Consider the following 56620-nt stretch of genomic DNA (forward strand, 5'->3'; position numbering starts at 1 on the left):
ATCAGCCCGTCAGGTGTCTGGCGCATCCTCCACAAATTGGGCCTCAACCGGCTACCTGCCTCACAGCGCTACAAACGCACGCAGACCCGGTGGAAGCGCTACGAGAAACAACGCCCAGGTCACCAACTGCAAGTGGACGTGAAATTCATTGAGCCACTTGGCCAAACGGGGAAGAAGAAGCGTTACTACCAGTACACCGCAATCGATGACTGCACTCGATTGCGGGTTTTACGGGCTTACCCGCGCAACGACCAGAAAATCGCGATTCAGTTCATCGATCACGTCCTCTCGAAGCTGCCGTTCCAGGTCGAGAAAGTCCACACGGACAACGGCCAGGAATTCGGCTCGGCGTTTCATTGGCACCTGCTCGACATGGGCATCGGGCATGGTTGGGCCCCCGTTAGCAGTCCAGCACCTATGCGATAGCTAGTTGGTTTTCTTGAGTCCAGTTTTCCCAGTAGCGGTTTGGCGTCATGCCATCGAGGGATCCGTGGGGCCGTTCATGATTGTAGATAGCTTTCCATTCCTCGGCCAGATAGGTCGCTTCGGCCATCGTGTCCATGATTTCTCCCGAGAGTTGTTCCCTTCTGAACTGGGCGTTGAACGATTCGACGAAACCGTTCTGCCACGGTGAACCAGGGTCGATGAAGGCGGTGCCCACGCCGACGGTGTTGCACCAGTTGATCAGTGCGGCGGCGGTGAATTCGGGACCGTTGTCGCAGCGGACGTAGGTCGGGGCGGTGCCGGTTTCGGCGATGATGTTCTCCAATGCTGCGACCACGTCGGAGGCTGTGAACGACCGGCGCGCGATGATGGCCAGCGCGGTGCGGGTGTATTCGTCGATGACATTGAAGAAGCGGATGTGCCGCCCGCAGGAAGTCACGTCGGATTGGAAGTCGAAACTGACCACGTGCATCGGGTATTCGGCCGTCAGCCGCTTCTGCTCCCCGGCGCCGGGACCGGCCCGGCGTTTCTTCCGCGCCTTGGGTTTACAGACGAGGCCTTCCTCGCGCCAGAGCCGGCGTACGCGCTTGTTGTTGAGCGCCATTCCAGCCCACTCCTGGGCGAGCAGGCACCAGCGGGCTTTCCGCCATCCCCATGTCGGGTGCTTGATCGCGATGGCGCGTAGGGCGCCGCGAAGCCGTGTTTCCTCGAAGCTCGTATCGGGTTTCTTCTTCCGGAAGGCAGACCGGTTTTGGCCGAGGATCTTGCAGGCGAAACGCTCGGAGGTCCCGAACTTCTCCACCGCCATGCGCACGGCACGGCGGCGGGGTTCGGGGCTCAGAATTTTCCCTTGGCCACCACGTTGAGGATGTCGATGGCCAGTTCCTTCTCCGCCAGCAGCCGTTTGAGTCGCGCGTTCTCCTTCTCCAGCTCCTTGGTCCGTTTGGACGCCTCGGCGTTCTTCTCGGACCCGTACTGGTTCAGCCACCGGTACCAGGTCGCTTCGGTGACCTGGAGTTCCTTGACGACCTCGATCATCGGGTGGCCGTCGTTGAGCATTTTCTGGCCCTGCCGGACCTTCGCGATGACCTGTTCAGGGGTGTGTCTGCGTGCCATGATTCGTGAATTTCCTCCTGTGCCCATTATCGGACACGAAAGTCACACAGACACTGGACTTCTACACAGGGACCCAACCAGGCACGTCAAGATCCGTCGCCGAACCCCGCGCCTGAACGGCAAAGTCGAGCGCTCGCATCGCATCGATTCCGAGGAGTTCTACCGACTGCTCGAAGGTGAAGTCATCGACGATACGAACCTCTTCGCCGAACGACTCCAACAATGGGAAGACCACTACAACTACGATCGACCCCACGGCGCTCTCTCGGGTCAAACACCCTACGAACGCCTCAAGCAAAAAGCACGAGACCCGCTGTCATAAGCCTCTTTCAGTTGCACAGCTAAGTTAAGATCGCCGAGGCGCCGCACGATCCAGTTGGCGGTTCGCTCTACAAGGACACGGTGGTGATGGTGCGCAAGATCCTTCTCGTGGATCCACATGAGGTGTATCGACGGGGTTTGGTGAAACTGCTGGAAAATGTGACCGACCTCATGATCGTGGGGCACGCATCCACCAGCGGCGAAGCCTGGAGCCTACTCGTTCAACTGCAGCCCGATCTAGTAGTCGTCGAGATGGAACTGGAAGACAGCGGAACTGGGACAGAGTTGGTACAGCGACTTCGGCATGCCTCGATGCAAATTCCGTGCGTCATATTGACGGATTACGGGGAAGAAGACTCCCCGCTCGACGCACTGCTTGCCGGAGCCGATGGTTACGCCACTAAGGATACTCCGAGCGGGGACCTGATACGTGTAATGCGACATGTAGCTAATGGAGAAAAGTTCTTCGATTTGGAGCGCATAAGTAGCATATCCATGAAGCGGCGTAAGGCAGCAACGAACGATCCGGCAGGGCGATTAAATGAGAAAGAAAAAACTGTTTTGCGGGGGGTAGGCGAAGGATTGTCCAACAAAGAAATCGCGGAATACATGTACCTTTCGGAGAAAACCGTCAAAAACTACATGTCACGTATATTGCAAATATTCGGCGCCAACCGACGGACGCAATTAGTTCCCTATGCTATTCGGCTCGAAGCCTGTGAGGAACTTCGTCGGCGAACCCGGAGACTTTGAGGGCCTCGAATTCCGCGGAATTCGGTCGTTTCCTCGAATTTTCGGCCCGTGGTTCCGGTCGAATCTTGCAGATACGGGAGCGGACTTCAGTGTCGTTAATTCGTCCGGCGCACCTGTTGTGCCGGTATGGATTTTTCTGCTAGCTGGATGATTCTCTTGACAGTCCTCGACGGCGACCAGACCGACTCATCACCTCGCACACCACGCCCACGGACTCGCTGACGACCGCCCTGGCCGAGGAGGCGCTCGGGGGACCGGCAGCTTTGCGCACACTCCCTTTCAAGTCGCCACTGGCGCAGCCATTCGGCTGGTCAATGTTCCCCCTTTCTGTCTACTCGCAGCCTCGACCGTGCCATCGACACCGTTCGGACCTCACCGCCGGTATTGGGTGAGCTCGCAATTCGTGGACTGGTCGCGGTAACTGCGCCACGAACGAGGAGGGGTGAGCAACTCCGGGCCGGACCTTGCCACGCACCTTGTCTGAGGTGTGTAACTTCCTGCACCGAAATCGGATACACAGGTCGTATGTTGAACTAACGATCAGAGAGCGACGATTTTGTTTCATCTATCCACGTTCGGACCATCTCGATGACACATCTATCCACGTTCGGGCCATCTCGATGACACCCGTCGACGGTGAGGACTCCGCGGCGCCGACACCTCCGCAGTGGAGGGACCGAAAGCGGTACTGGTGGCCGTTGGGATTGCTGATCCCGCTGAGCCCGTTTCTGTCCTGGCTGCTTGTCGAGCACCTTCACCTGGGACTGTTCTGGGCCACCGGAGCATGGATTCTGGTGCTCGTCATCCCGATCGTCGACCTGATCGTCGGCCACGACGGTCACAGCCCGCCCGAACGCGCTATCGCAGCGTTGCAGGAAGATCGGTACTACCGGTGGTGCACGTACCTGTATCTCCCGTTGCAGTACGCGGGATTGGTGTTCGCATGCTGGTGCTGGGTTCATGCCCCGATGGCGACGGGAGAGAAAATCGCTCTCGCGATGACCGTCGGGGTCGTCGCAGGGGTCGGAATCAACGCCGCCCACGAACTCGGCCACAAGAGCGAGCGCGTCGAGCGGTGGTTGGCGAAAATGGTCCTGGCCCAATCGTTGTACGGGCACTTCTACGTCGAGCACAATCACGGTCACCACCTCCGAGTGGCGACGCCGCAGGACCCGGCCAGTGCCCGGTTCGGGGAATCGTTTTGGATGTTCCTCCCTCGCAGCGTGCTGGGAGGACTGCGATCGGGATGGCGGATCGAAACAGCGCGCCTGCGCCGCCGGGGGAAACCGGTATGGAGCGGCGGGAACAACATTGTGCAGGCATGGGCGTTCAGCGTCGGCATGTTCGCGATATTGATCGCGGTGTTCGGATGGCAGATCTTCCCGTGGCTACTGCTGCAAGCATTCGCGGGGATCTCATTCCTCGAGGCCGCGAACTACCTGGAACATTACGGGCTCCTGCGGGCTCGCCGCGAGGACGGACGTTTCATCAAGGCCCGCCCCGAAGACAGTTGGAACAGTGATCACCTCGTCTCCAACCTGTTCTTGTATCAACTGCAACGTCACAGTGACCATCACGCGAATCCGCGCCTGCGGTACCAGTCGTTGCGCAGTGCCCCCACCGCACCGCAACTGCCGGCCGGCTACGCGGTGATGATCGTGTGCGCCTGGATACCGCCCGTCTGGCGACGCATCATGGATCACCGTGTGCTCGACTACTACGGAGGGGACCTCGACTACGTCAATACCCGGACACGGACCCGATGAACAACCTCTCTCCGCAGCGTGGTGAAAAAATCCGGTAGACACGGCAGATCAGACCGCAGGAGACGTACCCGCACCGCCAGGTCTAATGATGTAACCGCCACGGTCACAGCCCGTGAACGGCACCTACCGCTACCCCCGGTATGCGCGGTGCATGGCTTCGCCCAGTCTCGCCCGATGAGGCGCGAGACACCCCGGTTCCGCGCACACCCACTTCGAGTCTGGAGGTCTCGACTAAATCTAGAACTGATGGAGGTCATTGACAGTTGGGTCTTCCGATGAGAGAGAGATTCCCACGCCACCACGAGGGCTCGAACGTCGAGCAAAACACGAACTCGCTGTGCTGCGTCACGTCGGCGAAGTCAGTGGCAACGTCGCCGCTACCTGCCGCTACTACGGCATCAGCCGGCCGTGCTACTACGGCACCAGTCGGCAGTGCTGCTACGTGTGGCGGAGACGGTTCGACGAGAAGGAGTGGAAGGGGCTGAACGACCGGACGAGCTTGCCGCACCATCAGCCCACCAAAACCGACCCGCAGGCGATCGAGAAGATCCTCTAGCTTCGCCAGCAGTACCACTTCGGGCCACAAAGAATCTCGATGTACCTCGCGCTACCACGACGTCACCAGCAGCCCGTCGGGTGTCTGGCGCATCCCCACAAGCTCGGCCTCAACCGGCTACCGCCATCTTTGGCGCTACAAACGCACACAGATTGTCGACAGTCGAGCGCGTCGTAGACGATGTCCATCTGATTTCGTCGAGCCGGCTGCGCTGGTTCTGCGTTCGAGCCGGGTAAGTTCCGCAACGAGCTCCGGGTAAATTATGGCCCGCCGTACGTCCTGCATCGGTAGTGCTTCCCACGGGTGAGCCTGCTCTTGTATCGGCATTCTCGTGAAGGCGAGTTGGTAATCAGGTGAGTGGACATATCTGAGGTTTTGAGGGGCTGGTGATGTGGGCAGTCCCTCATCGACTAAGCACATGGCCAGCCCAGGGGTTTAGGCTACCGACGACGTGGCTGGCTCGCGGCGGGGCCGGCACGACAACGGCCCGGTGCGGCTAACCCCGGCAGTTCTGCCGATAGTGAACGTCAGCCTCGTCCTGCGATGTCTGGGCGTGGTCGATCGACTCGAAAGCATCGATTTCGGCCTGATAGTAGGCGTCGACCTCGTCATCGGTCCGTACCGCGCACCCGAAAGGGGCCATCGAGCCCGTAAGGACGTCGATCCCAAAACCCAGTGCACGGAGCCGTCGGGCAGTATTCCTCGACCACCACTGCCAAGGTATTCAGGCGAAAAGCAGCTCCACGACCCCGTCCGAGTTCACCGTCTGTGACCATGTGCTCTTCATAACTTCAGATCCCACTCCGGTTCGATCGGTAGCCTCAAAGGGGGTTACCACGACGCGCCGGTTCAAGTATGCACTCGATGAAATACCCGAGAACGAGACGCAGAGTCAAGCTTCGGTCGAATCCGTCCAGGTGGCGCGACCTTCGTGAAGTGGTTCGCACATTCGGCATCGGCCATCCAGATGCTCATCTCGTATCGACGGGTGTGCGTGCCGAGGACGCATCGGCGGAGTTTGGATGGTAGCTGCGTTCGATCGAAATAAGGATCCCGCTGGCAGACAAGGACAGGATGCCTTCTATCACTGTGCCATCGTTTCAGGTACGTTTCGGGACGTTGATGCTCATGCGAGAGTTGGCGCTCGCAGGAAGGGGTCAAGGAGAGGTCGTATTCGCGACAGTGCGCGAGGAAGTAGCCTTCGATCATCATTTGGACGTCTTTCGTTATAGCTCGGGCACGGTGCGAACCGGCGCACGGCAGTCACTGAAGTTCACGACGTGGGCCGGAAACCATAGCGTTGTCGCATCAGGGTGAGGGCCATGATGTCGTCACCGCTGATCTCTGTCGCGGTCACCCAGGCGCTGCTTTGCAGGTAGTCGCGTCGACACTGCTGATGGTCCTCGGGTGTGAGTGCTGTGGCGGCAGTGTGAGGGTTCGTGGGGTCGGCTTCGGCATTCTCGAATTGCGCCAGGTACGCAGCGAGGACGGCGGCGTCGCGCCGAAACTTATTCAACACTGCTGCCGAACTCGGTCTGGCAACAGTCATGCCGATGTCCCGAGATATCTAAGACACGTTGTTCAGGCATGGATCTTGGCACTCCATTCGGCCCCGACCTGAGGAAGGTAGTGAATGATTTGACAATACGGGCTCTCGCAGCTCCCGGCTATAACAGTTATTATGCGGGTGAGCAAGTATCTCGCGGAATTTGGCCCCCACCGGATCGGTCCTTTGAGTGGTGAGAGTCAACCGGGATGTGTCGAGGGCCCCTGCCCGTAACCCGCTGTTGCCACATGGTCAGCGCCGCGGTTTGCCTGGCCGATTCAGCTCCGCTGACCGTCCAGTCGAAGAGGTTCGTGAACTACTGGGGCAAGGTTCCTACTCGGGTGTGCAGAACAGTGCAGTGTCCTACCCCCCCGAGCTCTCACCTGCCCTGCGCGTGACTTCGCATGATTGGGGCCAGATTATCCGGATCGGCAATCGAGTTGAGTCTGCGGACATGAATTCGTCCCGTCCTTGGTGTCGGAATTGTATTTCTCGCCTGGGGAAATTGCCATCAGGGTGACTTAATTCGGGTGCCGGCAGATAACAGTGGTCCCAACAACGATAATTTGGCGGTGTCACGCAAGTGCATTCCCTTCCCAGGGTCGGCAGTTTGCGGGGAGTGAAGGGCCGCGCTGATCAAGACGCCTGACTGCAAGTGTGTCCCCTAGCAGAGAGGTGATAACCGCCTAGTTAGTTGCGGGCCGTCGTCGTTGCCAGTCGGTTCAGTCCAGAGTTCGATCACGCCGGCAGCGTTGAGAGCATCGCTCTGCGGCTGGCGGCCCCGACGGGTCGCGAGACCCTCGCGTCGCCGAAAGCTCACCTATGAGTCCACAGTGTTCTATAACTCATCGCAAAGCTAATAACGCACTATTCGCTGTGTTACGAGTTATGGAAGCAAAGGCTTCGGTCACCTCAACCGTCGCCGTTGTGTCAATGTGTACAATTGTGTTTTAAGTATGTACATTTGTGGGGCATCGTTCGGTGGAGACGAAAATCGGGACCGATCGATGCCGAGACCGCAATGAGCATGCTCTCAGTGTCATGCGCCACGAGTTTTCGGCGAGGCGACAGCGGGAGTGTCCAGGATTACGGATACGGCGGATATCGTGAAATTGATATTCATTCAGTGCGCAACGAAGAGGAATGCCTGTGGCCGAAATATTCATTCGCCAACTTATCGACGACCTGGACGGGAAACCGATCGACGCAGGATTGGGACACAAGGTAACTTTCTCTTACCAGGGCTCCGATTATCGGATTGATCTTCGACCTACCAATGCCGACAAGATCGAGGCTGTGTTCGCCCCGTATGTAAAGGTTGCGGAGAAGGTCTCCTCGGTCGGCAATGCTGGGGCGAAAACCTTGACCGGGACCAAGTCGTCGGAGTCTGGTCGATCAGCGGAACAGTTGAAAGCAATACGGGAATGGGCCGGCAAGAACGGCTTCGACGTCTCCCCCCGCGGAAGAATCCGAGCTGACGTTATCGATGCTTTCGACTCAGCACATTGAGGCCTGTGATCAGCATCTTTTCTCGCTGACGTCGAATGGATAGTGCGCCTGTTGCCGTGATTTTCGTCGGTGAGAGAGGGAAAGATTCAGGCGAGGTTGAGGTCCCCTCGGCGGCGAAGACCAAACGGCCGTCGTCGCCGGCTTCACCAATCTCGTGTGCAACTTCGCGGCAAGGGACTTGGGGCTATGTGATCCCTGTGCATCGGGATGACTTCCGGAACAGAGTGGGAGCGACGAGGGGGCCCACTCCGTTGCAGAGGACGATCAGTTCAGAATCCGTGTGGCCGAATTGCGGGGAGTCCTGAGCTCGTTGCGCGCACATACGACCTCTTTCATCTCAAAGCGCTATTCGATATCTTCCACGTTGCGTACGAATGAGGTGGCGATCTGCGCGCTGTCGGGTATCGAGAACGCCGACGAGTCGGTGATGACGCGTGACGACATTGGTCGTGCGGTCGGATTGATCGCCGTATAGATCTCCGGCTCGCGGAGATGTGCGTCTACATCAATTTCGCTCATCCCTTCGTTGAGGGAAACGGTCGGACACAGCGGGAGTTCGTCGATCAGCTCCTCGCGGTGTCCGGTCGTGGTCTGGCGTGGGATTTGATCGAGCTCGCCGGGGCGTGATGTCGCCGTGCCGGCAACGACATCGATCCGCTTCGGGTGATGTTTGCGGCCTACTTCTACGACGACAGCGCACCGGAATCCGCCGCCTAGAATTCCCGCCATCGGGATCTTCAAAATCGGACTGGCCACCGGAAAGCAGCTGCAATCCTTTGCGGCTGAAATCAACTGTGCTGTACATGTCGATGCCGAACGGGTCGACGCTGCGGGCAGAGAGTCGGTCGTGCCAGGACAGGGGCCGAGAAGAGGCGGAGGCGGAGATGCCGCCGATCCACTGATCGAAACAACCGCTGGATACGCATCTAGGGTGATACTTCACCGGCCGATATTGAAACCGGCACAGCGGGGGAACCCTCAAAAGGCGTATCGAAGGATCGAACCGGAATGGGATCGCAGTCATGAAGAACACACGGCCACAGAAGGTGAATCGGGACGGAATCGCGGAGCTGCTGCGTCACTTGAACACCTTGGCTGCCGTGGTCGACGAATACCGTCGACGGCTCCGCGCACTGCCGGCGGTCATCAGTGGCGACGAGCATGACGAACTCGACAGAATGAGTTTCATGATCGACATCCTCACCGACGCGATGGCCCCGTTCGGGTGCGCGGTACGGACCGAGGCCGAGGTCGACGCCTATCTGGCCGAGATCGATGCCTTCGAGGCGATCATCCACGGTCAGACCGCCGAGGACGCGGACTGACGGTCACTCCAGGTGACAACCACTCCCGGCCAGACCAGGACACCAGCGTCGAAAACAGAAGTTCACACCGTCGTGGGTTCATCGAGCATGTGTCCGATGAAAGATTCCGCGGAAAATGCGACTCACCCCCTCCATCGCCGTCGTGTGTCGGATTGATTCACCGCCCCTGCACCGGCCGTATCCTCGGATCGCTCGCACCGCCGTCCCAGACGGCGCGAGCGACGTGAAGAACCTCAGACCCGCAGGGGCATTGACCGAGACCCACACATTCTTCGGGACTACAGGGTAGCGATACACTTCCCACTCCCGTGGATCTGCGCATGCTGGCCGCTTTCTCTCGGCCCTGGACCGCTGGTTTTAAAACCCCCGGGGGAGATGCGTCCCAGCCCTGAGCAGGGAAGGTGCCTGGAGGTCGATCCGTTGCAACACCCTGCACAAGCACAAGGATCGTTATGTTCAGTGAGCGGTTGAATATGTTGTTCGAGTCCTCGGCCCGATCGGGTCGACCGATCACCCAAGCTCAGCTTGCTGATGCCGTCATTGCCCGGGGCCACAGCCTCTCGTGGGCCCATATTTCTCAATTACGCGGAGGCATCCGCACCAATCCGTCGGCGGAGTTGGTCTCGTTGCTCGCCGACTTCTTCAACGTGGACGAAGAGTTCTTCTTCCCTCCCGCCAACGAACCGGGCGTCCCGGATTCGACCCTGCTCGCAGGACTGACAAACGCATCGTTGCGGCGTCTGTTGCTTCGCGTAGTCGAGCTTTCTGACGCATCCACAGGGCTCGTCGTCGAGATGGCAGAGCACCTTCGCGACAAGGAAAAGCTCCTGATGCGGCCCGAACGCATCTTTCGTCAGCGGTGATTGCGCATTCCGCGACCACACGCTTTCTCAAACAGCCAGTCCAGGTGCAGTGACTCACGCGCCTCACCCCGACGCCATTGCCGGTCAGACGTTCACCCCCGGCCATGGGACCTGCGGCGCGGCGTAGTATCGCCGGTGCGCGCTGCCCCCGCGGCGTGCATGGCCCGCTGTCGACGGCCATCGTAAGCTCCCCACTGGCGGCCATTTATGGCGCATTTTGTGGCCATGGTTTCTCCCCGCGTACGGCCAGATAGTTCCCCACCTGCTGTGAGTCAGATTCGGTCCCGGCAACGCTGGGTGGATGAAATCGAGCAGGGAGATCATGGAAATTTTGGAGGCGTACGACCTCACGGGTAGTTATCGGGCGGCGGCGGAGCTGGCTGGGTGTGATCACCACACGGTGGCCCGGTATGTGCAGATGCGCGCTGCGGGGCAGCCGCCGGACCGCCGGCGGCATCGAGCGCGGGCGATCGACGACTTTCTGCCGAAGATCGAGGAGTTGGTGGTCCGCTCGCAGGGCAAGGTCCGCGCGGATGTCATCCACGAACGGATCGTCGCGCTGGGGTTCACCGGCGGTGAGCGGACCACGCGCCGGACGGTCGCGGAGGCGAAGGCCCAGTTTCGGGCTGGTCGGCGGCGAGTGTATCGGCCGTGGGTAACCGAACCTGGGCTGTGGTTACAGTACGACTTCGGTGACGGGCCAACGATTTCCGGCCGGAAGACGACGTTGTTCTGCGCATGGTTGGCGTGGTCGCGATTTCGGGTGGTGATCCCGATCTGGGACAAGACATTGCCGACGGTGGCGGCGTGTTTGGATGCGACATTCCGCCGCTTGGGCGGGGTTCCGGTCTATGTCCTCACCGACAACGAGAAGACCGCGACGATCGATCACGTGGCCGGGATCGCGGTCCGCAATCCGGAGATCGTGGAGGTGGCACGGCATTACGGCACGACGCTGCGGACGTGTTTACCTGCTGATCCGGAGTCGAAGGGAGGAAGTGAGGCGACGGTGCGGATCGCCAAAGCCGACCTGTTGCCGAAGGAGGTGAACCTGCGCGAGCAGTATCACTCTTTCGGTGAGCTCGAGTCGGCTTGCCGGCAGTTCTGCACCGACGTCAACACCCGCGTCCACAGCTCTACTCGGCGGCGGCCGGTCGAGCGGCTGGCCGAAGAGTTGCAGCGGCTGCATCCGCTGCCGAAATCTCCGTTCACCGCGGTGTTCGGCACTACCCGGCGGGTGAACTGGGAGTCGACGATCTCGGTGGAAGGGGTGCGGTATTCGGTGCCGCACACGTTGATCGACACTCGGGTCTGGGCCCGCTTCCATGGTGAGGAGCTGATCGTGACCGCCGTCGACAATGATGGCGGTGCAGTCGAAGTCGCGCGGCACCGCCGCGGCCAACCCGGTTCACCGGTCCTCGACAACGACCACTACCCACCCCGCCCAGACCGCGACGCCGCCGACCGGGTGCCCAAGCCTCGTACCGCCGCCGAGCTCGCCTTCCTACAGTTGGGCCAGGGTGCCAACAGCTGGCTGGTCGAGGCTGCCGCCGCGGGAGCGCGCCGCATCAGGGCGAAGATGGCCGAGGCCGTGGACCTTTCGAAGCTGCACTCCCCGGACGCAGTCGACAGAGCGTTGGGGACGGCGGCGATGACCGGCCGGTTCGCCGATCGGGACCTGATCTCGATCCTCGACTACCAAGTCACCCACGAACACGCTGATCCGGTCCGTCGCAGCGAGAACCACACTCTGCAACCGGGCACCGCCGCCTGGTCCACCTTCGGCCAGACACCAGCGCCGGCCAGCCCAGCCACTACTGACGATGAAAGCGATGACGCCTGATGAGCACCCCTTTGCGCACTGTTACCAGCGCTAACGGCGACCCGTTGGCCGAGGCGATCGACCTGACTAAACGCCTGAAACTGCCCCATATCCGCAGGTCCTTGAGCGATATCATCCCGACCGCGAAAGCCCAACGCTGGGACCCCGCCGAAGTCGTGCGGGTTCTCCTCGCTGAGGAAGCCGCCGGCCGGGACCGGGCGAACCTGCACACTCGCCGCAAACGCGCGGGTTTCCCTACCGGCAAGACCTTCGGCGACTGGGACGAAACGAAATCGTCGATTCCCCGCGCCACCCAGGACGCGCTCCGCACCCTGGAGTGGGTCGGGCGGCGTGAATGTTTCTGCGTCTGTGGGCCTTCGGGAACTGGCAAGTCTCACTTCACCGAGGCACTCGGGCAGGCCGCAGTCGAAGCTGGGCTGGCGGTGTCTTGGTTCACCATCGAAGACCTCGGTGCCCTGGTCCGCCGGCACCGTGCCGACGACTCCATCGCCCGAGCCCTGACGAGGATCATCCGCTCCGACCTGATCATCGTCGACGACATCGGTCTGCTCCCGGTCTCTGAAGACGCCGCCGAAGGATTCTATCGCCTCGTCGACGCTGCCTACGAACGCCGAGCGATTGCCGTCTCGAGCAACCTGCACCCCTCCGGCTTCGACGAGATCATGCCCAAAACATTGGCCACCGCCACCGTTGACCGGCTCCTGCACCATGCGCACGTCGTCGTCACCGACGGCGACTCCTTCCGCCTCACCGAAGCCACCACCGGCAAGGGGGTGAAGCCCTTCAGCTAACCCAAATCAGAAAGCGGGTGGGGAAAAACAACTGGCCGCCACCGGGGAGAACCCGTGGCCACCAGCGGGGAGAACTACTGGCCGCCTACGGGGAGAACTTCGTGGCCATTGACAGTGCGCGGAGGACATTTCACGCTCGTACAGTGCGCGAACTGCGGTGGTCGGCGTAGACATGGCGGTTCTCCCTATTCGTGACACGGTCAGCAGCAGCCTTCGGCATCCGATTTCGGGCACAGAGTGGGGTCGACGGCGAGGACGAGGTCCATCAGCTGGCCGAGGGTGTCCCCGATCCGTGGATCGGCCAGCTCGTAGCGCGTTCGGCGGCCCTCGGGGACGGCGACGACGAGTCCGCATCCGCGCAGGCAAGCGAGGTGATTCGAGAGAATCTGACGCGAGACCCCGATCTGGTCGGCGAGGTCCGACGGATACCCCGGGGTCTCCCGCAGGCTGAGCAGTACCTGGGTTCTCGTCGAGTCCGAGAGGGCGTATCCGAATCTTGACAGTGCGTCCCGATGCAGCAAGGTATCCATATCAACCATAATACAGAAAATTATGAATACAGGAAATAGTGAATAATATGCGGTATGTCGACAGACGACTCTCGTTATAGGTGTCGACGATGGGATCAAGCACGTGCCGACGAACTCGCGTGGGTGAAACTCCGAGGCGCCGCGAGTCGCCGATCGGAGCGTGCGCCGCCCACCGGATCCACAGACCGGTTGAGCAATCACATCTGCCGCTCTCGTTGGCCTGCCACTGGGCTGCCTGGCAGTTCTGTTGGGCGGGACTCTGTGCAGATTGTTGTTGTGAAAGCAGTCCAGTGTCAGGGGTGCGAAGGTCGAGCGAGGGCGGGCTAGCCCATAGGTTGATCCGCGGCATCCTTGTCGAGACTCCCGTCTCTCTCCCACGGCCACGTCATCAGAGCCCAGATGACGAATACGATGGTCATCCCAGAAAACAGATACACCGGCCACGGACCCATCAGATCCAGCAGCGATGCGGTGGAAGGTTTGGCGTTGAGAAAGCCGTAGTTGGTATCGGCGACGCGATTGAAGATGAAAGTGACTATCGCCCATGTGAGCGTGACCAGCACCGCGAGGCGGTAGCTGCGCCATGTAGGTCGCATTCTCCGGCCCCACGTGAGATAGATCGCGGCCCAGACGACAAACAGGTGAATCGCCCAGAAGGCAAGAAACTCGTAACCGGGGAAGTCTGGCCCGGCCAGAGCCGGTGAAATCAACGCCTGCGTACTCAATACAAGCCCCCAGTAGTAGGTGAGGGCGAACGGCCAATGTCGGTGCGACCACAATGCGTAGATCGCGGACACTGTCGCGAGATCGGTGAGTTGTAAGGGTACGGATCCTCCTAGCGTGGGCGAGGACAGCGAGTAGAGCACCGCCGAGCCGTATATCACCGCCAGTATTCCGCCGAGGACGCGGCTGAGGTGGCGAGCTTGCACCTCGGTCTGTCTACGTCCCGCCCAGATCAGAAACACAGAACCCACGACAAACAGAGCGATGACGGCCCAATGCGATAGGCCGTACGCCGAAAACTCGGGTTGCGCAGAGTACACATCTCTCACTTCCTCGGCGCCGCCGAACGCACTGCTCCGTGACAACCTTCGCAGATGGCTGTTCCAGTTCGGAAGTGCCGTTCTCCGGTTAGTTGACGATGATCGTGTCCCCAGTGAGAGAAAGGGGGTAACTGTTTAGGGACTTCTGAGCAGGTCTTTGCACGACCGAGCCATCGACGATGGAGTATCGGCTGCCATGACATGGGCAGTTGATCGTTCCATCGCTGACCTCGGAGACTACGCATCCCTGGTGGGTACATACCGCAGAGAAGGCTTGGAACACGCCTTCCTGCGGCTGGGTTATCACGACTTGCTCGTCCGCCAGAATGACTCCGCCGCCGACAGGAACCGCTGATATCGGAACCTCGGCACTGCCCAGGGTTACGCCGGGTGCCTTGCTGTTGTTCTGGGTGCTACATCCGGCGACGGCGAGACAAGTTGTTGCGCAGGCTGTGAGGAGGACCGTTCGGCGCCCGACCTTGATGTCGGATGGATCGATCGTGCTCATGCGGGGACCACCAAACCAGTGAGAAACATCAGGAGTATTCCGACGCCGACGCCGACGAGGACCATCGGATCCAGGTCCGAGCGGCCTTGTGTGCGCAGGGACGGTGCAATTTGGATGACGACTTGAATGATTGCCCCGACGCCGACTCCGAGCAGCAACGCAGATACTTCACGGTTGTCGACGCCCGCCCCGATAACAGCACCGAGGATTGCCGGCGCACCCGCGATCAATCCCAACCCCAACAAGGTCAGCAGGGGGGTGCGTCGCCGAGCCAACGGTGCGATGATCGCGAGCCCCTCTGTTGTGTTGTGCAGGGTGAATCCGATAACGAGGAACGCGCCGAGCGCAAGCTCACCTACCGCATACGCGGATCCGATCGCGAGGCCTTCTCCGAGATTGTGCAATCCGATGCCGATGGAAATCATCAGTGCCAGTCTGAGTTCGGATGCGCCTGTCGTACCGGCTGGGCGTCTTCCGCGCAGGTATCGGTCGATGCACGTGAGCGTCAGGAAGGCGATCGCCGCGCCGAGAACGACGAGAGTGCCGCCGCCGAAGGCTCCGCTCGAGGCTGCTGCCAGTTTGAACCCCTCGCTCGTGCCGTCGAAGATCAAAAAGGCGAGCAGACCGACCGTGACGGCCAGCACGAATCTGACTGCCCTGACGCCGGCGCCCCGCATCACAGGCAGCAAGAGCATCCCGAGCAGGACCGGGATGACTCCGACGTATGTGCCCAAGAGAGCCATCAAGCCGAAGAACGCCACTCCCGGGGCGGGAGTTGCTACGGCAGCGGGAATTTCGTGTTCGATGACCAACCCTGTGGAGGTGAGCATCGAGACGAGGTACGGCTGTCCGGTGATCCACGGGTAGTCGAGGGTGATCGTCTGGGACTCGAGTCTGCCGATGGGATCTGCAGCTCCTACCAAATCGACGAATGTGTCGTTCACGGCAACTTGCGCGACGGTCACCGCGTCGGGGCCGGTGTTGCGTAGCGTCAACGTGATTCGGCCTGGTTCGAGGGCAGTTCGTTCGACGGAGATGTTCTCGATCGGTGGGCCGGTGCGTTCGGGGAGACTTTGTCCTGCGAGCATTGCCAGCGCAGTCAGGGCGATGACGATGATCGCGAGCACTGCGGCGCCTCGGAGCCAAAGGCCGGTGCGCGATGCGTCGCTTTGAGCGGACCCTGTCTGCGCGGAACCCGCAGCGCCAAGGGAATTCTCATGAGTGCTCGTCGGAGAGGGAGGATCAGGGGTGCCGGTCATTCGGTCACCTCGAAGAATCCCATCCAGCCCAGATCTGCGAATTCGGTTTTGTGGGCGTGGAACATGTACTTGCCCAGGTAGGGAAAGCGCAGTTCGCATATTCCGCGCTGACCTTGGGCCTGGATGATCGTGTCCGTGAATTCGCTGGGCTCGAGGCGTGTTCCGGTCGGGTAGTAGTCGAAGAAGTTTCCGTGTAGGTGGAAGCTGTTGATCGGGTCGTATTCGAGGATGTTGACCAGGTAGATGCGAACCAGTTCGTCTCGTTTCACCTGTACAGGTTCGTGCATGTAATGGAACGGGATGCCGTTGACGGCGTAGAGCTGGTTTCCTTGCCCGTCGAATGTGGTGTTGTAGCCGTGCATCACCATCACCATTTCGTCGGCCGCAGGGCGCCCCTGAGCTGGATCGACGATGAACGTGCCGTACATGCCGCGGGCGATGTGCTCTGCCAGTGGATTGACGTGGCAGTGATAGAGATGCAATCCGAAAGGGATGGCATCGAATTCGTAAGTGAATGATTCGCCCGGCTCGATGATTCCCCGCCCCACCCCGGGAATTCCGTCCATTTCAGCGGGATGGATTCCGTGAAAGTGCATCGTGTGTGGGTGCGCGGAGCCGTTGACGAACTTCACTCGGAGCCGGTCTCCCTCACTGCATCTCAACGCGGGACCCGGAATGCGGGAGTTGAAGGTCCACGCCGGAAAATAGACTCCTGGTGCTACCTCGATCTCTTCGTCGGCTGCGAAGATCTCCCACTCGCGTAGCGTTCGACCGTCAGGCAATTCGGAGGTCGTCCCGTAGTCGAAGTCCCGCAGCAGTGCCGTGGGATGAAACCCGTTGGCAGTGTGGTTCACCTGCTGACCGGCCCGAAAGGTCGCGCCGCTCGTGCCGCCGTGACGGACTCCGCCGTCTCCGTCAGGTGCGGCGGTACTCGGGTTGGTGTTTCCGGGATGCTCGGTAGGCGATGCGCCCGCAACTCTTCCTGCGTTCATCATGAGTCCGGCTGATCCGGCGAGCGCCCCACCGATCAACAATTGTCGCCGCGACGGTGCGCTCATGGCCACCCGACCGAAGCATCGACATTCCTGACAGTCACGAGAGTCACACCTCAAAGTTTGTCATGCCAAACTTTATTTTCATAGACACCAAACTATCCGAACGCATTCGACCGAAAACAGGCGGACCACGCGAATTTTCGACGAGTGGGGGCGTCGTGGTTTCGCCACCTCGAACCGCAGAAGTTCGCAGAGATGGACTGCTTCCCTGCTGACAGCGCTCCGGCTCCCTCCTCGCTCCGAGTCAGGTCACACGGATTGCGGACGCTGAATCTCACGTTCGGACCCGCGCGAGGATTCGACCAGCAGCGACACGACGACCAGGATGAATCCACAGGTGAGGTAGGTATCGGCAAGATTGAAGGTGGGCCACCAGCCGGTGTGGAAGTAGTCGGTGACCTTCCCGTCGAGGGCTCGGTCGACCACGTTGGAGGCAGCTCCGGCGACAATCAGAGCGAAACCGATCACAGCCACCCCACGACTTTGCGGGACACTCCGCCAGGCGTATACGGCGATTCCCATGGTGGCGAGAGCGGTAAAGGCGATGATGACGGCACTCGGCAGCTGATTACCCAGACTGAAGGCGACACCACTGTTGTATGCCAGCCTCAAACTGACGACGCCCAGATCCATCTCGTTGACCCCGGACAGGTGCTTCCGCGCAACGGGCTCAATCGTCAGGGCGACGACGACCGAAATCAGCGCCGTCGTAGCGAAGAGAATTCGTCTCTTGTGATGGGCGGATTTGTCGTTCGTGGTCACCTCGTTGGTACTCACCACGGAAGCTCCTGGCAACGCCCGTCACCCGCGGCGGGTTCTACCTGCAGGGTCGCGTGAACGAGATTGAACTGGGTGGCCAACAGATCCTGGGCAGCAGCGAGAACCTTGGTCGGATCGGACTCCTCGTCGATCGTCAGATGCGCCGACGCAACTTCCATGCCCGATGTGAGCGTCCAGATGTGAAGGTCGTGGGCGTCCTTGACCCCGGGGATCCCCTGCAAGGCTTGCGTCACCTCGGTGATGCTCACGCCGGCGGGGGCGTGCTGGAGCAGGATCCGCAGGGCATGGCGGCCGAGATTGTAGGCACGCGGTAGGACGAACAAGCCGATCGCAACACCGATCACCGGATCCGCGTACCGCCATCCGAAGATCAGTGTGACCAATCCGCTGATCAGGACTCCAACGGACCCGAGCATGTCAGCCATGACCTCGAGATAGGCGCCCCGGACGTTGATGCTTTCCTTCGCCCCGCTGCGAAGCAGCAAGAATGCCGCGATGTTCATCACGAGGCCGACGACAGCGACGATGCTCACCGGGAGTCCAGGGACCTCAGGCGGATCGGAAAGTCGACCGAGAGCTTCGTAGAGAACCCATCCGGCGACACCGAACAGGAGTAGGGCATTGAACAAGGCAGCGAACACCTCCGCCCGGTACATACCGAACGTGCGATCCGGGCGCGATCGCGCTCTTTGCGCAAGCAAGATAGCGGTCAATGCCATGAGGATGCCGAACACATCGGTGAAGACGTGTGCGGAGTCGGAGAGCAGGGCGAGCGATGACGTGGACAACCCCACGATGACTTGCGTGACGAACGTGACCAGACCGAGCCCGACGGCTATCCATAATTTGCGGACATGTTTACCCGATGCACTCGCAGCTTGTTCCGCAACGCCGTGCCCATGGCCGTGACCCATCTCGATATGCCCTTCTCGCCTATGACTGGAGCGTCGTATTCTCATATGCGCATATTTGCCAACGAGAGAGTTTCAGTAAACCCTGGCTGAAGCACCCATGCAACTATCCGTCATAGTATTTTGGTCCGGAGCACCGATCGCGCGGGCGAGATCCACAATGCTGAGAGGTCCACCCGCAAATGATCGAAACCGAACCGTCCGGCGCCGATACCCTCGTCGTCGGACGACCCATACGGAAAGTATTGGGATGGGGTGTCATAGCTGCAATCACTGCGGCGGCATTGGCGCGCGCATCAACTTCCGAGGCGCTGCGATTGCTCGGACTTCCAGATCCGGGGCCCTTGACGATTTACGGACTCCCGGCGGTGATGGCGTTCGGCGAGGTTGCCGCCGTGATGACCGTAGGCAGTCTACTTTTGGCTGCCGTTCTCGTTCCGCCTCAAGCCTCAGGTGTACTCGATGTCGACGGATATCTGGCGCTACGAACCGCAAGCGTCGCCGCCGCTATCTGGGCGGTATGCGCGGCGCTGCTCGTTCCACTCACCCTCTCGGACAGTTCAGGCCAACCTCTCTCCGTCGTGTTCGCCGATCCAGGGCTGTTCGCTCGCGCGATTTCGGACATCGATGTCACAACTGCATGGGCATGGACCGCAGGGCTCGCACTCGTGCTCGCGATTGCGTGTCGTCTGACCCTGCGATATTCGTGGACACCGTTACTTCTCGCATTCGCTTTGTTCAGCCTGCTCCCCAGGGCATTGTCGGGTCACTCCTCTTCGGGTGGATCCCACGACATCGCCACGAACAGTTTGGTTCTGCATATCCTCGCGGCGTCGATTTGGATGGGAGGAATAGCGGCTCTCGTGTTGCATGCCCGCAGAAAGGGGAGCTATCTCGACTTCGCCGCGCGCCGCTTCTCGGCCGTGGCACTCATGGCGTTCGTCGTCATAGCGATCAGCGGTGTGGTCAACGCTGCCGTGCGGGTGCCGCTCACCGCGGTGTGGAGTAGCACCTACGGTGTCTTGATTCTTGCCAAAGTCGCCGCCTTGGTCCTCACCGGACTGGCAGGTTGGCGCCAACGGAAAATCGCGATCGCCGAACTGACGAAGGATCCTAGCGACGGTCGCACCTTCATTCGTCTGGCAGTGGTGGAGTCGGTGGTTCTCGCAGTAACCGTCGGTATCGCCGTCGCCCTGGGCCGCACGCCGCCCCCGGCGCCCACGGAGCGACAGGATCCGAGCAGAGTCGAGGAGGTGCTCGGGTATGCGCTCGATGGCGTACCGACTGCGGGCCGCTTGCTCGTCGACTGGCGATTCGATCTCATTTTCGGAACTCTCGCCGTGGTGTTGGCTGCGTGCTACGTCGTCGGCGTTTTTCGCCTCCGACAGCAGGGCGTGCAGTGGTCGACGTTCCGATCGGTCAGCTGGGCTCTGGGGTGCCTGGTGTTGCTTGTCGCAACATCATCGGGAGTGGGTAGGTATGCACCTGCAGTGATGAGTATGCATATGGCGGCAACGTCCGCCGTGGCGGTCCTTGCTCCACTCTGTCTGGTCCTGGGCGCCCCGTTCACGCTGTTCAGGCTCTCCGTTCGGCGATCGTCCGGAGATGCGCCGGGGCTGAGGGAATGGGCGCAAAGCGTGTACAGAGGCTCCTGGTTCCGATTCATGTCCCAGCCCTATGTGATCGCTGTGATTTTCGCCGGAGCCCTGCCTCTCCTTTACCTGGGGGGGATGTACAGCGCTGTCGCCGGCTCGCACGTCCCCCATCTGGTGATCAACGGAACCCTGCTGATCTGCGGTTTCATGTTCTTCTGGGTCATGGTCGGCGTCGATCCCTTGCCGAGGCGAGCGAGCGCCGCGATCAGGACGACCCTGCTCCTGGCGGCGTTCTTGGCCTACGGGGGCCTCGCAGCAGCACTGATCGCCACTGACACGGTGATTGCCGATCAGTACTTCGCGTCGTTGCAGCGCGGCTGGCTCGACGACTTCTCGCGAGATCAACGGTTCGGTGCCGGACTGATAATCGCGATCGGAGCAGTGCCCCTGGCAATCGCGACAGGGTTTCTCCTCACCGCGTGCTGCTCGCCGAGATGCCACCGCGCGGCAGATGAGTAGGAGAAGGTGCATTCGCAGCGGGGCGGTCTGTCGAGATTTTGAATTTTGTCAACGCTCGCCCAAAAACTATGCGAAATAGTAGTACGCTGTCTGGGACCGTCACCATTCTGTGACCTTCCGCGACGCAAGGAATGCGATCTTGGCCCGACACCGCAAGCCCGACACCGACGATCTCGACTGCCCACTTCGGGAAAGTTATCTTTTCGGCACGCCACACAGCGATCGAGACCTGCCAGTCGACACGATGTATATCTCCACCGCATCTGCAGTCGACCGGGAATCCGTCGCTGGAAGCGTTCAGGCGCGACGCGGCGGCGCTCATCGCCGACAGTCCCGCAATCGTCCTGGTGGACGGGCTTTGGTTCTCTCTGTCGCCACCGGCGCTTTGCTTGCCGCCGGCACATCCGCCTCACATGCATCGACAGGGAGCGTCAGTGTTCCCGTCGAGCTCGACCAGCAACCGTTGGCACCTCTCGAGCAGGCGCTGGCATCGGCTCCGGAAATTCTCCAGGTTCCCAAACTGGCCGAGCTGGGGAGGCTGGCCGAACAGTTGGCTCGAGGCACCGAACGCGACACCGATCGCGCTTCGAGAGAGGCAGCTGCACGCCAACCGCTGACGATGGCTCCTGTCAGCGGAACATTGACGTCGAACTACGGACCGCGTTGGGGGTCGACTCATTACGGGTTGGACATTGCCAATGAGATCGGTACACCTATCGTGTCCGTCACCGACGGCACGGTACTCGAGTCCGGACCTGCGTCCGGTTTCGGACTGTGGGTCCGTATCCTGCAGGATGACGGGACAATCGGGGTCTTCGGACACATCAACGAGACTCTGGTAACCGCGGGTCAAAAGGTGCGTGCCGGAGAATTGATTGCGACGGTAGGAAACAGGGGACAATCAACAGGGCCACATCTGCATTACGAGGTGTGGCAGGCAGACGGCCAGAAGGTCGATCCCATGGCATGGTTGGACGCGCGTGGGGTACAGATCCAGCCTCCGGCCGTCAGTGACTGACGCAATCGACGATTTCCGAAGGGGGAAGGAAGATGAAGAGACTCGGCGGGCTCGAATCCGAAGTGATGGATCTCCTGTGGGATGCAGAAGAGCCGCAGTCTGTGCGGGATCTGGTCGACCGCTTCGAGGGCGGCGCCCCGAAGGCATACACCACGATCTTGACCGTCGTGACGCACCTTCACGAAAAAGGGTGGGTGCAGAGGGAAAAACGAAGCCGCGCATACATCTATTCGCCATCGCGTAGCCGCGATGAAGCGACCTCACTGGCCATGCGCGAATTACTCGACAACAGCAATGACTCTGTTTCAGCGCTTCTGCACTTCGCGCAAAACGTCTCCGATGACGAATACGAGGCACTGCGGCGAGCACTGGATCACGGCAAGGTTCGGTAGATGACTCTCGCCGCAGTCCTCCTTCTCGGGGCCGTGCTCATCGGAGCGTTCATGCCCAAGGTTTTGCGGCGTTTCGAATCGACCACTCTGGCTCCTGCAGCGATTCTCGCGGCATGGATCGGCAGCATCGTGGGTCTGGGATTCCTTGCCGTATCGGCAGTAGTGATCCTTCTGTGGCCGAGCCATGCACCAGCGGAAGGGCTCTCCGAGGCCCTTGTGCGATGCTTCACTGCCTTCCAACACGCGATGGCCCCCTGGATCGGGGAAGCGCTCGCTGTCGGCGGAGTTGCGGTTACCGCGCTCATCGCCGTTCGCAGCTTGTTCTTGGCTCATCGGCAACATAAGGGCCGAGCCAAGGTCCGCGACTACCACCGTGATGTCGTATCGATCATCGCCCGCGCAGATCCGGCATCGGATGATGTTCTCTGGCTTGATCATCCGATGCCGATGGCCTACAGCGTCGCTGGACGGCCGGGATTCGTCGTAGCGACCAAAGGTCTCTCCGATTGCTTGACCGCCTCCGAGCGCGAAGCGGTGATCGCGCACGAGCGGGCACACTTGCGAGGGCAGCATCACCGGATCATTAATGTGTGTGAAGTCTTCGCGAAGGCGCTGCCGGTGATCCCGCTGTTCAAAGCGGCTCCCGCTGCGGTGCGGCGGCTGGTCGAGCTCGCTGCCGATGATCGGGCCGCACAGGCCACCAGCCCCGATGCCGTCCGGTCGGCGTTGCGCGTGGTGGCGACGTCGCCGCTACCTCAGCCGGTGTGGACTCTCGGGCTCGGTGACGACGAGATCTCGGTGCGTTTGGTCAGGCTGCAGGCCGATTCCCGGATTCGCGGCACCAAACTGGTCTGCATCTCTGCTGCGATGCTCCCGATGATCGTTCCCGTCATCGCCGCGTTGACCACCATGGTCGTCTTCTCTGCGTCCGCTCATGCCCTCGTGACCTGACGGCAGTCGGAAAGGGTGGCCGAGGCGCCACCCGGACCCAAAAACTATGCAACGTAGTATTTGGGTTATGCTTCTGTCGCACACTCTATTTGCGTCTCGACAGGAAGCGGGCTGACTATGACCGCAATTGCATCACCCCCGATCCCCGCCCGGCCGTACCCCGCGCGACGGGCGCCGAAGGGATCGGTGCTGCGGAACCTTGTGACGACGACCGATCACAAGACGCTCGGCTTGATGTATTTGGTGACTTCGTTCGCGTTCTTCCTCATCGGCGGGCTCATGGCGCTGATCATGCGCAGCGAACTGGCGATTCCGGGCATGCAATTCCTGTCGAACGAGCAGTACAACCAACTCTTCACCATGCACGGCACGATCATGCTGCTGCTGTACGCGACGCCGGTGGTGTTCGGATTCGCCAATTTCGTTCTCCCCCTGCAGATCGGTGCGCCGGATGTCGCCTTCCCGCGACTGAACGCGTTCAGCTACTGGCTCTACCTTTTCGGTGCTCTCATCGCTACGGGCGGGTTCGTCACTCCCGGAGGTGCCGCAGATTTCGGCTGGACGGCCTACACGCCTCTGAGTTCGGCAGTCAGCTCACCTGGGGTCGGTGCGGATCTGTGGATTGTGGGGCTTCTCGTCTCCGGTCTCGGCACGATTCTCGGCGCGGTCAACATGATCACCACCATTGTCTGCTTACGCGCTCCCGGTATGACGATGTTCCGCATGCCGATCTTCACGTGGAACATCTTCATCACCTCTGTCTTGATTCTGTTGGCCTTCCCGCTGTTGACCGCCGCACTCTTCGCACTGCTTTACGACCGTCGCCTCGGTGGCAACATCTTCGACCCCGCGAATGGCGGAGTCCTGCTGTGGCAGCACCTGTTCTGGTTCTTCGGCCACCCCGAGGTCTACATCATCGCGCTGCCCTTCTTCGGTATCGTCTCGGAGATATTTCCGGTCTTCAGCCGCAAACCGATCTTCGGCTACAGCGGCCTGGTCTACGCGACGCTCGGTATCGCGGCGCTGTCGATCGCAGTGTGGGCGCATCACATGTACGCGACGGGCGCGGTTCTCCTGCCGTACTTCTCGTTCATGACGTTCCTGATCGCCGTGCCGACGGGTGTGAAGATCTTCAACTGGATCGGCACGATGTGGAAGGGACACCTGACGTTCGAGTCACCGATGCTGTTCTCTCTCGGATTCTTGATCACCTTCCTCTTCGGTGGTCTGTCCGGTGTGCTGCTGGCGAGCCCTCCGCTGGATTTTCAGGTCACGGATACTTACTTCGTGGTCGCCCACTTCCACTACGTGGTTTTCGGTACGGTCGTGTTCGCGACGTACGCCGGTATCTACTTCTGGTTCCCGAAGATGACCGGTCGCATGATGGACGAGCGCCTTGGCAAGTGGCACTTTTGGACCACGTTCGTCGGCTTTCACATGACGTTCCTCGTTCAGCACTGGCTCGGTGCCGAGGGTATGCCGCGTCGTTACGCCGACTACCTACCCGCGGACGGGTTCACCACACTCAATACAGTCTCGACCATCGGTTCCTTCATTCTCGGAGCCTCCACTCTCCCGTTCATCTGGAACGTCTTCAAGAGCTACCGATTCGGCGAAGTGGTCACTGTCGACGATCCGTGGGGCTACGGAAACTCGCTGGAGTGGGCAACGACCTGCCCGCCGCCGCGTCACAACTTCACCGAGTTGCCGCGCATCCGCAGCGAGCGTCCGGCCTTCGAGTTGCATTACCCGCACATGGTTGCTCGGATGCGAGCAGAAGCACACGTCGGGGCCGGTCACCGGCCGGAGACGAGTTCATCAGAATCGGAGAAGGTACTTACCGCATCCACGTCCGATGATGACGAGAAGAATTAGCTCGGCGGCCATACCGATGGGAAAGTCAATGTCAACACGAACAATGCCGGTGGTCATCGTCCCGGCAACAGATACCGCTGCCGCCCTACTCACGGACTGGTTGATTCGAGACGTACTGCCGACCGCTCTCGACGGCGGCGTGGCGAACCATGCTGGTGCCCGGTTGCGGACTTTGCCACCGGTATCTCGTCGCCACATCCGGCACCCCCGCAAACTTCGGGTTCACACCCGTCGAGTCAGCGAAGTAATCGCCGCAATCGAGAATCATCTCCAGACCGGAGCGGATTTCGTTGACGCAGAGCGGACCTTCATGCGTTCCACCACTGTCCTTCCAGACCCCGTGCTGAACGCCGCGGCCAGTATCAGTGGCGCAGTGATGGATATCGGGAGTTCCGCGGCGGCATTGGCGAATCGTGCCCTCCTTCTCGTTCCGACGACAATCGAGTCGTCGGAAGCGGCGCTCTCGACGCAATCGAGGGTAACCGAATCCTATTACGCCCTCCTTGCGCGGCTGTGGCACAGAGATTTTCACGCGAGTATCGTGATTCCGCAGACCGAACCCTGAGCGCTCCTCGCTTCGGTGTGCTGTCACGAGGGGGGCACACCGAAGCGAGATTATTCGCGCTCTCGACGCCGATTCTCAGTCGTACGGCGTGGAGACCAACGAGCAATCAGGCGGCAAGGCAAAGAGAGTCGCTACTTCTTCGGAGGAATCGCTCTCTTTGCCGCAAGCGCAGCCCTCCGGATCTGGCTGGTCAGTTTTCCACCGGTCTTGGCTTCGGCAGACGCGGCGGTTTTGTCGATCGCGTTTTCGATCTTGTCTGCGTTCTTCGAGGCAGCCTCCTTGCCCTTGTCGACTAGCGCTTTCGCTGCACCCATGAATTTCATATTCGTCTCCTTCTCCTGGCCTCATCGCCCTCTACTCGGGAGGGTTGCGGATCTAAAAACTAAGATCCATAGTAGTTGAGTTGAAGGTTGACTGATCGTGCAACAGTTGGCCGAGTGCGACGGCGTTGGCAGATTTTCGTGGGACTCGTCAGACCAGTGTCGACCAGTAGTCCCAGAATGCGCTGAGAATCATGCTCGCGACGGACACGATCCAGATAGTAAGCACGAGAGTGTGTTTCTCGGTGCCGACGGTCACGATTCGCGAGGAGGTCGACGCGCTACGAGCACCTAGATGCAAAATGGCATACCAGAGGGCTGTCATCGTCACCACCCACACGACCATGCAGTACGGGCACAGTGCCTGGATTCTGTACAGGCTTTGGAAAATCAGCCAGTGAACCAGCACCGCTCCGGTGAGCAAGCCGATGACGATACAGCGCCAATACCACTGAGGTAGTGCCTTTGCGGCGGTGAGGGTCACGATTCCCGTGGTCAGTAGGACGGTGAACCCGACTATACCGAGGATCGAATTCGGGAAACCGAAGATCGAGGCTTGTGGAGAACTCATCACCGATCCACAACTGAGGACGGGGTTGATGCTGCAGGACGGGCGATATGAGGGATCCGCGAGAAGCTGAAACTTCTCGATAGTCAGTATCAGAGACGCCGCCAAGCCGAGAGCGCCTGCTGCAGTGAGAATCCATCCGACGACATAGGGGGAGCACACTTTCGGGGCCGAGTCGACAGTCGGAGGTATACCAGTGTCGACGTGGGCACCGCGTGCTCCCGTTGATGTCATTGGGCCAGCGCTGCGTCGATGCGAGCGGTGAGATCGTCATATGTCGGCATGGACGGCAACTGGACGCCGTTGAGGAACAGCGTCGGTGTGCCCTGCACGCCCAGGTCGATACCTTCGTTGAAGTCCCCTTCGACACGCTCTGCGACTGCGGGATCATTCATATCTGCTTCGAAGGTCGCCATGTCGAGTCCCAGATCCTGGGCGAACGTACGGAAGAGGGCTACTTGAGATTCGGACGACTCGCCCCACTGGGTCTGCGTGTCGTACATTCGCTGGTACATCTCCACGAACTTCCCTTGCCTGGACGACGCTTCGACGACTCGCGCCGCGAGTCGACTGTTCGTGTGACTGGGAATGGGGAAGTACCGTACACCGAACGTGATGCGGTCAGCGTACTCAGCACGTATCCGCTCCATCGTCGGATACATCGCCAGGCATGCCTCGCACTCGAAGTCGAGGAATTCGACCAGAACGACATCGTTGTCCGGCGCAGAGGAAAGTAGATGCGTGTCGTCGCGAAGAACCGATGCGTCCGAAGCGCTGGCGCTGTTTGTCTCCCTCCCGCTGCGGTTGCCGAGCAACAGCGCGCCGAGGACGACAGCGAAGACAGCTATCAGGGCTATCGAGAATTTCGCGTTGGTGGTCAACTTCATGGATCCGCCTACCTGGTCGGTGTTCGTCGATGCGTGCAACCTTCCGGCCACCACACAGCCCTGAATACTATGCAACATAGTAGTCGGAGGTATTGTCTCAGCGAAGTGCGGTGTGCATCGATCGCCGGACTCCGCACCTCGATGGTGTGAGCCGAGTAGGAGGAACAGATTTTGAGGCGTGCAATGGTTGTGCTGCTGGTGGCTGCGGGGTGTGCGCTCATAAGCGCAGGCACCGCGCAAGCACACAGTGCACTGGTCGGATCGACTCCATCCGCCGACGCAGTTCTCGACACTGCGCCGAGTTCGGTGGAATTGGTTTTCAATCAGGAGATTCAGACGAGTTTCGCGAACGTGACCGTCAGTGCGGCCGACGGGACGCAGGTCGGAGCCGGGGAGCCGTCGGTGCAGGGAGAGCGCGTTTCTCTCGTGACGACCGGTCAGATGTCGTCTGGCACTTACACCGTTGGTTACCGGGTGATCTCTGAGGACGGACACCCGATCACGGGGTCGTACTCCTTCACCTTGAACGCGGCGAAGAACAATGCGGCGCCGCTTCCCGGAGGTGCAACACCTCCGGCAACTGTTGCGCCGTCGGCGGCGACCGCCGATGCCGACTCCGACGACGGATCCCCACTGTTGTTGCCGATTCTCGGTGGCGCAGTGGCAATCCTGTTCGTGATCGGGATGGTCATCGTTCTCCGCGGAGACAAGCGCTCGAAGCGCTGAGATGTTACAACACAGTACGAGCGGGGAGGGACCACGTAGGTGATGGACTGGATACGTTTACCCGAGGCCGTGCCTTCGTTCGGAGCAATGGTGGGGTGGGCGCCGCAGCCGCTCCCGGTCCTACCACTGATCGGAGTCCTACTGGCAGCGTGGTATGGCTGGGGTGTCTACCGGGTGACGTCTTCCGGTCGGGTGTGGCCGTGGACGAGGACGGCCAGCTTCCTCTTCGGCTGTATATTGCTGATCCTGGTCACGGGGCTCGCCGTCGAGGGCTACGGGTACGAACTCTTCAGTATCTGGATGTTCCAGCATTTGACCTTGTCGATGGCGATTCCACCACTGCTCGTTCTCGGCAGCCCAGGTCTTCTCCTGCTGCGCTCCACCCCTCACACAGGGTGGGGAATTCCGATCCTCAAGCTGGCATTGACGGCACTCAGAAGCCGGACGGCGAAGATTCTGCTACACCCCGGCGTCACGATTCCACTGTTCCTGTTCAGCTACTACGGCATCTACCTCTCGCCGGTATTCGACCTGGTGGCGTCGTCCTGGGTCGGTCACACAGGCCTGGAGCTCTTCTTCCTGGCCACTGGAGTGTTGTTCATCGTTCCGGTGCTCTCATCTGGGCCGTTGCCCGTCAAGCAAAGCAACCTGGGTCGATGTTTCGACCTCTTCGTCGAAATGCCTCTCCATGTTTTCATCGGCGTGATCCTGATGATGGCAACCTCGCCACTCCTGAGTACCTTCACCAATCCGCCGGCGTCCTGGAACGTCGATCTGATGGCCGATCAACAAATGGCGGGGGCTTTGGCATGGTCGTACGGAGAACCCGTCGCGTTGATCATCATGGTGGTTTTCGCGATGAGGTGGAATCGCGACGAGACCCGCACCAACGCCGCCGTCGACAAAAAGGCCGCCAGGGACGGTGACGTCGACCTCGAGGCCTACAACGAATTCCTCAAAACCCTTCCCCGTCGATGACTGCTCTCGGCATCTCGATGATCGGGTTCGGCGGATGCGACGGTGTGTGAGATGAGTGGTCAGTTCATCGGGATCGGTTGGGCACCTCTCACTGCGAGCAGTTCTCGCAATGCGGTCGATTCGGCCTGCTGTGTAGCGGCGATCTGTCGAGCAAGATTTGTCACGACGGGGAGATCGGCATTGTCAGCGGCGTATTGGGCCATCGGAATTCCCCCTTGATGGTGGCGCAACAGTAATTGCAAATAGCGAATCTCAAATGCCGGTCCGGTCAGGGTGCGTAGTTCCGCGAGTTCGGCGGGAGAAGCCATTCCCGGCATCGCGACTGATTCAGTTACGCCGGAATCACTTTGTCCGGTGCTCATGCCGGGCATCGAGTGATTCATCGCCGAGGAAGTTGAGGGCATCCACTCCATATACTCGCCCGTGCTCCGGGCGGGTCGATCCCAGAGGGACAGCCACCCCTGCATCATTCCTATCTGACTTTGCTGAGTAGTGACGACGTCGTACGCGAGCGTACGGATAGCGGGGTCGGCAGTGTTCACCAATGCGAGGGACGACATCTCGACCGCTTGCCCGTGGTGAACCGACATGTCCTGCGCGAAGCCGACCTCCACTGCGCCGACGGCTGGGACCCCCTGCGAGGTGTTCTCGATCCGCCCCTTTGCCCACAGGCCGATGATGATTCCGATCAACAGAGCGATGACAATACCGACCACCAACACTGCGGCCGGCGTGGCATGGCGTTTGCCCGATGAATCGGATACCGACTCGGATTGAATCGATACCGCCTCGTGTTCAACCATTTTCGCGACTCCTCGTGATCGCCGGCGCAGGTGGGGTCGTTGCTGCGGGAAGACCAGTGGCTGACTGCTCCGACGCTGCGGGAATCGCGTCAGGGCCTGGCGGAGATGCGTCGAAGGGGAAAGGAGCGTTCGGGTCGAATCCTCCCGGGACCGTTGCACAGCTGGCACCGGCCTCTGGATGGGTGTTCGGGTTCTGTTTGAGGGCGGTGATGAATTTTGCGATACGGGGGTCGTCGACGCTGTCGACTTTGAGTTGGTGCCCCCACGACTGAATCGAAACGGGGGAATCGATGCCAGGGAACGGTGACATCAGGGAATACGGCTTACCGTTGACTTGGGAGGTAAGGGCGTCGACGTCGGACGGATTCAACGAGTCGGGGTTGTAGGCAATCCAGACCGCACCGTGCTCGAGTGAATGCACCGCATTCTCAGTGCGTATCGGCTCCGGGTAGACGATGCCTGTGCATGTCGCCCAGTACTGATCGTGCGCTCCTCCCAAGGGGGGAGTTTGATCGTATGCAACGCGCTGAGGCGCTTGAATATGATTGCCGGCCGCGTATTCGATTTCGGTTACCCCTTCGATGGACAGCGAGGGGTCCGGGTTGTCCGCGCTCGGAGCGTATTTTTGTGCTTCGGTCCTCTCGATGGCCTTGGGCACCATGTTGTAGGCGATGACCGAGACCAGGCCGGCGATAATCAGGACTGCGATCGATATCGACCACGGAAAACTTCGGCCACCGGGCACCCCACCGCCGCGGGGGCGGGGTGTGTTCTTCTTGCGGTTCTTCGACATTGGTGGACTCGTTCCCTTGCGCGCTGGCACCGACACTGAATTACTATCAATCATAGTAATTCATGGTTTCGTTCTTCTGCCGAGACAGAAGCGGTACGCGCCCCCGAAGAGAGATGCGGCAGCGAGAGAAAGGACGATCACCGCCAGGGCGATCTCGGGAACCGCGCCCAGACGTGTTGCCGGTGTGAGATCGGAACGCAGGGCGATCTCGTCGGTCAATGCCTGTGCTGTGAAGATCTCGCTCTGTTGGCGTACCTCTCCCGTCGGCGTGATGATCGCACTGACACCGCTGGTCGCGGCGATCAACACAGTGCGACCGTGCTCGACTGCCCGCACCCGCGACATGGCCAATTGCTGAAAGGTCATCTCCGTCCGGCCGAAGGTCGCATTGTTGGTGGGAACCGCGATGACGGTGGCTCCCGCCTGGACCGACTCGGTCACCAGATCGTCGAAGGCCACCTCGTAACACGTGGCAACAGCTACCTGAACTCCGTTGAGGTCGACGACACCGTTCCCATTCCCGGCAACGAAATTGCCCGCAGAATCGGCGTACGACGACACTGCACGAATGATCGGTCGGAGCGGCAGGTACTCCCCGAACGGCACGAGTTGTCGTTTGATGTGTTGCTGGCCAGGGCCATCCGTGGGATCCCACACCATGACACTGTTGATCGATGTGCTCGCTTCACCTACGAGAACCGTACCGACCAGGATTGGTGCCCCGATCGAACGGGCTGCTCGGTCCAGTCGCTCTGCCGCATCCCGATTCACCAAAGGATCTATATCCGAAGCATTTTCGGGCCAGATAACAAGCCGTGGCCGGGCTGCGCGACCCGCCGCGACATCGGCAGCGAGCTGCTCGGTGCGGGCAACATGATTATCGAGCACCGCTCGGCGTTGGGCGTTGAAATCGAGGCCGAGTCGCGGCACGTTGCCCTGAACGACGGCAGCAGTGACGACCTCGTCAGGGGCGGCACCGGGAGAACTTGTCACCAATGCACTCACAAAGATGAGGACGACGGCAACGCCACCCTTCGCCAATGCTTGCCATCGAACACGGGAGGGTCCGGCCAGTGACCAGGCGATGAGAGTTCCGGTCAGTGCAGTCACGAAGGAAAGACCTGGCGCCCCTGCGATCGAAGCCAACGGCAGCAGCGGACTGTCCGCCTGCCCGAAGGCCAAACGCCCCCACGGGAAACCGCCGAACGGAATTCGGCTACGAAGTGCTTCGGCGGTGACCCATGCACCCGCAATCCACACCGGGGAAAGGGGAGCGCGACCGACGGCCACTGCCAGTACGCCGAACACGCCGAACGCGAGCGCTTCAATCGCCGCCAACGCCAACCAAGGCGTTGCACCGACATACGCTCCGACCCACGGCAGCAAGGGAACGAAGAATCCCAGTCCCGCGGCATAGCCGAATCCGAAACCCGCACGGAGACTGCGACCCTGGAGAACGGCGGTCAGCAGGGCGATGGCGACAGGGGCCAGAAACCACAGCGTGCGCGGCGGAAAACTGAGAAATAGCAGCCACCCAGCGCCCACCGAAAGCGCGAGACGCAAAGCGTTCCCACCGTAAAGCCGTTTGGGGCGACCACTCTTCAGGCATGCATCGAGTTCACCGTCGGCAGTGAGTGCACGTTCGGACGAAGGGACCCTCACAGGCCCGCTCCCGTAGAAGGAGAACTGTGCTGGTCCGTCCACAATTTCTCACAAAGATCGTCGAATTCGCCGCCCCACCCTGCATGATCGGTCCTCGCGAGGCCTCCGAGTTCGAGATCGACCTGCTCCGGTGCTGCCCCCGGGCGTAAACGGATCCACACGCGCCGCCTCCTGATCACGAGCGAGGTCAGAAGTCCGAGCATCATCGTGATCGCAAAGACGAGAACCCACTGTTGCGCAGGGTCGTACGACACCTGTAGATTGGCGAATTCCTTGGCCCCGTCGAACCGAACCTGTGTTCCGTCAGAGAGAGTCCGCGTCTCTCCCGGTCGAAGGTTCACACGATCTTGTTTGACCAGCCTTCCTTGGTTGATCATCTCCGTATTCAACGAGAAGATCGATTGCGGAATGCCGGTATCCAGACCCGTATCGCCCTTGTAGATGTCGATCGCGACCGCAGGATCACGTGCGTCGGGAAACGACGAAGTCAGGAGCGTCCCACTGAAGGCCGCGGTCGGCGCGAAGAGTCCCTCGATGGCAATCTGATTCTTCCGGCGCTCGTTCGGATCGGGGAACGAACCGCCGGGTGGATCGAAACGCAACGCCCCACTGCTGAGAAACGTCACCGCGTCGTCCGGTTGAAACTGCATTGTCTCGGTACGGGACTGGCCATCGGGGAAAGTGACGGTGAACTGCGGCGCGTACCCGTGGCCGGTCAGATAGACGCGGGCGCCATCGGTACGCAACGGTTCGTTGACTCGAAGACGGTAGTCCTTCCACGTATTGGTCGCGATGTCCTGCCCGCTCTGGTATGAGATGTTGGAGGTGAACATTTCGGCCTGACCAGTATCGAGATAGTCCGCGGAAAAATCGTTGACCTTGATGCAGAACGGTGCGAGACCAGTTCCGTCAGTTGCACTTCCAGCGCGAAATGAGTCGTACACAGCGGGTGAGGTGTTGCAGAATCCAGGACCACCGTCGGCAATGACGATGACCGAACCCTCGTACCCCACCAGCTTGCCGATGGCGACGGTGACGAGCAACCCGATCAACGAGAAGTGGAAAACCAGATTCCCGGCCTCGCGCAGATATCCCTTCTCCGCCGAAACCGATACTCCGGAATCATTTTCGGGATTGACTGCGATGCGCCAACCCTTGAGAGACCGGCGCACTCTCGTCAAGGCCTCGTCGTGAGAGATATCTACCTCGCCGCGGAAATGGTGCGGCAACCGGGACAGATTCCGAGGTGCCCGCACAGGCTGGCTCCTGAGTGCGCCGAGATGCGCCCGCAAGCGTGGAAACAGGCAGCCGATGAGAGAGAGAAACAGGAGAACGTAGATTGCGGTGAACCAGAAACTGGAAAAGACGTCGAACAACTCCAGCTTGTCGAACAGTGGGCCAAGGGTTGGTTGGGCCGCAATGTACTGGGACACTTTCTGCACGTTGAGATTTCGCTGAGGCAGCATTGCTCCGGGGAGTGCTGCCAGCGCCAAGAGGAACAGGAGCACGAGCGCGGTACTCATCGACGTCAATCTGCGCCAGTACTGGCGCAGCATTCGAATGCTTTCTCGGATAATCAGTCTCGGGAGGCGACGGATGCGAGCTCCCGTGGGGACACTCTCTGTCATATCGGCAACACGACCGAACTGACAAACTCGTTGCGCAACCAGCCGATGAACACGCCCCACACACCGGTGACCAGTGCCAGACCGACAGCGACGAGCATTATTCCGCCGACGATCTGAATCGTTCGTGAATGGCGTTTGAGCCATCCGACGCCTCGGAGCGCTTTCACCGACCCGAACGCCAGCACGATAAACGGTAATCCAAGTCCTAGACAGTAGGCGACGATCAGCAGCACCCCGCGCGCTGCCGTCGTGCCTTGAGTTCCGGCCGCCACCGAAAGAACCCCTGCGAGAGTGGGGCCGAGACATGGTGTCCAGCCCAACGCGAACACGCCCCCCAACAAAGGTGCGCCGGCAAGGGAGGAGATTCGTCGCGGCGCGAATCGTGCGTCTTTCTGCAGGGCAGGAATAAGGCCGATGAATGTCAACCCCATCACGATGGTGATCACCCCGCCCACACGTTGGAGCAGCGCTTCGTTGATGCGCAGGGTGCTGATCACGCCGAATACCGATGCGGTGGCGAAAACGAACACCACCGTGAATCCCGCGACGAACATCGTTGCCGCGCCTGTCACCCGCCATCTGCCTGCTGCGGGTCTCGTGGTCGCGTCTTCAGGGGTCACCGCCGGAGAATCAGCTCCGGAAATGCCGGCTAGATACGACAGGTATCCGGGAACCAGTGGCACCACGCACGGTGAGGCGAAAGAGACCAGACCGGCCAAAACGCACGCCGCTACGGCGAGCAGCAACGGACCGCTCGAGGCGGCGGTCTGGAAGCTGGACCCGATGCCTTGGGCAAAGTCGTTCACCGTTCGGCCGCCACACGCTCGATGACAGGCTGTAGATCCTCAGTGAGAAGTGCACGAAGGAACACTGCGGCGACGCGATGCTGACGATCCAACACCAACGTGGAGGGAATCACGCTCGTCGGATAGTTTCCGCCGAGCGCTATCAAGGTCCTCATCGACGGGTCGTAGATCGAGGGGTAGCTCACGTTGTTGTCGACGACGAAGTCCTGAGCTTTGTCACGTTGAGGATCTCGAACATTGATCCCGAGAAACTGAACGCCGAGGTCTTTGGTTGCTTCGTAGGCGCGTTCGAGATCGTCGGCCTCGGAGCGGCATGGGGCGCACCATTGTCCCCACAGATTGATCACGACGATCTGATCTGCGTAGTCAGTCAGTGAGATATCGTTACCGTCGGTCATAAGGTCAGGCCCGGCCAATGCGCCGATTCTATTTCGCGACTCGGGTGGGTCGTACAAGATATCGGTTTGCCCCCCAGGCGAGACGAAATCGAAGTTCGCACCCGAAGCGACCGCGTCGGTACCGCTCGCGCACCCACTTGCGGCGACGACCACCGCGGTGAGGATAGCAATGAGTGAGAGGGGATGGGCATGCGCTCGGGGGGTGCGGTGCATCCGTTGTCGCGTGGGTGTGGGGACTGTCATTTCATCAACTCACTTACGGCGGAGCGTATTTGGTCCGTGTTTTCGAAAACCATGGGGGCTGTGACCTGGTCGACGGACCCGTCACGTTGGACGAGGAAGCTCAGCGGCAGAACTGGCGGCGCCGACAGTGCAATTCCGACGTCGTCGATGGCGGCGAACGAGGGATAGCGCACGCCGGCGTCCGTGAGAAGTGCTAGTGCTGCTGACATGTCGTCCTGGACATTGACGCCGACCACACGGATGGCGCCGGGGCTGCCTGCGTAATCGTTCAGAACCGGGATCTCCGATCGACACGGCCCACACCACGAAGCCCAGAGATTGATCAAGGTGGGTTCCCCGGACAGCGCTGCGCCGAGGTCGACTTCAGTGCTCTCGCCAAGACACGTCGCTTTGATTCCCCGGAGTTTTCCGTTCACGGGCGGTGCCGCCGGGGCCGCAGGGCAGGAAACCTTCGCTGCTGCGGTCGCAGATGTGAAGCTCGGGTCGAGAGCTTCGCCGTCGTCTTGGGATGCGGCCGGGGGCATTTGCGGTCGGGTTGGGGAGTGGGATTCGGTTGGTTCGGATCGAGGCCAGATTGCCACGACAAGGAGGGCGATCACGGCCAAGAAGAACATGAGCCATCGCGACCGTGCCTGCATACACTTCCTCCAAGTATGGTGCGGCGAATCGGGGAACAACACTGAACTACTATTGTGCATAGTAGCTATATTGGTTCTTCCACCGGCCCTCGCTCAGCAGCGGCAGGGGCCCGAGTCCAACTATTGAATCGAGCACTGTGAAACGTCAATCCGCCCCGGAGGGTCGTCCCAGCTCGTCGGCCCGCCCCGAAATTCCAGCACTGGATTCACATCAAGGGCCGCCGACGCGAATGACACGAATCGCACGGTCGAAGCTTGTGCGATTGATGGTGTACTACACCGCAGCTCGACTCGCCCTGATCGCTGGGCTCGCAGTGATCGTCATGGGAATCAACGCCGTATTCGACCTCGAAATCCCCGGCGCTTTGTCACTGTTCGGGGCCTTGCTGCTCGGATTCGCCATCTCTGCGATCGCATTCCGATCGTTGCGACGCCGGATCAACGACGAGGTGATGGTCGTAGATGAGAGGCGTCGCGCGTCGCGCACCGCGTGAAGAAGTTTCCCGCGGCCACGCCGGCATAGATGAAGCCTCCTTCATCCCCCGGTGTCACCCGGGAAGGGGCTAGGTCGCGGCGATCGCTGCTGCCGAAGCCGAATTCGGAGCAGCAGTCAACGACTGTCCACGTTGGTCAATCCATTCCGAATGCTCTCCTCAGCGCCGACACAGTAGGAGCGCCGTCGACAGCGCCCGCGGCATCGCGATAGAGCCTGCAGGACACGCTCGGGATCTGATTTGACTCGGCTAAGGGATCGTGGCCGTCGACGAGCAACGTCGGAGACCCGGCCATACCCGCGAGTGCTGCTGATTGGGAATCCTCGATGACCAGGTGGCGCAGTTCCCATTCGATCGATACACCCGCGAGAGCTTGCTCGATTCGTTGTTCGAGGAGCGGCACGTTGGGGCAGTCCAGGACTTGCAAAATTTCGAGTTGAATCATGGTGTTCCTTCGTCGGTGTGCAATGTCTGGAGCATGGGGCAGTGCCGGTCAGCTCGCGGTAGTGCACAGGTGGAAGCGAATTCGGTCAATGAGGCCCGCATGCATTGCAGATCTCGGATCTTTTCGTCGAGCTCGGCGATCTTCTTCTGGGCGAGTCTCCGCGCTGCGTCGCAATCGTCCGGTCCGCCACCGTAGAGGTGGAGAAGTTCGTTGATCTCCTCGAGGCTGAAGCCGTGTTCCTGGGTGCGTTTGACGAACCGGATAATCTCGACCGCCTCATCCCGGATATGAGCGGTATCCCGAGGCGGATCGTGGAGGCTGCTGCAGGAGTCCGCGCCGTTCGTAGTACCGCAACGTCTGCACATTCACCCGTGAGGGTGGCCAGTTCACTGCTACGCATGTTGCCATTGTGAACCCTGTACCCGGCTACGGAGTCAAGTTGTTCTGCCCGGCGGCAGGACATCGTCGACGGTGACCACGCCGACGACTGGGATTGTCGCGAGTTTATAGTCGGCCATCAGTACCACGACCACGACGAGGAAGCGCAGCATCCGAACCCGCGAGCCCTGCGATCGGTGCTGAATCTCCGACTACCACCGCACGCAGGCAAACCTGCTGCAGCGTCCGCGGGACGTTCCGGTCCGCACCGCGATCGGCGCGATGGTCATCGCGTTCTACCTGGTCTGACGATCCCCTGCGTCAACGACATCATTGCGTACAAGTTCAACATCTCGCTGAACGCGATGATGTGGATCGGCCGAATCGGCATGGTGCTGCTGCCCCCCGATCGCGTTCTTCGTCACCTACCGGTTCTGCCTGGGTCTGCGGCGCAGCGACCGTGAGGTTCTCGAGCACGGCATCGAGACCGGCATCCCGCGTGGTGGTGACTCCCGAGCTGCTGGTACTCGCACTCTCATTTGGCTGCGGCTCGGCATCCTATCGGCTGCCGAGTTGAATAGCCTTGACCACGAGAAGTATCGCGCCGATGACGAGGTAGCCCCGCAAGGCCAGCATGCCCAGTTTCGTTCCGGAGGACCACACGACCGGTTCGAGCAGCGTCAGCGGCGGCATCCGCCACTGCATCTTTGCCTCTCGCCCGACGTCAGGGGGCAGAGCGGTGACTACGCCGCGGCGCCGGTCGAGCCACCGCACGCCAACTGTTGCGACGATGCCAGCGACGACCAACGCTATCCCTAGGTATATTGAGGCGGTCACCACGTTGAGGTCGGGAAAAACGGTGGTGGCCATGAGGATTCCCGAGAGCATCAGCAGGACCGCGACGATCAGCCCGGCGACGAGGTTGAGCCAGCGCGGATTAATCCAGGGTCCGAGTACTTGCCGGTCGTTGCACAGCAGCAACAGGAACACGCTCGCGCTGGGCAGGAGCAGTCCGGCAAGAGCCTGCACGGCGGTAGTGATCAGTCCAAGCGGTGCGCCGGGGATCAGCACGATCCCCGCGGCAAGGAGGACCATGGCACCGTATGAGAGGTAGAAGGGTTTGGCCTCCTTGAACCCTCGGTGTAGCGAGTGGCTGATCCCGAACACGTCACCGAAGGCGTAGCTGGTCGACAGAGTGACCGCAGCGGCACCGATGATCGAGGCGTCGAGAAGCACGATCGCGAAGATCGGGCCGAGGACGGAACCATTCGCGCTGAGTAGGCGCGCGATGTCGCCGGCGTCCACGAATTCTCCGACACTGCCAGTTGAGCGGGCGGCGTAGTCGGCGGTCATCATCAATGCCGCTGCGCCGGCGACGACGACCAGCGCCCCGAGGACGGTGTCGGCTCGTTCGTAGCTGATGAACCGCGGGGTGATCCGTTTGTCGATGATGTTGGACTGTTGGAAGAACAGTTGCCACGGCGCGACAGTGGTGCCGACGATTGCGATAATCAACAACACCGCGTCCGAGGTGATCCCGCCTCGGACGCCCGGAATCGCGAAGTCTCGGGCAGCGCGACCCCAGTCTGGGTGTGAGAGCAGCAGCATCGGGATCTGTACCGCCGTGACGGCGATGAAGACGAACATCGCACGTTCCCAGCGGCGGAAGCTGCCGGTGGCCATGATCGCGATCAACGCGACCGCAGCGGTCGGCACGACGATGTACCGTGAGACGCCGAAGTAGCTGGCGGCCAGTGAAACTCCGATGAACTCGGCGACGATGGTCAGGAAGTTCAATACGAACAGATCGCCGACCGAGAACCAGCCCCACCCGCGGCCGAAGCGCTCGTTTATCAGCCGGGCATGCCCCACCCCGGTCACCGCCCCGAGTCGGACAACCATCTCCTGGTTGACGATCAGCACTGGAATCAACAATAGCAACACCCAAAGCAGCGAGTACCCGTAGTTCTGGCCGGCCTGCGCGTAGGTGGCAACACCGCCGGCGTCGTTGTCACCGACCATGACGATGAGGCCAGGCCCGACGATCGCCAACATGGTCAGCATCCGAGCCTTGAAAGTGCGGCGAGATTCCTTGTCGGACAAACTGATTCTTCCGAGCGCCCCCTCGATGTCGCCGAGGTGCGCGGAATCGAGGACTGCGGACGGTCGCGGTTCAGGCATACCGACAGGCGTATGTGCCGGGGTGGCGTCGGTGATCTCGGGTTCAGCCACGGTCATCACCGCCTGGATCTGTGGAGGTGGTGTTGGTCGTAGGGTGGTCGGTGGCGCGCTCGACGATGGGCCTCGGTGCAGGTTCTCGCCGTCGCCAGTCGTCGGGGATGGAGGCCTCGAGGACATCGTCGACGGTGACCACGCCGACGACGTGGTCGGCATCGTCGACGACTGGGATCGTCGCGAGGTTATAGTCGGCCATCAGCACCGCCACCTCGGTTAGGTCCGCCACGGGGGTCACGCGCACAGGGTCGGTGTCCATGATGTCGACGATCGGGGTCACCGACTCCGATTGCAGCAGCCGGATGACCGACGCCACCCCGATCAGCCGGCCGGCGTCGGTGAGCACGTGCACCTTCAGCAGAGCCTCGGGCTGCATGGACCGTGCTGCTGAGATTGCCGACAGGGCCTGCGCCGCAGTGGCGGTGGCGGCGCAGGAGATGACGTCGACGCTCATCAGGCCGCCGGCGCTGGACGAATTGAACCCCATTAGTGTGATCACCTTCGTGCGTTGGCCGGCCGGCATCAGATCGAGCACTCGTCGACGGCGGGACTGTCGTAACTCTGCGACTGCGTCGGCGGCGTCGTCTGCGCGCATGAGACCAAGCACACCGGCCACCTCGACGTCGCTCATGTCGGCGAGCAGCTTGTTGGCCTTGCCCGGGTCGAGCTCTTCGAAAACGTCCGCCTCAAGCTCGGGGTCGGTGTGGACGCGGTCAAGGATTTCCCCACCCTCGCGCTTGTCTGCGCCCTCGAGCAGATCTGCAATCTGCGCCGGTTTAAGGGTGCCGACTCGCCCGCCGACCCGCCGCACTACCATGCTGTGTTTGTGGCCGATCAAGGGTTCGAACGCTTTCCAATCCCGACTGGCGTGTCCTCCATGGGATTTGATTAAGCCGAAGAACCGGGCCGGGCGGCGAGTGTCGAGCCGTGCGAGTACCCACCCGTGACCGGGGTTCTCGAGTTCGATGTCGTAGGCGTGCACCAGCTCCGCGGCCGGGACGTCGATCAGCCGATGGCCAAGGACGTCGGAACGCAGCAGTACCTCGCCCTCGCGGCGCTCGAACCCGCGCAGGTCCACCTTGTTCTGCGCCAGCATCACCCGGTCCCCGTCGAGGTGCTCGATCCGTTCGACAGAAACGTACACTCGCCGACCACCGACATTGACTACCAGCCCGGATACCGTCGGGTAGGTGTCCACGCCGAGCAATCGCACGATCAGATCGTCTAGGGCGCCGACGATGTCCCCATTCCGTGCGATCACTGGTCGCTTCAGTAGCTGTGAGAGATGGATCACCGGATGCGTGGGGGCTCCGTCGGTCGCTGACTCGGTCATCGGCACTCCTCGCGTCGGTGGGTGGTGGGACGAGCCACGCAGGATGCGCACACTCGCGCGACGGCTATTGATGTCCGATTGAAAGGTCGGTGGACGGACAAGCGTGGCCTAAGTTCGGCGCGGCTCGGTCAGTTGCGACTCAGTTCGCCGGTGACGACGCATCTGCATGGTTGAAACTCGCGACCAAAACTTCAAGCACGCCACCTTCTCGCTTCGCGGACAAGCCTTCCCGCTCCGGTATTGTTACATGCGCACCTATGCATGTAAAGTCCGGTTTGGGAGCCGTTTGGGGCGACTCTCAAGCTCGGCGACTTCTGGCGTAGCGGTTCGGGTTGTGAGGTTGTCGGAGCAGAGGCTCAATGCGGATGCACGGTCGACCCCGCCTTTGGTGAGCGTATTCATACATCCGCCCATCTATCGCGCACGTGGTCCAGTGCACCTAGAAGCGTTGCCGTGAGCGCGAAGTCGCGTCCCCGGAGGGTCGGTCAGCAGATCAATGCGTCAACGTGTTCGCTCGGTGACATGGCAATGTTCGTTGCGTCAGCGAGCCCTTGCGCCCTGAGGGGTTTGGCATATCACTCAGCGCCGCGGAACGCGGTATCCGACGGCAGCCTCATTTTCCGGGTGACTCCCCGTTGAGCCACACAACATTGACTACTATCGGGCATAGTAGTCAATATGTGCCCTCGCCGACCTCTACGGGCATGCTGATCTGAACGGACGACTGATCGAAACCGCAGTGCGCCGAGGTCGGGCAATGACGCGTACGGCGGGTCCGGCGCATCCCAGACGGAATTGTAGGTTGTGCGATTCTGCCAAGTCTGCGGCACGGATTAATGGACCACGAATGACGTACGAGTAGTAGAAACTCGCTGGACGGGTGCGGCCGCATCTGATCTGAGAACCCGGATGGCTCAGGAGAGGACCCACCGTGCCCATCAACCAAACCATTGCCAGGCTGAGTGACCTGTCGTTCCAGTCGGCCTTCGCCGTGTATCTGTTAGCCCTCGTGTTGCTGATCTGGCACTACGCCGCGACACGCACCGACCACGTCCACCGGTTCGAGTTGGGGAGCAGGAAGCTTGTGGCGGCAGGGGGAGTCTCGGCGCCGTCGCCGGAAGTGCCCGGACGGATCGTTTCGGCTCCGCCGAAGCCAGTGCCCGAGCGTCTCGGCAACATGGGTGCCGCGGTTCTCGTCGTGGGCTTGGGACTGCACCTTGTGTCGATCGTGTTGCGTGGCTTCGCAACCGGACGTTTCCCGTTGGGCAACATGTACGAGTTCGTCACCATGGCCACCGCGGCCGCAACGGCGACTGGCATCGTGTTTCTGCGTGGGCAGACATACCGCGCGATGTGGGTTTTTCTTCTGGCGCCGGTCCTAATCCTGATGTTCGTTGCGGCAACCCTGCTCTACGCCGACGCAGCGCCTGTCGTTCCGGCTCTGCAGTCCTACTGGCTTCCGATCCATGTCACAATCGTCAGCATCGGCAGCGGCGTCTTCCTGGTTTCCGGCGTGGCCAGCCTCGCGTTCCTACTACGGATCCGACAGCCCGCCGGCGCGGAGCGCCGCGGGCCTGTAGGTTCGATGGCTCGTCGTTTGCCCGACGCCCAGACACTCGACCGGTTGGCCTACAGAACCGTCATCGTCGGCTTCCCTCTCTTTGGTATCGGAGTCATCCTCGGCGCGATCTGGGCGGAGGCAGCCTGGGGTCGGTTCTGGGGGTGGGATCCCAAAGAGACGATGTCGTTTATCGCCTGGGTGATTTACGCCGCCTACCTCCACGCCCGAGCGACCGCAGGTTGGCGCGAGACCAAAGCCGCTTGGATAAACATCGCAGGATTCGTCTCGATGCTGTTCAATCTGTTCATCATCAACATGGTCGTGTCCGGATTGCACTCCTACGCCGGTCTGAGCTGAGCGATTCGTGATCGAATTGAAGCTCGACGGGCACGTCCACGGTGGCGTTCGAAGCGAAGACAACGTATGAGTGCCCAAAGAATGATCTTCGTAGGCTACGTCGCGGGGCGCGACTGGTGCGTTCGAGGCGGCGGGGGGTTCCTTCGTGTCTTGCCTTCCTGCTGCTTGTTTGAATGCAGTCACGGGTTTGGTTATAGGTTATTCGGGTGAGGGCGTGACGGAAGGCGAGGTTCGAGTGCCGGTGGAGGGTGGTCTTACTGCTGGAAGCCGGTGGGATTCGCCGACTCGGCGGATTTGTCAGAACTGCCCCTGCTCGGTAGTTGTCGCGAGTATGCCCTGGGTGCTGGTGAGCCGTACGGAACCTGGGGTGGCATGACCGAAGCCGATCGAAAGCTGGGATCATCCTTTGACCCCGTCGGAGACAGGTGTGTAATTGTCCCGTGGGTCAACCGCAAATCCACGTTGCGAAGTCCGCTCGGCCGGGGAATGGTCTTCGAGATTCTCTTGCGGCGCCGCTGTATCAAGGAGGCGATTCGATGACGAATGACGAGGCGCCTCTGTCGGTTTACCGAATGACGGGCGATGACCTGGTCGCGGAGTACCAATACTTGTACGACAGGTTTGATCGCCACACCCCGAATCAAAAGGCGCGGTTCTACTATGTGAACGGGGAAATGAAAGCTCGTGGGCTCGAACATGGCATGCCAACTCCCGCTGCGCGCGATCACGACGATGCCTGGGATGGAGAGATCCGAGATTCGCGTGTTACGCGAATAACTGCACTGCATGGCTTCCCGGTCGATTTTACGGTGTCGAATCGGTGCGCAATACACACTCATCAAGGGCCTGGGATCAACGAGCACTGAGGCGGTCGCTGAAACCACTCACGCCCGCGGACTCAGGCGTTTGACGGATCACGGTGATGCTCCCTCTTCGGGTGTGGTGTCATCAGGTTCTCCTGACTGTATTGCGTAGAGGTTCGGCTTGCACTGGACTGCTTTTCGGCGGCTAGCGCACAGATAATCGAAGTTACAGATTGGAAAACTTGCGCTGCAGGCGTAGCACCGACCGTCTTGACTTTGCGACACGGCGAAAAATGCTGTGGTGGCATGGAGTTCGCTTTCGGACTGATCTCGTGAGGTCCTCCGTGCCGTTCGTGGTTCTCTGGCCGAGATCGACGAGTGAGAGCGAGCTTTCGGTGCAACTGCGAGATTGGGCCGTGCATCATTGCAGGACCATATGTGCTCTACCCAACCGATGGGGCGCTGACGCCGGGAGGGCAGTCTCGACGACCATACAAGGCAGAGGACCGATGAGACCGGTAGATGCCGGCGCCCGCTCCCGGACGTGTACGACTAGGCCGTACGCTTCGCGGGCGGTCGAGGTGAGGTTTGTCCTGTTTGCCGTGGTGCTTTGCCCCACTCTCCTCATTTCGGAAAATGCTGCCATGCACTCGCGAGTGAAACGCGACGCGATCGCACGGGTACGTGCTGAGCACACGTCGACACCATCAATCCATGTCTGCCACCATGGGGGTCGCGTAGACGAGTGTGTGTTCTAGGCGTTGCCCCCGGCCAGGCGTTGCGGCAAGATCGAAGGTTCCTAGGCGCTGTCCGGGGTGAAATTCTTCTGTACCCATGTTTTCGGCGGCCGAGCGAGGGTATGTGTTTTCGCCAGTTGGGGGGACACAGTTCCACCGTGGTTCACCAGGTCAGGGTGAGACGTCCGACCTGATGGGCCGTGCGGCCCGGTGTCAGGGTCGACGGGCGCGCAGTCAGAGGCGGCCCACCGAATTTTCGGCCTGCGCGACATCGCGTTCGGTGGGCCGAGTGCAACGCCACGTCGGGATGGTGCTGCATTGATCGACTGTAGCGAAAGCATTGTCTGCGTTCGACTCCTGACGTTTCCGCTCGGACAGATCCGCCCTGTGAAGATGCAGTCCGCGAAGGTGGGTGTGGTGGCGTAGCGGAGAGTATTGGGGGAGGGGTGATGTCGGAGGTGCTGGGCGTATTCGGGTGATGCGCCGGGTCCGCTTTCTTGCTGTTGAAGTTCGGTGTTGATGCGGCGGGCTTCCGCGAGTTGGTCTTCGAGGAAGATAATGCCTCACGCCTCGTAGAGGGCGGTGCCGGCGGCGACCAGTTTGGGCCGTTCAGTAGTAGACATCGCATCGTCGACACAAATGGTGTGACGAGATCGGTGAATCGTGGTGGGCGACAGCATCCTCGGCGGCAACGACGAAGTAATCGGTAGTGCCGGTCTTTACATAGACGTCACCGAAACGCTCGACCGCATGGGTCAGGGAGTCGGTCGACGAGTTGGTCGATGAGATCAGTAGCTCCCGTGGAGCGATCGAGCAGGCCAAAGTGATGCTGATGATCGTGTACGGAATTTCCGCGGAGCGGGCCTTCGACATTCTCATCTGGCGCTTGGAGCAGAAGAACGTCAAACTCCGCCAGGTGTCCGAGCAGTTGAGCGCCCGTGTTCGCGCAGACTTCGCTCTACTCGGTGGGTTGCGTTCGCAATTCGATCAGCTGCTGCTCGGTTTGTGACCGATGACAGACTGAATCGCGTTGTGGTCGGCACCTGCGGCTGACTGCTTAACCACAGGCACCTCGCCGACAGCACCCATTACGGCTGTCGGCTTCAATCCATTTCTACCCGTCACCGGCGGGCACAGAAACGGTATTGCCCGGACGGAGGCCGAGAAGAGGCGCAATGGACCCGATGCCCCGGATCGAACTGAAGACGAAACAACCGCTGGGTACACATCTAGGGTGATGAGATGCGCACACATTTCGCCGACAGCCTCGACGACCTCTCGTGTGGCCTGGCGTCGATGTGCGGGCTCACCGTGACAGCGATGTCGGAGGCAACGGCAGCCCTCCTCGATGCCGACCTTCGCACCGCCGAGCGAGTACTCGACGCGAACACCGACCTCGAGCGGGCCGCCTCCGACTGGGAACACAAGTCATTCTCACTTCTCGCCTTACAAGCCCCTGTGGCACATGACCTCCGATTTACCGTTGGCGGTTTGCACATCGCCGCAAGTCTGCAACGTATGGGCGCACTGGCCGTCCACATCGCCAAGATCGCGCGCCTGCGCCACCCGACGTCGGCCGTACCGCCCGAAGCGCGGGCAGTCGTAGCGGACATGGGAAGGACAGCAGTGGCTCGGGCGACCGAAACCCAGGTAATACTGCGGCACGTCGATTCTGCTCACGCGCAAGAGCTTGTGGCCGCCGACACGGTCATGGACGAACTGCACCGGCGCCTGTTCACCGTCACCCAAGCCCAACAATGGCCGCACGGAGTGCAAGCTGCTGTCGACATCACCCTGCTCGGACGGTTCTACGAACGATTCTGCGACCACACTGTGGAAATCGGACGACGCATCATCTTCCTCGAAACCGGTCGACTCCCCGCCCGACCCGACGCGCTCCTTCCGTAGGTTGAAGCTTGCCGGGATGTCAGGAGGGGAGATGACGCATTCCGGCCCCGATGTGGAAGCCGGCTGTCTGGTCAGTCGGAAGACGTGGACAGTGTGATGAGATCCGATTTGGTGTTGCGTTGGGAGTTCGATTCTCGCGCCCGACCTTGGCTGCACGACGTCGCCTCTCCCGAGGAAGGATCTTGACCCCACGTCCGTGGTCCCGCTCGTGGTTGCGAGATGAGATGCAGCACGAGTGTATCGGCGGTGAGCATGGTCGATGCCGTGCCGGGCTACTGTGCGGCGTTCTCCGAATTGAGTCGACTGATCTCCGCGCGCATGCGTCGCATCGGTCGGTCAACTCGGCTCTTTCTCTCGTTGCCCGCGGTCATCAGTCCAATTATGGCGGCCATTCCTGCTGGAATTCCGAGAACTACGACGAGGAACGGCGCCAAGCTCATGGAGTTCTCCTATGCTCGGATCGAGCGGTCTGGGACAGTGTCGATCAACAACCTACTATCGTCAATAGTAGATTGCTCATGGCGGGTGGTCCATTGACGGCGTCCCGCGGCAAAACTCGCGGGTTCCCTTCGCCACTACGTAGCGCGCAGGCAATCGAAGGCGGACGACCTTTGCTTGGGAGATGTACCTCTTCTCTAGATGGATCGAGCCCGGCGCCACCCGAGGTTGCCTGTCTCGTAGCGCCACGCGCGTTGGGAAAGTAGTCGCATTCCGTTGAGTCCGACGATGACGGTGGAGCCTTCGTGTCCGGCGACGCCGAGGGGTAACGGTAAGTGCCCGAACAGGTCCCACAGGACGAGGGTGGTGATGAAGGTGGCGGCGATCGCGAGGTTGGCGATCACGATGCGCCGGGCACGGCGTGAGAGGGCGATCACGCGCGCGATGGTGGCGAGTTCGTCACGGACGATGACGGCGTCGGCGGTGTCGAGTGCGAGGTCGGATCCGGCGCGGCCCATGGCGATGCCGGTGTGCGCGGCGGCGAGTGCGGGGGCGTCGTTGACACCGTCACCGACCAGTAGCACTTTCGCGCCGCTGCGTTCGAGGTCGGCGACGGCGGTGACCTTGTCCTCGGGGAGGAGTCCGGCTCGCATGTCGGTGATCCCGACCTGTGCGGCGAGCGCAGCGGCGGCGCGGGGATTGTCGCCGGTCAGTAGAACCGGAGTGTGTCCGGTGAGGGTGGTCAGTTCGTCGACGACGTCGCGGGCGCCGTCGCGGAGTTGATCGGCCAGTCCGAGTACTCCGATCGGTGCGGCGTCGACAATCACCACGATCGCGGTCTTTCCGCCGGCTTCCATTTCGGCGGCCGCAGACATCGCTTGCGCCGTGGCACGGTCCGCGATCGCGGCCGACGCCGCTGGAAGCAGGTGTGCGGGGCTGCCGACCTGAATCCGGCGACCGTTCAGGCGTGCTCGCACTCCCCGGCCGGGGGCGGAGTCGAACTCTTCGACAGGGGGCACCTGCAACCCGCGTTGGCGGGCAGCGGCGACGACCGCGTCAGCGAGCGGGTGCTCACTGGGATGCTCGGCCGCGGCGGCGAACGTGAGCAGCTCGTCGGCGGCGAGGTTCGCCCCGCTCATCGGCCGGATGTCCGTCAGGGCCGGGGACCCCTTGGTGAGGGTTCCGGTTTTGTCGAATGCGACGGTGGTGACCGAACCGAGCTGCTCCATCACGACGGCGGATTTGACCAACACGCCGTTGCGGCCGGCGTTGGCCATCGCCGCCAGTAGCGGCGGCATCGTGGCCAGCACGACTGCGCACGGGGAGGCGACGATCATGAACGTCATCGCTCGCAGCAGCGACGGTTGCAGGGCGCCGCCGAGCGCGAACGGGATGAAGAACACTGCGAGGGTCGCGGCCACGACTCCGACCGAGTAGTACTGCTCGACCTTCTCGATGAACAGCTGCGACTTCGCTTTGGTGGCGGACGCTTCTTCGACCATCGCCACGATCCGCGCGACGACCGTCTCCGATGCCGCGTGATCGATCCGGATTCGCAGAGTGCCGGTCCCGTTGAGGGTTCCGGCGAACACCTCGTCATCGCGATGTTTTGCCACTGGTAGGGGTTCTCCTGTGATCGAGGCCTGATCGACATCGCTGCTTCCGGAGATGATCCGGCCGTCGCCGCCGATCCGCTCGCCCGGCCGGACGACGATCACATCACCTGCCGTCAACGACGCCGCATCCACCATGGTTTCGTGCCCGTCAGGGCCGATGACGGTGGCACGTTCGGGAGCAAGATCGAGCAGGCTGCGCACCGAGTCGGCGGTGCGCTGGGTCAGGAATGCTTCCAACGCGCCGGAGGTGGCGAAGATGACGATCAGCAGGCCGCCGTCGAGGACCTGGCCGATCGCCGCGGCGCCGATCGCGGCGACGATCATGAGCAGGTCGACGTCGAGGGTTTTCTCTCGAAGCGCCTGCAAGCCCGCCAGTGCGGGCTCCCACCCGCCGGTGACGTAGCAGCCCAGATACAGCGTCCACCACAGCCAGGTCGGGGCACCGCCGAACTGAGCGGCAAGCCCGAGGACGAACAGCCCGGTCGCGATGGCTGCCCACCGCACTTCCGGGAGTGCGAACGGCCGGGTGCGGACGGCGGTTGCGGCCCGGGGCGCCGCGGGCTCGGTGTGTGGATCGCTGCGTACGGGGGTGGTCATGGCACGGCTTCCGGCTGGTGGCGGGGTGGGAACGAACGCCACGATACAGGAAAACATGAAGACCTCTTCATGTAATCATGATGGGTAGGATGCTTCACATGGGTCACGGAGTCGAAGGCACAGCCACGCCGCCCGCGCAGCTCGATGCGGAGTCGGCCGCGACGGTGGCTGCCACGTTGCAGGCGTTGGCGACGCCGAGTCGACTGCGGATGTTGACTCGGCTGCGGCACGGGGCGTGTTCTGTGGGTGACCTGGTGGAGGCGGTGGGGATGGAGCAGTCCGCTGTCTCGCATCAATTGCGGCTGCTGCGTGCGATGGGGTTGGTGACGGGGACGCGGCAGGGCCGCAACGTCGTGTACAGCCTGTACGACAATCATGTGGCGATGCTTCTCGACGAAGCGGTCTATCACATCGAACATCTCGGGCTCGGAATCGCCGACGACCCGATCCCTGCCCTGTAAAGAGCTCACCCCATATGTGGCCAATCGACGCCGGAGTCCCTCGGCGGCGCGTCCGACGACCAGGTGATCAGTGCGTGCGGCGACACACTCGCTGAAGCTCATGCTGCAGTGGTGTTACCAACCTCGATCTACTCGCTGGGGCGAGATGAATGTGTTGATCAATCGGCAATCTCCTGATCGGGCTACCCTTCATTTCGACCCCTGACATCTCCTCCCTTGGTCGGTGGAACAAAGAAAGCGATCCAACCCGATGGATATTCGCAGTCTGCCTCGGTACATGACGGTGGCGGCTGTGGTCGCCGCCGCCGTGACATCACTCACGGCCTGCACGAACAGCGGTACCGATAGTGCGGAGCCTTCCCTTCAGTCATCGTCGAGCAAGGCCGGCGAACCCTCGGCAGTGATGAATGGGCTCGAGTCCAGCACCTCCGATATGGCGCTGATTACTGATGATTCGATGATTCCCGCCGGTCAAGCCACGACGTGGAGATTCCGAATCGACGATTCAGGGGGTGGCGCGGTAACCGAGTACGAGGCAGAGCAAGGCCAGCTCATGCATCTGTATTTCATTCGGGATGACTCGACGAGATTCGCGCATCTGCATCCGATCATGGCTGGCGACGGCACGTGGAGCGCCCCGATCTCAGGCCTCGTACCCGGGAGATACCGCGTATACGCCCAGTTTAGGGCTCTTAGCGGGAAAACCTCTGAAACGCAGGTGCTTTCGCAGCTGGTCACAGTTCCTGGGGAGGGGACTCCGGAAAGGCTTCCACACGCCATGCCGTCGACCTCGGTCGACGGCTACACGCTCACGGTCGCGGGGAAACTCACACCCGGCCAGTCGGGAGAGCTCACGGTGGACATTGCCGGAGGCGACGAGCAGGGATCCGACGTGCAGCGCTACGAGGGCGCCTATGTCCATGTCACTGCAATCCATGCACAGACTCTCGCCTTTGCTGATCTGACGCCACTGGACAGCGATCAGCGAGGTCCGGAATTCGATGTACCTGCGAAACTCTCGAAATCCGGCGACTGGCGACTGTTCATCGAGTTCCAGACAGGAGGCCAGTTGCACACCGCGGCGATCACCATCGCTCTGTAACGAACCTTCAGCAGGCGCAATGACAATCGGGATGTGCCCGCCGGCGCCTCGTGCGTGCACCCGACATTCCTGAGCAAGGCGGGGTGGCGATTCCACGCAGCGGGTGCGAACGGTCCCGAGGTCAGGAGCATTGCCGTTCTGGTCCAATCCGGTACGACAGCACGGTTAGCCGATCTGTGGTGCGCGAGGGAAACATGTGACGCTTTTTGTCATATGGGGCAGTTGATGATGTTTATCTACTATTGTCCTTAGTACATGGGTGTCGAGCGCAGTTTGAGTCGTCGAGGACGAGGGGTGTTTGTGAGGCAACGGAATCGACTCACGCATGCTCGCACGAGAGTCGCTCACGCCGTCCTTGGTCTGGCTCTCGCCGGATCGATCGTCGCAACCACTCCCGGTATCGCGATGGCGGTTCCGCCGCCGCCACCGAATCCGAGCGATACCGAGTTGCAACAGGCAGACTCACGCGTGGATCAAACTCTGGGCCGTATCGGCGATCTGATCAACGACGTTGCGTCGGCGAATGCGCAACTCGCTGAGATCGCCGCCCAGGTTGCGATCAAGCGGGAGGACGTGAACAAGGCGTTGGTGGACCTTCAGTCATCCCGTGATGTCGCGGTGGCCGCCACTGCTGCTGGGGCAGCTGCACGCACCGACATGGGAGTGGCTGGGCAGGCAATCGAGGTGGCGCAACAGCAGTTCGACGATTTCGTTGCCGCCAGCTACAGACAAGGCAGCACCGCCGGCTCGCTGACCGTCTTCCTCGGAAGCGACAGCCCCGACGATCTCTTGGCCAAAGCTGACCTGGTGCGGATGATTACGAAGAAGCACAACGCGGTCATGGACGAGCTTCAGCGCGCACGAACGGCGCGATCGAACACGGAGTCTGTGGCACGGGCGGCCCAGGCGACCGCCGACGCTGCTGCAGCCAGAGCAGAAGACAACAAAGCCCTCGCAATGGAAGCAATCCAGCGCGTGACGGATGCGCAGAAGTCGGCAACAGAGCAACAGGCAGTGGTCATGAAGGAGCGCGATTCCGCGCAAATCGAGTTGGAGGCAGCGAGAAACAGCGCGACGGGATTGCAGAACCAGCGTCAGGTCTACGACCAGTGGGATACTCAGCGCAGAGCAGAGGAAGCAGCTACCGCTGCGGCGATCGCCGCAGCGCAGCAAGCAGCATCGGAAGCTGCGACCCGGGTTGCTGCGGATCAAATTGCACGTGATCGCGCCGCGGACATTGCCAGCAGACAGCGTCCGCATACCCAGATCAGCGATGATTCCTCGGAGACGAAGGTGCCGTCGGTGACGACTACGCCGTCACCGCCTGCTTCTCCAACCAAGGCTCCGTCGGTTACGACGGAGCCCGGAGGTGGCGTGAGTGACGACGGTCAGAATTCGGTCACCGGTGACGGTGCCATCGAAACTGTCATCGACCGGGCAATGTCGCAACTCGGTGTCCGCTATTCGTGGGGAGGCGGAGACGCAAACGGGCCGACCGTCGGAATTCGTGACGGCGGAGTCGCGGACACTTTCGGTGATTTCGAAAATGCAGGCTTCGACTGTTCCGGAATCATGATCTATGCGTTTGCTGGTGTGGGAATCTCACTTCCGCACTACTCCGGGTACCAGTACACCGCGGGAAGGCAGGTTCCAGCCTCTCAGATGAAGCGAGGGGATCTGATCTTCTACGGGCCCAACGCAAGTCAGCACGAGGCGCTCTACCTTGGCAACAATCAGATGCTTGAATCCCCGCAGTCCGGCGATGTGGTCAAGGTTTCCCCGGTGCGTTGGGACGGCATGGTGCCCAATGTGACCAGGCTTCTCTAGCTCTTCTCCGTCGGCGGTACGGTTGGCTTCAGAGGTCGGCGAAAATCGTTGCGTACGTCTGTCTCCATAAGAGTTTCGCCGGGCGTGCGCGCGGACATGTGGGGATCGTGGGGTTGGCGTTATCGGGATTGGTGGAAGGGGCAATTGACTTTCGAGTCGCCGATGCTGTTCTCGATCAGTTTCTTGATCACCTTCTTAGTCGATGGTCTTTCGGAGGTGCTTCTGGCCAGACCACCGTTCGATTTTCAGGTCACCGACAGTTACTTCGGCGTGGCACATTTTCACTACGTGGTCTTCGGTACGGTTGTGTTCACCACGTACGCGCGGATCTACTTCTGGTTCCCTAAGATGACTGGCCGAGTGATGGATGAGTGGCTGGGCAAATGGCATTTCTAAGCGGCGTTCGCGGATTCCACATGACCTTCCTCGTGCAGCACTGGCTCGGCGTCGAGGGGATGCCGCGCCGCTAAGCGGATTACCTACCTTTGGACGACTTTGCGGTACTGAACTCCATCTCGACCGTAGAGTCCTTCGTCTTGGGTGCATTCACCATTCACCTTGCCGTTCATCTGGAACGTCTTCAGGAGCTACAGATTTGGTGAAGTCGTCACGGTCGACGATCCGTGGGGCAATGGCAATTCTCTCGAGTGGGCGACCAGCTGTCCGCCGCCACGCCACAACTTCACCGAGCCCCTATCCGCTCCGAGTGTCCGGCGTTCGAGATGCACCACCCACACATGGTGGAACGGATTCGGGCTGAAGCTCACACCGGAAGGTTCCATCCCACAACGAGCACACTGGCGGGAAACGGATCCGAGTGAGCCGTGTCGTCCGCAAACTACGTGTACGCAATATATGTCGCACGTATGACGGGAAGAAGTGAGGACACGAAGTCGCCATGAGTTCGTTCCCAATTTCGGTGATGACTGTGCCGGCGACGGATGAGACTGGCATGACCCCCATCAAGTGACCCGCAAGCTATGAGAATCCTTCCGCCCTGATCAAGGGCATGAAAGGCTGCAACTCATGGCTGGACGCAAACGGCACACGCCCGAACAGATCATCCGAAAACTGCGCCACGGCGACGAACTTGCCGCCACAGGCGCCGACGACGAGGAAATCGCCCGACAACTCGACGTCTCGGTGCCGACGCTCTACAACTGGCGCAAGCAGTATGGCGGCATGAAAGCCGACGACGCCAAAGAGTTCAAAGAACTCAAGAACGAGAACGCCCTGCTCAAGAAGCTCCTCGCCGAAGCCGAACTCGAAAAGGCTGCACTCAAGGAGATTGCTCGGAAAATTCTGGGTCAGGCCGTTCCGTCAACGGGTTGATTCCATTATCACTGGAAAATTCTGAGCCTGACCGCCAAACGAAACGCTGTCGTCATGCTCCAGGAAACGATGGGGCTCTCACAGCGTTTCGCCTGCAAAATCGTCGGGCAACCGCGATCCACCCAACGAAAAGCGCTTGCGAGAGACACCCCGGACGATCCGGACGCCGATCTGCGGAAGTGGTTGCGAGACTGGGCCAAAGCGAATGCCCGCAAGGGGTTTCGTCGGGCGTGGGCGGACTTGCGTGCCATGGGCTGGGTGATTAACAAAGAAGAAGGTTCAGCGTCTCTGGCGCGAGGAAGGGTTGCGGGTGAAGGTCCGCAAAATCCGCAAACGAGCCGACGCTTCGACCACCCCGATTGCCGAGGCACATGCACCGAAGGTGGTGTGGGCGATCGACTTCCAGTTCGACTTCACCACCGACGAACGGAAGTTCAAGATCGCGTCAATGGTGGACGAGCATTCGCGCCAGTCGGTGCTCAACATGGTCGAGGGATCCATCCCGGCAGAGGATCTCGTCGCCGCCCTGGAGAAAGTGTTCGCGCTCTGGGGCGGCCCGCCACAGGTGTTGCGGTGCGACAACGGACCCGAATTCATCTCCGAGGCGTTGCGGACGTTCTGCGAGGACCGACTGGGAATCGGATATGTTCCCCCTGGTCAGCCGTGGAAGAACGGCTACATCGAATCCTTCAACAACCGAGTCCGTGACGAATGCCTGAACATGAACGAGTTCCACAGCCTCCTCGAAGCCCGGGTGGTCATCGAGGACGGGAAGGAGGACTACAACACCCGACATCGGCATTCATCGCTGGCTTACCGCACTCCGAATGAGTACAGCTGCCAGCTGTATTCACACGCATTGATTCTCTGATAGCGAGTGGCTCACCAAACGGGGTCCTACCAAGACGACAGCCGCACTGACCGATTCGTTGTTACGCGAACTCTTACCGCGCTCACGTTTGTCGGTGCGGGCCTCGGTTGCCCTGCCTCGACGCTGCGCAAACTCCCGCTGTCCCGCGCATCGTATTCGATCGCCGTGGAGACTTCGCTTTCACACACGTGCACCTCGGTGATACCCCTGTCGGGTGGGATGCAAGTCGTTGAAGGATTGCCGTTTCCGGTCGTCTCATACAGTGAACTACTATCTCTTTTAGTAGTTCACTGTATGAGGGAGGGACATCGGCGATGACGAATTGGTCGCTCTGGCGTTGGATTACTGCGTCGGCAGGTGCGGTGGCAGCAGCGCTCATCGTCGGCGTCCCCACCGGGATAGTGCCGACTTCGTTCTACCAGCGGATGACTCCGGTGCTGTGGTGGAACTATCCGGTGTGGATCGCGAACGCGATATTGAGTGGATTGATACTCGCGACGTATGTGCGAACGCAATCCAGTTCTGCAGCACCCTCGCGCGTGGGCATTGGCAGCAATGCGCTGGCTCTGTTGGCCGTCGGCTGTCCGGTGTGCAACAAATTGGTGATCATGACTGTCGGTGTGACGGGTGCGTTGAATCTGTGGGCACCGATACAACCGGTCCTGGGGCTGATTTCACTGGCTTTGATGGCGGGCGCGTTTCGGCAGCGGTTGAAAGGTGAGCGGGCGTGCGGAGTGCGTACTTGTGTGTCGAAGGACTCGATCGGTACTGCGGTCCCCGAACGCTCCTAGTGCGCGATTGGATGTTGTCAAGAAGGATGGGACCCCAAGGAAACGGTCTCCTGTTGACGACGGTTGAAAACTAGTCCAGAAACGACGGGTGGTCTAGTTTTCAACCGTCGTTCACATCTCCTTCATCGCTTGGGTGATCTACGCCGCCTCTCTGCACGCGCGTGCTACTTCTGGTTGGCGCGATACCCGTGCCGCCTGGATAATCATTGCCGGTTTCGTCGCAATGCTGTTCAATCTCTTCATCATCAAGATGGATGTCTCCGGCCTCCATTCGTACGCGGGACTCAACTGAGAGCGAGCGGGTGAGAGTGGCGCGGGGGCATATGGATCAGGGGAGCCCCGCGCCTGCATGCCGGGGGAGTGGCGCAGCCATTCTGATGTGAGTGTGTGAACGTGGTGATCAAACTTGTCAATCATGCGCACTTCCTGCCCTTGCAAGGCGGAAGCCGTTGTGGCGCCGCGTCAGGGAGTTTCTTTTCCCGACATCCTGCGCGACACTCGAGTTCATCGTGTATCAGTGTCAACCTGATGTGGTCGCACCTGCTCAATACCGGCTGGCTTTCGAGTCGGTACGCCTCCGCGATCAACTCGGAGTCGGTCATCCCCCGCCGAACGTCCTGCATCATGACCTCCATGTCGTCTGTTCTCGTTTGCGTACCCGGCCTGTCCCTCGTTAATCGATGGGCTCGGTTTGCGCCTGGACCTGATTGATGCAAATAGATCGGTTCGGTTCAGGCGTGGGTTTTTGTGCACCCGTTCCTACCTCGTGCTGGTGGGTATCCCACGGAGCCTGACCAGAATGTTGAGCCCGACGAATGTGACCGCGCACGCAGGACGGCGCGTGCGGATCTCGGGATATCTTCGGGTGTAATTACCAAACCCTCCAACAAATGAGGTTGCCTCGATAGTGTTCGGTGTCCTCCGGGGTATTGACCTGTCGCCTAGAAGGCTCGGTGCCTCTGCCGAGGTCAATTGTCAAGCAGAGACACCGAGCCGCGTGCGCTCACATCCGACTGAAATCTGAGCAATGAACGCCGGAAGTCGTGATCA

General features: G+C 60.8%; 54 protein-coding genes and 7 pseudogenes (2 of these 61 running past the window's edge). 33 read left to right on the plus strand and 28 right to left on the minus strand.

Annotation, left to right across the window (positions count from 1 at the left end; all coding sequences use genetic code 11):
* Nucleotides 1–411, plus strand: a pseudogene (locus BH682_RS35060) (helix-turn-helix domain-containing protein); its annotated part reaches 309 nt to the left of the window's first position; the annotation flags it as partial.
* Between the two features lie 4 nt (nucleotides 412–415).
* On the opposite strand, the gene BH682_RS35065 reads toward BH682_RS35060, so the two are convergent.
* Nucleotides 416–1560, minus strand: a protein-coding gene (locus BH682_RS35065) for an IS3 family transposase (protein WP_087503882.1) whose coding sequence is annotated in 2 segments (ribosomal slippage) — nucleotides 416–1287 and nucleotides 1287–1560 — 1146 coding nt in all. Because the reading frame shifts where the segments join, the coding sequence is not laid out codon by codon here.
* A gap of 79 nt (nucleotides 1561–1639) precedes the next feature.
* On the opposite strand from BH682_RS35065, the pseudogene BH682_RS36215 reads away from it, so the two are divergent.
* From BH682_RS36215 to BH682_RS35095, 5 genes and pseudogenes are all read left to right on the plus strand, one after another.
* Nucleotides 1640–1882 (plus strand): annotated as a pseudogene (locus BH682_RS36215) (integrase core domain-containing protein); the annotation flags it as partial.
* Between the two features lie 86 nt (nucleotides 1883–1968).
* Complete coding sequence (locus BH682_RS35080; RefSeq protein ID WP_083954831.1) at nucleotides 1969–2634, plus strand: response regulator; 666 nt, start codon at nucleotides 1969–1971, stop codon at nucleotides 2632–2634.
* Nucleotides 2635–2813: 179 nt separating this feature from the next.
* A pseudogene (locus BH682_RS37400) lies at nucleotides 2814–3171 on the plus strand (hypothetical protein); the annotation flags it as partial.
* Nucleotides 3172–3254: 83 nt separating this feature from the next.
* Complete coding sequence (locus tag BH682_RS35090) at nucleotides 3255–4400, plus strand: alkane 1-monooxygenase (protein WP_064113076.1); 1146 nt, start codon at nucleotides 3255–3257, stop codon at nucleotides 4398–4400.
* 337 nt (nucleotides 4401–4737) lie between these two features.
* Complete coding sequence (locus BH682_RS35095; protein WP_064113077.1) at nucleotides 4738–4956, plus strand: leucine zipper domain-containing protein; 219 nt, start codon at nucleotides 4738–4740, stop codon at nucleotides 4954–4956.
* A gap of 1273 nt (nucleotides 4957–6229) precedes the next feature.
* On the opposite strand, the gene BH682_RS35100 is transcribed toward BH682_RS35095, so the two are convergent.
* Nucleotides 6230–6505 (minus strand): hypothetical protein, encoded by a 276-nt coding sequence (locus BH682_RS35100; protein WP_075836657.1) that lies wholly within the window; start codon nucleotides 6503–6505, stop codon nucleotides 6230–6232.
* Nucleotides 6506–7645: 1140 nt separating this feature from the next.
* Here BH682_RS35100 and BH682_RS35105 point away from each other — a divergent pair.
* Nucleotides 7646–8011, plus strand: coding sequence for a histone-like nucleoid-structuring protein Lsr2 (locus BH682_RS35105; RefSeq protein ID WP_269750911.1), 366 nt, complete (start codon nucleotides 7646–7648; stop codon nucleotides 8009–8011).
* 345 nt (nucleotides 8012–8356) lie between these two features.
* Here BH682_RS35105 and BH682_RS37405 read toward each other — a convergent pair whose 3' ends face one another.
* Entirely contained in the window at nucleotides 8357–8740 is a 384-nt protein-coding gene (locus tag BH682_RS37405; RefSeq protein ID WP_442971969.1) for a hypothetical protein, read from the minus strand.
* A gap of 293 nt (nucleotides 8741–9033) precedes the next feature.
* Here BH682_RS37405 and BH682_RS35115 point away from each other — a divergent pair, with 293 nt between their 5' ends.
* The 4 genes from BH682_RS35115 (at nucleotide 9034) to istB (ending at nucleotide 12833) form a co-directional block, all read left to right on the plus strand.
* Entirely contained in the window at nucleotides 9034–9336 is a 303-nt protein-coding gene (locus BH682_RS35115; protein WP_075836659.1) for a hypothetical protein, read from the plus strand.
* A 452-nt stretch (nucleotides 9337–9788) separates the two neighbouring features.
* Entirely contained in the window at nucleotides 9789–10199 is a 411-nt protein-coding gene (locus tag BH682_RS35120; RefSeq protein ID WP_075836661.1) for a hypothetical protein, read from the plus strand.
* Nucleotides 10200–10500: 301 nt separating this feature from the next.
* Nucleotides 10501–12042: an IS21-like element IS1415 family transposase gene (istA, locus tag BH682_RS35125; RefSeq protein WP_030538069.1), complete on the plus strand. Its 1542-nt coding sequence runs from the start codon at nucleotides 10501–10503 to the stop codon at nucleotides 12040–12042.
* Nucleotides 12042–12833 (plus strand): IS21-like element IS1415 family helper ATPase IstB, encoded by a 792-nt coding sequence (gene istB, locus BH682_RS35130; RefSeq protein WP_003944771.1) that lies wholly within the window; start codon nucleotides 12042–12044, stop codon nucleotides 12831–12833. Before istA ends, istB begins: the two co-directional genes overlap by 1 nt.
* A 200-nt stretch (nucleotides 12834–13033) precedes the next feature.
* On the opposite strand, the gene BH682_RS35135 is transcribed toward istB, so the two are convergent.
* The 7 genes from BH682_RS35135 to BH682_RS35165 all read right to left on the minus strand — a co-directional run bounded on the left by BH682_RS35135 (nucleotide 13034) and on the right by BH682_RS35165 (nucleotide 18922).
* Nucleotides 13034–13363 carry an ArsR/SmtB family transcription factor gene (locus BH682_RS35135; RefSeq protein WP_030538015.1) on the minus strand — a complete coding sequence of 110 codons (330 nt, stop codon included), beginning with the start codon at nucleotides 13361–13363 and terminating at the stop codon, nucleotides 13034–13036.
* 323 nt (nucleotides 13364–13686) lie between these two features.
* Nucleotides 13687–14406 (minus strand): YwaF family protein, encoded by a 720-nt coding sequence (locus BH682_RS35140; protein ID WP_047270644.1) that lies wholly within the window; start codon nucleotides 14404–14406, stop codon nucleotides 13687–13689.
* A gap of 88 nt (nucleotides 14407–14494) precedes the next feature.
* A complete protein-coding gene (locus BH682_RS35145) occupies nucleotides 14495–14914 on the minus strand; it encodes a QcrA and Rieske domain-containing protein (RefSeq protein ID WP_047270587.1) in 420 nt (139 codons plus the stop codon).
* Nucleotides 14911–16173 carry a ZIP family metal transporter gene (locus tag BH682_RS35150; protein ID WP_021334393.1) on the minus strand — a complete coding sequence of 421 codons (1263 nt, stop codon included), beginning with the start codon at nucleotides 16171–16173 and terminating at the stop codon, nucleotides 14911–14913. Before BH682_RS35150 ends, BH682_RS35145 begins: the two co-directional genes overlap by 4 nt.
* Nucleotides 16170–17231, minus strand: coding sequence for a multicopper oxidase domain-containing protein (locus BH682_RS35155; protein ID WP_021334392.1), 1062 nt, complete (start codon nucleotides 17229–17231; stop codon nucleotides 16170–16172). Before BH682_RS35155 ends, BH682_RS35150 begins: the two co-directional genes overlap by 4 nt.
* A 246-nt stretch (nucleotides 17232–17477) precedes the next feature.
* The gene (gene lspA, locus BH682_RS35160; RefSeq protein ID WP_047270588.1) at nucleotides 17478–18005 is read right to left on the minus strand and encodes a signal peptidase II; all 528 of its coding nucleotides are present in this window, start codon (nucleotides 18003–18005) and stop codon (nucleotides 17478–17480) included.
* Entirely contained in the window at nucleotides 18002–18922 is a 921-nt protein-coding gene (locus BH682_RS35165) for a cation diffusion facilitator family transporter (RefSeq protein ID WP_003944635.1), read from the minus strand. The genes lspA and BH682_RS35165 overlap by 4 nt, the downstream gene beginning before the upstream one ends.
* Before the next feature lie 179 nt (nucleotides 18923–19101).
* On the opposite strand from BH682_RS35165, the gene BH682_RS35170 reads away from it, so the two are divergent.
* The 6 genes from BH682_RS35170 (at nucleotide 19102) to BH682_RS35195 (ending at nucleotide 25834) form a co-directional block, all read left to right on the plus strand.
* On the plus strand, nucleotides 19102–21033 hold the full coding sequence (locus BH682_RS35170; RefSeq protein ID WP_075836663.1) for a bifunctional copper resistance protein CopD/cytochrome c oxidase assembly protein: 1932 nt from the start codon (nucleotides 19102–19104) through the stop codon (nucleotides 21031–21033).
* A 139-nt stretch (nucleotides 21034–21172) separates the two neighbouring features.
* Nucleotides 21173–22051, plus strand: a complete 879-nt coding sequence (locus BH682_RS35175; RefSeq protein WP_223304455.1) for a M23 family metallopeptidase — start codon at nucleotides 21173–21175, stop codon at nucleotides 22049–22051.
* A gap of 32 nt (nucleotides 22052–22083) precedes the next feature.
* Nucleotides 22084–22443, plus strand: coding sequence for a BlaI/MecI/CopY family transcriptional regulator (locus BH682_RS35180; protein WP_003944627.1), 360 nt, complete (start codon nucleotides 22084–22086; stop codon nucleotides 22441–22443).
* A complete protein-coding gene (locus tag BH682_RS35185; protein WP_075836664.1) occupies nucleotides 22444–23394 on the plus strand; it encodes a M56 family metallopeptidase in 951 nt (316 codons plus the stop codon).
* Nucleotides 23395–23511: 117 nt separating this feature from the next.
* Nucleotides 23512–25269, plus strand: coding sequence for an aa3-type cytochrome oxidase subunit I (gene ctaD / locus BH682_RS35190; protein WP_047270592.1), 1758 nt, complete (start codon nucleotides 23512–23514; stop codon nucleotides 25267–25269).
* Nucleotides 25270–25297: 28 nt separating this feature from the next.
* Nucleotides 25298–25834, plus strand: coding sequence for a hypothetical protein (locus BH682_RS35195; protein WP_223304456.1), 537 nt, complete (start codon nucleotides 25298–25300; stop codon nucleotides 25832–25834).
* Between the two features lie 131 nt (nucleotides 25835–25965).
* On the opposite strand, the gene BH682_RS35200 is transcribed toward BH682_RS35195, so the two are convergent.
* The 3 genes from BH682_RS35200 to BH682_RS35210 form a co-directional block, all read right to left on the minus strand.
* Nucleotides 25966–26157, minus strand: a complete 192-nt coding sequence (locus BH682_RS35200) for an antitoxin (protein ID WP_047270593.1) — start codon at nucleotides 26155–26157, stop codon at nucleotides 25966–25968.
* A gap of 148 nt (nucleotides 26158–26305) precedes the next feature.
* Nucleotides 26306–26956 carry a vitamin K epoxide reductase family protein gene (locus BH682_RS35205; RefSeq protein ID WP_052959927.1) on the minus strand — a complete coding sequence of 217 codons (651 nt, stop codon included), beginning with the start codon at nucleotides 26954–26956 and terminating at the stop codon, nucleotides 26306–26308.
* Nucleotides 26953–27609: a DsbA family protein gene (locus tag BH682_RS35210; RefSeq protein WP_047270652.1), complete on the minus strand. Its 657-nt coding sequence runs from the start codon at nucleotides 27607–27609 to the stop codon at nucleotides 26953–26955. Before BH682_RS35210 ends, BH682_RS35205 begins: the two co-directional genes overlap by 4 nt.
* A 183-nt stretch (nucleotides 27610–27792) precedes the next feature.
* Here BH682_RS35210 and BH682_RS35215 point away from each other — a divergent pair, with 183 nt between their 5' ends.
* Together BH682_RS35215 and BH682_RS35220 are read left to right on the plus strand one after the other, a co-directional pair.
* Nucleotides 27793–28335 carry a copper resistance CopC family protein gene (locus BH682_RS35215; protein WP_223304457.1) on the plus strand — a complete coding sequence of 181 codons (543 nt, stop codon included), beginning with the start codon at nucleotides 27793–27795 and terminating at the stop codon, nucleotides 28333–28335.
* 42 nt (nucleotides 28336–28377) lie between these two features.
* Entirely contained in the window at nucleotides 28378–29313 is a 936-nt protein-coding gene (locus BH682_RS35220; RefSeq protein WP_054827426.1) for a cytochrome c oxidase assembly protein, read from the plus strand.
* A 59-nt stretch (nucleotides 29314–29372) separates the two neighbouring features.
* Here BH682_RS35220 and BH682_RS35225 read toward each other — a convergent pair whose 3' ends face one another.
* From BH682_RS35225 to BH682_RS35255, 7 genes are read right to left on the minus strand one after another with little or no spacing between them, the layout of a single operon-like run.
* Nucleotides 29373–30116 (minus strand): DUF305 domain-containing protein, encoded by a 744-nt coding sequence (locus BH682_RS35225; RefSeq protein ID WP_064113085.1) that lies wholly within the window; start codon nucleotides 30114–30116, stop codon nucleotides 29373–29375.
* Nucleotides 30109–30909, minus strand: a complete 801-nt coding sequence (locus tag BH682_RS35230; RefSeq protein WP_047270598.1) for a DUF3105 domain-containing protein — start codon at nucleotides 30907–30909, stop codon at nucleotides 30109–30111. The genes BH682_RS35225 and BH682_RS35230 overlap by 8 nt, the downstream gene beginning before the upstream one ends.
* 60 nt (nucleotides 30910–30969) lie before the next feature.
* A complete protein-coding gene (lnt, locus tag BH682_RS35235) occupies nucleotides 30970–32571 on the minus strand; it encodes an apolipoprotein N-acyltransferase (protein ID WP_054827437.1) in 1602 nt (533 codons plus the stop codon).
* Entirely contained in the window at nucleotides 32568–34199 is a 1632-nt protein-coding gene (locus BH682_RS35240) for a cytochrome c biogenesis protein ResB (protein WP_054827427.1), read from the minus strand. The genes lnt and BH682_RS35240 overlap by 4 nt, the downstream gene beginning before the upstream one ends.
* A complete protein-coding gene (locus BH682_RS35245; RefSeq protein WP_047270602.1) occupies nucleotides 34196–35005 on the minus strand; it encodes a cytochrome c biogenesis CcdA family protein in 810 nt (269 codons plus the stop codon). Before BH682_RS35245 ends, BH682_RS35240 begins: the two co-directional genes overlap by 4 nt.
* Nucleotides 35002–35616, minus strand: a complete 615-nt coding sequence (locus tag BH682_RS35250; RefSeq protein WP_047270604.1) for a TlpA disulfide reductase family protein — start codon at nucleotides 35614–35616, stop codon at nucleotides 35002–35004. Before BH682_RS35250 ends, BH682_RS35245 begins: the two co-directional genes overlap by 4 nt.
* A 26-nt stretch (nucleotides 35617–35642) precedes the next feature.
* On the minus strand, nucleotides 35643–36284 hold the full coding sequence (locus BH682_RS35255) for a TlpA family protein disulfide reductase (RefSeq protein ID WP_047270605.1): 642 nt from the start codon (nucleotides 36282–36284) through the stop codon (nucleotides 35643–35645).
* Nucleotides 36285–36514: 230 nt separating this feature from the next.
* Here BH682_RS35255 and BH682_RS35260 point away from each other — a divergent pair, with 230 nt between their 5' ends.
* On the plus strand, nucleotides 36515–36778 hold the full coding sequence (locus BH682_RS35260; protein WP_080961187.1) for a DUF4229 domain-containing protein: 264 nt from the start codon (nucleotides 36515–36517) through the stop codon (nucleotides 36776–36778).
* Nucleotides 36779–36914: 136 nt separating this feature from the next.
* Here the strand turns inward: BH682_RS35260 and BH682_RS35265 are convergent, their stop codons facing one another.
* The 3 genes from BH682_RS35265 to BH682_RS37255 are packed head-to-tail and all read right to left on the minus strand — an operon-like array spanning nucleotide 36915 to nucleotide 37631.
* A complete protein-coding gene (locus BH682_RS35265) occupies nucleotides 36915–37223 on the minus strand; it encodes a hypothetical protein (protein WP_047270607.1) in 309 nt (102 codons plus the stop codon).
* Nucleotides 37220–37510, minus strand: coding sequence for a MerR family DNA-binding protein (locus BH682_RS35270; protein ID WP_223304461.1), 291 nt, complete (start codon nucleotides 37508–37510; stop codon nucleotides 37220–37222). Before BH682_RS35270 ends, BH682_RS35265 begins: the two co-directional genes overlap by 4 nt.
* Nucleotides 37500–37631: a MerR family DNA-binding transcriptional regulator gene (locus tag BH682_RS37255; RefSeq protein WP_223304459.1), complete on the minus strand. Its 132-nt coding sequence runs from the start codon at nucleotides 37629–37631 to the stop codon at nucleotides 37500–37502. The genes BH682_RS35270 and BH682_RS37255 overlap by 11 nt, the downstream gene beginning before the upstream one ends.
* 201 nt (nucleotides 37632–37832) lie before the next feature.
* On the opposite strand from BH682_RS37255, the pseudogene BH682_RS35275 reads away from it, so the two are divergent.
* Nucleotides 37833–38096: pseudogene (locus tag BH682_RS35275) on the plus strand (cytochrome b); the annotation flags it as partial.
* A 63-nt stretch (nucleotides 38097–38159) separates the two neighbouring features.
* Here BH682_RS35275 and BH682_RS35280 read toward each other — a convergent pair.
* The gene (locus BH682_RS35280; RefSeq protein ID WP_047270656.1) at nucleotides 38160–39782 is read right to left on the minus strand and encodes an Nramp family divalent metal transporter; all 1623 of its coding nucleotides are present in this window, start codon (nucleotides 39780–39782) and stop codon (nucleotides 38160–38162) included.
* Nucleotides 39783–39825: 43 nt separating this feature from the next.
* Nucleotides 39826–41169, minus strand: a complete 1344-nt coding sequence (locus tag BH682_RS35285) for a magnesium transporter MgtE N-terminal domain-containing protein (RefSeq protein WP_047270613.1) — start codon at nucleotides 41167–41169, stop codon at nucleotides 39826–39828.
* Nucleotides 41170–42100: 931 nt separating this feature from the next.
* Here BH682_RS35285 and ccsB point away from each other — a divergent pair.
* From ccsB to phoU, 5 genes are all read left to right on the plus strand, one after another.
* A complete protein-coding gene (ccsB, locus tag BH682_RS35290) occupies nucleotides 42101–43087 on the plus strand; it encodes a c-type cytochrome biogenesis protein CcsB (RefSeq protein WP_047270614.1) in 987 nt (328 codons plus the stop codon).
* A gap of 270 nt (nucleotides 43088–43357) precedes the next feature.
* Nucleotides 43358–43627 (plus strand): WhiB family transcriptional regulator, encoded by a 270-nt coding sequence (locus tag BH682_RS35295; protein ID WP_052959928.1) that lies wholly within the window; start codon nucleotides 43358–43360, stop codon nucleotides 43625–43627.
* Entirely contained in the window at nucleotides 43624–43953 is a 330-nt protein-coding gene (locus BH682_RS35300) for a hypothetical protein (RefSeq protein ID WP_054827429.1), read from the plus strand. The genes BH682_RS35295 and BH682_RS35300 overlap by 4 nt, the downstream gene beginning before the upstream one ends.
* Before the next feature lie 1506 nt (nucleotides 43954–45459).
* A complete protein-coding gene (locus tag BH682_RS37005) occupies nucleotides 45460–45636 on the plus strand; it encodes an ANTAR domain-containing protein (protein ID WP_232354283.1) in 177 nt (58 codons plus the stop codon).
* Nucleotides 45637–45869: 233 nt separating this feature from the next.
* Nucleotides 45870–46535, plus strand: coding sequence for a phosphate signaling complex protein PhoU (phoU, locus tag BH682_RS35315; protein WP_047270619.1), 666 nt, complete (start codon nucleotides 45870–45872; stop codon nucleotides 46533–46535).
* Nucleotides 46536–46807: 272 nt separating this feature from the next.
* Here the strand turns inward: phoU and BH682_RS36220 are convergent, their stop codons facing one another.
* A complete protein-coding gene (locus tag BH682_RS36220) occupies nucleotides 46808–46975 on the minus strand; it encodes a hypothetical protein (RefSeq protein WP_155419211.1) in 168 nt (55 codons plus the stop codon).
* A gap of 195 nt (nucleotides 46976–47170) precedes the next feature.
* Nucleotides 47171–49186: a heavy metal translocating P-type ATPase gene (locus BH682_RS35320; RefSeq protein ID WP_047270622.1), complete on the minus strand. Its 2016-nt coding sequence runs from the start codon at nucleotides 49184–49186 to the stop codon at nucleotides 47171–47173.
* 98 nt (nucleotides 49187–49284) lie between these two features.
* Here BH682_RS35320 and BH682_RS35325 point away from each other — a divergent pair, with 98 nt between their 5' ends.
* From BH682_RS35325 to ccsA, 7 genes and pseudogenes are all read left to right on the plus strand, one after another.
* The gene (locus BH682_RS35325; protein WP_075836666.1) at nucleotides 49285–49647 is read left to right on the plus strand and encodes an ArsR/SmtB family transcription factor; all 363 of its coding nucleotides are present in this window, start codon (nucleotides 49285–49287) and stop codon (nucleotides 49645–49647) included.
* Between the two features lie 778 nt (nucleotides 49648–50425).
* A complete protein-coding gene (locus BH682_RS36225) occupies nucleotides 50426–50749 on the plus strand; it encodes a hypothetical protein (RefSeq protein ID WP_134929860.1) in 324 nt (107 codons plus the stop codon).
* A 255-nt stretch (nucleotides 50750–51004) separates the two neighbouring features.
* The gene (locus tag BH682_RS35335; RefSeq protein ID WP_083954833.1) at nucleotides 51005–52576 is read left to right on the plus strand and encodes an NlpC/P60 family protein; all 1572 of its coding nucleotides are present in this window, start codon (nucleotides 51005–51007) and stop codon (nucleotides 52574–52576) included.
* A 132-nt stretch (nucleotides 52577–52708) separates the two neighbouring features.
* Nucleotides 52709–53397 (plus strand): annotated as a pseudogene (locus BH682_RS35340) (cytochrome c oxidase subunit I); the annotation flags it as partial.
* 205 nt (nucleotides 53398–53602) lie between these two features.
* A pseudogene (locus tag BH682_RS35350) lies at nucleotides 53603–54779 on the plus strand (IS3 family transposase).
* Nucleotides 54780–55093: 314 nt separating this feature from the next.
* Nucleotides 55094–55570, plus strand: a complete 477-nt coding sequence (locus tag BH682_RS35355) for a hypothetical protein (RefSeq protein WP_047270626.1) — start codon at nucleotides 55094–55096, stop codon at nucleotides 55568–55570.
* A 115-nt stretch (nucleotides 55571–55685) separates the two neighbouring features.
* A pseudogene (ccsA, locus tag BH682_RS35360) lies at nucleotides 55686–55862 on the plus strand (cytochrome c biogenesis protein CcsA); the annotation flags it as partial.
* A 755-nt stretch (nucleotides 55863–56617) separates the two neighbouring features.
* Here the strand turns inward: ccsA and BH682_RS35370 are convergent.
* Nucleotides 56618–56620, minus strand: partial view of a DUF305 domain-containing protein gene (locus BH682_RS35370; RefSeq protein WP_083954834.1) — the 3' end only. 726 nt of this gene lie beyond the right edge of the window; the window shows 3 of its 729 coding nt (coding positions 727–729); its start codon lies off the right edge, out of view — the gene reads right to left on this strand; the stop codon is at nucleotides 56618–56620.

Origin of the sequence: Rhodococcus sp. YL-1 (genome assembly GCF_001942025.1) — a bacterium.
Taxonomy (GTDB): domain Bacteria; phylum Actinomycetota; class Actinomycetes; order Mycobacteriales; family Mycobacteriaceae; genus Rhodococcus_F; species Rhodococcus_F qingshengii.

Bases quoted from the DNA above. Each gene is read 5' to 3' on its own strand.
- BH682_RS35105 (WP_269750911.1), top strand. From the start codon at position 7,646: ATGCCTGTGGCCGAAATATTCATTCGCCAACTTATCGACGACCTGGAC.
- BH682_RS37255 (WP_223304459.1), bottom strand. From the start codon at position 37,631: ATGGCAACATGCGTAGCAGTGAACTGGCCACCCTCACGGGTGAATGTG.
- BH682_RS35165 (WP_003944635.1), bottom strand. From the start codon at position 18,922: ATGGGTCACGGCCATGGGCACGGCGTTGCGGAACAAGCTGCGAGTGCA.
- BH682_RS35115 (WP_075836659.1), top strand. From the start codon at position 9,034: ATGAAGAACACACGGCCACAGAAGGTGAATCGGGACGGAATCGCGGAG.
- BH682_RS35250 (WP_047270604.1), bottom strand. From the start codon at position 35,616: ATGCACCGCACCCCCCGAGCGCATGCCCATCCCCTCTCACTCATTGCT.
- BH682_RS36220 (WP_155419211.1), bottom strand. From the start codon at position 46,975: ATGAGCTTGGCGCCGTTCCTCGTCGTAGTTCTCGGAATTCCAGCAGGA.
- BH682_RS35145 (WP_047270587.1), bottom strand. From the start codon at position 14,914: ATGAGCACGATCGATCCATCCGACATCAAGGTCGGGCGCCGAACGGTC.
- BH682_RS35090 (WP_064113076.1), top strand. From the start codon at position 3,255: ATGACACCCGTCGACGGTGAGGACTCCGCGGCGCCGACACCTCCGCAG.
- BH682_RS35285 (WP_047270613.1), bottom strand. From the start codon at position 41,169: ATGACCGAGTCAGCGACCGACGGAGCCCCCACGCATCCGGTGATCCAT.
- BH682_RS35100 (WP_075836657.1), bottom strand. From the start codon at position 6,505: ATGACTGTTGCCAGACCGAGTTCGGCAGCAGTGTTGAATAAGTTTCGG.
- BH682_RS35185 (WP_075836664.1), top strand. From the start codon at position 22,444: ATGACTCTCGCCGCAGTCCTCCTTCTCGGGGCCGTGCTCATCGGAGCG.
- BH682_RS35325 (WP_075836666.1), top strand. From the start codon at position 49,285: ATGGGTCACGGAGTCGAAGGCACAGCCACGCCGCCCGCGCAGCTCGAT.
- BH682_RS35230 (WP_047270598.1), bottom strand. From the start codon at position 30,909: ATGTCGAAGAACCGCAAGAAGAACACACCCCGCCCCCGCGGCGGTGGG.
- BH682_RS35335 (WP_083954833.1), top strand. From the start codon at position 51,005: ATGGGTGTCGAGCGCAGTTTGAGTCGTCGAGGACGAGGGGTGTTTGTG.
- BH682_RS35080 (WP_083954831.1), top strand. From the start codon at position 1,969: ATGGTGCGCAAGATCCTTCTCGTGGATCCACATGAGGTGTATCGACGG.
- BH682_RS35205 (WP_052959927.1), bottom strand. From the start codon at position 26,956: ATGACATCAACGGGAGCACGCGGTGCCCACGTCGACACTGGTATACCT.
- BH682_RS35240 (WP_054827427.1), bottom strand. From the start codon at position 34,199: ATGACAGAGAGTGTCCCCACGGGAGCTCGCATCCGTCGCCTCCCGAGA.
- BH682_RS35210 (WP_047270652.1), bottom strand. From the start codon at position 27,609: ATGAAGTTGACCACCAACGCGAAATTCTCGATAGCCCTGATAGCTGTC.
- BH682_RS35170 (WP_075836663.1), top strand. From the start codon at position 19,102: ATGATCGAAACCGAACCGTCCGGCGCCGATACCCTCGTCGTCGGACGA.
- BH682_RS35120 (WP_075836661.1), top strand. From the start codon at position 9,789: ATGTTCAGTGAGCGGTTGAATATGTTGTTCGAGTCCTCGGCCCGATCG.
- BH682_RS35260 (WP_080961187.1), top strand. From the start codon at position 36,515: ATGACACGAATCGCACGGTCGAAGCTTGTGCGATTGATGGTGTACTAC.
- BH682_RS37405 (WP_442971969.1), bottom strand. From the start codon at position 8,740: ATGGCGGGAATTCTAGGCGGCGGATTCCGGTGCGCTGTCGTCGTAGAA.
- BH682_RS37005 (WP_232354283.1), top strand. From the start codon at position 45,460: ATGATCGTGTACGGAATTTCCGCGGAGCGGGCCTTCGACATTCTCATC.
- BH682_RS35255 (WP_047270605.1), bottom strand. From the start codon at position 36,284: ATGCAGGCACGGTCGCGATGGCTCATGTTCTTCTTGGCCGTGATCGCC.
- BH682_RS35200 (WP_047270593.1), bottom strand. From the start codon at position 26,157: ATGAAATTCATGGGTGCAGCGAAAGCGCTAGTCGACAAGGGCAAGGAG.
- BH682_RS35300 (WP_054827429.1), top strand. From the start codon at position 43,624: ATGACGAATGACGAGGCGCCTCTGTCGGTTTACCGAATGACGGGCGAT.
- BH682_RS35180 (WP_003944627.1), top strand. From the start codon at position 22,084: ATGAAGAGACTCGGCGGGCTCGAATCCGAAGTGATGGATCTCCTGTGG.
- BH682_RS35265 (WP_047270607.1), bottom strand. From the start codon at position 37,223: ATGATTCAACTCGAAATTTTGCAAGTCCTGGACTGCCCCAACGTGCCG.
- BH682_RS35155 (WP_021334392.1), bottom strand. From the start codon at position 17,231: ATGAGCGCACCGTCGCGGCGACAATTGTTGATCGGTGGGGCGCTCGCC.
- BH682_RS35150 (WP_021334393.1), bottom strand. From the start codon at position 16,173: ATGACCGGCACCCCTGATCCTCCCTCTCCGACGAGCACTCATGAGAAT.
- phoU (WP_047270619.1), top strand. From the start codon at position 45,870: ATGCGCACACATTTCGCCGACAGCCTCGACGACCTCTCGTGTGGCCTG.
- BH682_RS36225 (WP_134929860.1), top strand. From the start codon at position 50,426: ATGCCGTCGACCTCGGTCGACGGCTACACGCTCACGGTCGCGGGGAAA.
- ctaD (WP_047270592.1), top strand. From the start codon at position 23,512: ATGACCGCAATTGCATCACCCCCGATCCCCGCCCGGCCGTACCCCGCG.
- BH682_RS35355 (WP_047270626.1), top strand. From the start codon at position 55,094: ATGACGAATTGGTCGCTCTGGCGTTGGATTACTGCGTCGGCAGGTGCG.
- istA (WP_030538069.1), top strand. From the start codon at position 10,501: ATGAAATCGAGCAGGGAGATCATGGAAATTTTGGAGGCGTACGACCTC.
- BH682_RS35320 (WP_047270622.1), bottom strand. From the start codon at position 49,186: ATGACCACCCCCGTACGCAGCGATCCACACACCGAGCCCGCGGCGCCC.
- BH682_RS35195 (WP_223304456.1), top strand. From the start codon at position 25,298: ATGTCAACACGAACAATGCCGGTGGTCATCGTCCCGGCAACAGATACC.
- istB (WP_003944771.1), top strand. From the start codon at position 12,042: ATGAGCACCCCTTTGCGCACTGTTACCAGCGCTAACGGCGACCCGTTG.
- BH682_RS35135 (WP_030538015.1), bottom strand. From the start codon at position 13,363: ATGGATACCTTGCTGCATCGGGACGCACTGTCAAGATTCGGATACGCC.
- BH682_RS35280 (WP_047270656.1), bottom strand. From the start codon at position 39,782: ATGCCTGAACCGCGACCGTCCGCAGTCCTCGATTCCGCGCACCTCGGC.
- BH682_RS35225 (WP_064113085.1), bottom strand. From the start codon at position 30,116: ATGGTTGAACACGAGGCGGTATCGATTCAATCCGAGTCGGTATCCGAT.
- BH682_RS35220 (WP_054827426.1), top strand. From the start codon at position 28,378: ATGGACTGGATACGTTTACCCGAGGCCGTGCCTTCGTTCGGAGCAATG.
- BH682_RS35215 (WP_223304457.1), top strand. From the start codon at position 27,793: ATGGTTGTGCTGCTGGTGGCTGCGGGGTGTGCGCTCATAAGCGCAGGC.